This is a genomic window from Pseudoalteromonas sp. SR43-7 (assembly GCF_014163785.1).
In the GTDB taxonomy this organism is placed as follows: domain Bacteria; phylum Pseudomonadota; class Gammaproteobacteria; order Enterobacterales; family Alteromonadaceae; genus Pseudoalteromonas; species Pseudoalteromonas distincta.
Genome location: NZ_JACJDY010000010.1, coordinates 1 through 57,671 on the forward strand (window position 1 = coordinate 1; position 57,671 = coordinate 57,671).

Sequence of the window (57,671 nt, forward strand, 5' to 3'; positions counted from 1 at the left end):
GCCTGGTGATAACATCAAGATGACAGTAACTCTAATCGCACCAATCGCGATGGATGAAGGTCTTCGTTTTGCTATCCGTGAAGGTGGTCGTACTGTAGGTGCTGGTGTTGTAGCAACTATCGTAGAGTAACAATTAACTTTTAAGTTAATTGTTAGAAAAAGGTCACCCAGGTGGCCTTTTTTAATGCCTGAAGAAAAGTGTCATATGAAGGTGGTGCTCTTACCTTAGGCGTAGGTGCTTTGTAGCAACGATCAAAGAGTAATAATTAACTTTTAAGTTAATTGTTAGAAAAAGGTCACCCAGGTGGCCTTTTTTAATGCCTGAAGAAAAGTGATTTGCTCCTATATAGCTTTATTGCCGTAGCTTGGGTTGAGTTTTGCGAAGCCTGAGGAAAAAGGTTGCTGAAAATAACTGAGCTCTTAAATATAAGCACGGCTAGGCCGCGCTTATATTGAGTTAGCTCTTGGTCTTTTAGCCAATTACTAATATATGATAAAAGCTTTAGTGTTTCTTCGCGTACTCTTGCGCTTGCTTTAACACTCTTAATAAATTGCCACTTAAAATCTTTTTAATATCTTTGTCGCTATAATCTCTGTCCATTAAACCTTGAACAAGATTAGGGTAGCTAGATACATCTTTCAAGCCGATAGGTAATGAATCGCCAACTCCATCATAATCAGAGCCAATACCTACATAATCAATACCAATTAGCTCAACTACGTGATCAATATGGTCAAGTACTTGCTCAAGACTTGCAAATGGATACGGATTTTTAGCACGGTAAGCAGCATCAAAATCTTTACTTAACTTAGTGCCTTCTTTTTTAGCTGACTCTTTTGTACTTTTTAATTGCTTGCCCCAACTACCTGCTTTAGCGGTAACAAAGCTTGAGCCAAAATTGATTTGAATAACACCGCCATTTTCTTTAAGTGCTAATAACATATCGTCATTCATATTACGCTCAAAGCCAGGCGTGTATTTACGAAGTGATGAATGAGAGGCAATTACTGGTGTTTTAGAGAGCTCCATAACCTGATAAAACGCATCATCAGAAATATGCGATACGTCAATTAGCATGCCTATATTATTCATTTCAGTGACAAGCTTTTTACCAAATGGGCTTAAGCCTTTCCATTTACGGCGTATATCGTAAGACGAATCTGAAATATGGTTGCTTTGAGAGTGCGCTAGCGTGATGTAACGAATGCCGCGGTCGTAAAAGTGCTGAAGGTTTTTCATATCACCTTCGATTGGAGAGCCATTTTCCATACCCATGGCTATAGACAGCTTACCTTGTTTAAATTGCTCTTCAATATCAGAGCTTGAGCTCGCAATAGCAAACTTATCGGGTGCGCGCTGGACTATGGCTTCCATACTATCAATCATTTGATTGGCTAGCTGGTAGCTTTTTCCTTTACCTTCAAATTCCAAATGCGCAGGAATATAAATTGACATAAATGGGGCGTTTAAACCGCCTTTTACAGCGCGAGGATAGTCAAAATCGCCATCACTAGTTGCTTTGGTTACATCAACCCAGCTTTCGTGAATTCGATAAGGTACGTCAATATGGGTATCAATTAAAATGGTATCTTTAGCGAGTTTAATTGCCTTATCAGATGCTGTTATTGTTTGTTCTGCTTGGGCTTGGCTAGTTAAAGCTAGTGATATGGCTACCACTAGAGTGCTGAGTTTTATCATGTTTTGGCTCTTTGGGTAAAAAGCCATTGTGTACGTTCAATTCAAAAGTTACAAGTACTACGCCTTAATCAAACGACTGTGCTTGATGCTCTTCACTTTGCAGCGCTTTAAATTCACCTTTTGAAATTATAGTTACAGACTCGTGTAATTCTGAGAAAAACACCATCGCTTCGCCATTTTTAAGCTGCAGCTTTACTTGGTTAACTTTAGATTCGATGCTTGCTTCTACTTCACCATAATCGGTACCTTCGCGTAATACATAGCTTTCGATTAAGTTATAAAGAGTGTCTTGATCGAGTTGTTCAAAAGGGATAATCATTACTGCTTGTTACTCGCTTTATTTAATATGTGTTGGCCAAAATAATACGGCACGGCTTTCTCTAACCAAAATACAGGTTTAAAAGGGTTGTTACCGCTAATAAAACCTACATGGCCGCCTTTCTCTGAGACGCACAGCGTAACATGCTCACTGACATCTTGCCTACTCGGTACGGCTTTAATTGAGAGCATAGGGTCGTCTTTGGAATGAATAATAAGTGTGGGTACAGCGATATCTTTCAAGTACGGCATAGCACTGGCTTTACGGTAGTAATCGTGTGCGTTTTCAAAACCGTGTAACGGTGCTGTAAGTTGGTTATCAAACTCTAATAAATCATCAATATTCATTAATTGATCGGTAGTTATAGGAATTTGCTGCTTAATTTGCGGCAATTTACGTTGCATCGACTTTTTCATTCGATCGAGCAGATATTTTTGGTAAATTTTACCTAAACTTTTACGAATAACATCACTTGATGACGACAAATCATAAGGCGCTGATACCACTGCAGCTGCATTGAGCGGGCAGTTTGTATTCTCTTCGCCTAAGTACTTAGCAAGCACATTACCACCAAGCGAAAAGCCTACGGCAACCATCGCTCTATTTGGGTATTGCTGCTTTAAATGATTAATAAAAAAAGCTAAATCGGCGGTATCACCACTGTGATAAGCACGTGGAAGGCGATTTACTTCGGTTGAGCAGTTTCTAAAGTGCATAAGCACAACTGCATAACCTTGTTTTTTTAAGGCCTTCATCATGCCTTTGGCATAAAAGCTATTTATATTGCCTTCGAGTCCGTGTAAAACAACGGCTAGTGGTGCGGTTTCGTTATGTGGAAGTGACCATGCAAGCTCAATAAAGTCACCATCAGGTGTATCAAGTTGCTCAAGTTCGTAGGACGTATTGTGAAATGGGCGGAAAAAACGCGGCATTATGGTCTGAACGTGACGATTGGTCATCCACCATGCTGGTTTGAACTGAGAGATCATGTTTGTACTACGCACTTTGTATTAAACGAAAAGCTAGTGTATCAAATTTTTCGCTTCAGAAAATAAAAAGCGCCTAACTAGTAAACTAATAAGGCGCTTTAGTGCGTCGTGCTTAATTTTGTTCGGGAATTTCTGCATCATGTATTTTTTTCAAAAAGAAAAAAGCAAAAAAGATACACAAAGAAACAACGATGGTTAAAAACCCAAAAGACATAAATAAAACTGGATCTGTAAAAAAGTCTCTAAAGAATACGCTCATGAGTTGCTCCCCTCGTTGTTGATGGGTTAATCATAGGCGGTGTTTGCAGGTCGCAACATGATCGAGATCAAGTTATTTTTCTAAGCAGGTGTAGGAGTGAAGCTAAGTTGATTTAGATCATGTTTTAAGGGTTGGTAAGTTATTACCACTGAGAGCTAAGAGAGTTTTTCCTTAAAAAGTAGTGAGTTGATCGTAACTCATTTTTCCACTTTATTTAAAAGCGTAGCGCTTTAAACATTTTTGAGTAAAACACTTAAAGATTTTTGCACAAAGAGAAAAAAAGAGAAGTAAACGAGGGGGAGAGCAATAAACTACTTGAGCCAAATAATTGCTCAATATTTATATTTTTACCTGGATAATCTAGTTTGTTTTCCTCTAAAAGCGAAACGCCTCTTAACCTCTTTGTGAGTAAATTACTTGAAGGTTTTTTGCACAAAGAAAAAAGAATGAGAAGTAAATGAGGGTAGATCAATGAACTACTTGATCTGACAGTTACCCATTTTTCATCTGGATAATTTAGTTTGTTTTCCTCTAAAAGCGAAGCGCCTCTTAACCTCTTTGTGAATAAATTACTTAAAGGTTTTTTGCACAAAGAAAATAAGAAGTGGAGGAGGGTATAAAAACTAATACCCTAAGTGGCTTTCACATATAGCTCAATGTTGTTTGGCTCTGAAAGCTTGACTAATTCAAGCTCATTTACTGTTTCAACCAACATATGTTGCTGCTGTTTTTCAAGCTTCAGCTCAGCGCTTAGCAACTCTGCGCGTATTGTGGCGTAATCACTAATCGCATTCTGGTTAGCTTTTAAATAGCTACGAGCGGCGCGCAGAGGTTGTAATGCGTGAGTATCAAACTCACTAACTACTTGCGTTAACTCATTTAGTTGTTGGGTATTAATACTTAAATTTAATGAGTCTAAATAAAGTAGCAATAAGCATAAATTAACGTTTTTTCCTTGCTGGTTTTGTAGTGCCAGCAAGGTGGTTTGTTGCTCAGGCTTTGCGTACAAGGTGCACGCAAATTGCCAAAAATGGTCGCTATTGAGCAAGTTCATCGGCGAATGCCTGCTCTTTTTCTTCCATTTCTTCAAGTGCCATAAGTAACTCTTCTTCAACGTCGTTAAGTTTAGGTGTAAGCGTTGCTTGCTTAGCTAATAACTCTTTAAGCTTGGCTTTATTGTCGTCGTTGTAGAGTTCGTTATCACCTAAGGTCACTTCCACTTCACTTAATTCAGCGGTGAATTTATCGAGTTGCTTTTCAAGCTTTTCAATTTGCTTTTTAAGTGGTTGAGTGGCCTTTCTAAACTCAGCCTCTAGGCGTTTTTGCTCTTTACGGTTAACACCTGGATTTGCTTTAGGCTCGTCGCTTTGCTGCGCTTTAACCGCTTCTTTATTGGCATTGAGTAACCACTGGTAATACGCATCTAAGTCGTAACCAAACTGGGTTACTTTGCCGTCATCTACTAAGTAAAACTCATCGGCGGTATTTTTAAGCATGTGGCGGTCGTGCGATACGGTAACCATAGCGCCTTCAAAGCCTTGCAGTGCCATAACAAGTGCATGGCGCATTTCTAAATCAAGGTGGTTAGTTGGCTCATCGAGAAGCAGCAGGTTTGGCTTTTGATATACCAACATGGCAAGTACTAAACGGGCTTTTTCGCCGCCCGAAAAAGGAGCTACAGGCTCAAGGGCTTTATCGCCAATAAAGGCAAAGCCACCTAAAAAGTCACGTAGTGATTGCTCAGTGGCTTTTGGGTCGAGGCGTTGTAAGTGCATTATTGCACTGGCTTTTAAATCAAGAGATTCAAGTTGATGCTGCGCAAAGTAACCAATATTTAATCCGTGATGCTGAACAACTTCACCAGCTTGCGGCTCTAAATCACCAGAAAGCAGTTTAATTAGCGTTGATTTACCCGCGCCATTTCGACCTAATAAAGCAATTCGGCTACCTGGTACAAGGTTTAGCTCTATATTATTTAAAATAGTGACGTCACCATAACCCGCTTTGGCTTTATCTATTGTCATTAGTGGGTTTGGCAATGCTTTTGGCTCTGCAAACTCAAAGTTAAACGGCGAGTCGGCATGTGCTTGCGCTAGTTTTTCCATGCGTTCAAGCGCTTTCACACGGCTTTGTGCTTGTTTTGCTTTACTGGCTTTTGCTTTAAAGCGCGTTATAAACTGCTCAAGGTGCGCAATTTGATCTTGTTGCTTATCAAACATTGCTTGTTGTTGTAGTAAACGCTCTGCTTTTTGGCGCTCAAACTGCGAGTAGTTACCTTTGTACACGTTGATAAGTTGCTTATCTACGTGCCAAATTTGATCAACCACCGCATCTAAAAACTCACGGTCATGCGATATAAGTACAAGGGTGCCGGTATAAGCACGCAAAAAGCGTTCAAGCCAATAAACGGCATCTAAATCAAGGTGGTTTGTTGGCTCATCGAGTAATAGTAAATCGGCGTCGCGTATTAATGCTTGGGCAAGGTTTAAACGCATACGCCAACCACCCGAAAACGAGCTTACAGGATTTTCTATAAGGTTATTGGCAAAGCCTAAGCCGTGTAATAGCTCACCTGCGGTTGATTCAATGCTATAGCCTTTAATGTTTTCAAGCTGAATATGTACTTTAGCTTGTGTGTCGCCATCGTTGTTTTTCTCGGCCTCACGCAGTGCTATACGCATTGCGTAGTATTCTGGGTGGCCTTGAAGTACATAATCAATCGCGCTTATTTCAAGGGCAGGTGTCTCTTGCTTAACAGAGGCGATAGACCAATCTTTTGGAATGCTGCAGTTACCGGCATCTAGTTGTAGTTCTGATTTTAGTAAACCAAATAACGTTGATTTTCCACAGCCATTAGCGCCAACAAGGCCTACTTTGTGTTCTGGAAATAACGTAGCTGATGCGTTTTTTAATAAGGCTTTACCGCCACGAAGTAGTTCTATTTCTGAGATTTGGATCATGAATGCGTTACTTTGCTGTGCCCTTGTTAAGTTGGCGCTATCATAACATAGAACTTAATGCTCTTATCAAGCGTATCAACAAGTGAAGTTATACGATAAAATGACAGCAGTTCAAACCACAGGAAAAATGTTGTGAGACAAAAGAAGCGATTTATTGCTGGAGCATCGTGCCCTGACTGCAAAGCCATGGATACTATGATGCTATACAGAGAACATGATGTTGAAAAAGTAGAGTGTGTTGAGTGTGGTCATAAAATGGCGCAACCCGATAATGCTGTGCAGGCGTCTACTCGCCAATTTGAACAAGTAATTGGTGTATTTAAACCGGGCGACTAACCCGGTTTTTTATTGCCTAATTTTTACCGGTTTTAGTAATGCGGTGGAGGTGGCTCAGGTACTTCAGACATCATAGACGATGATGACTGCGACTCTTTAATTTTTTCTGCTAGCAGCTCGGTTTGGCGTTTCATTTTTGCTAACAGCTGTTGGTGCACTTTTATTTCATCATTTAAGACTTCAATCGTTTCGTCTTGAAAAGCCACTTTGGCTTCAAGTTCCATTAAGCGATGTTCAATTGTGTTCATTATTCTCTCGTATAATAAATCGCTCTGCGATCCCGCTGGAGCTTTCGGTTAACAACGACTTACCGTTATCTGTAAATGTCACATCTAGCACCACCGCCGATTTAGGCTTACTGCCTTCGCGCGGGGTAACCTGCCAAGTTTGAATTTTTTCACCGCTTGGTATTTGCCACAAATCTACACGCTTATTTGGCGAGCCGGTTGCAAGCAAAGTGCCTTGTTCGTTAAAACGCACAGCAGTAAAAATTTTCTGACGCGCAATATACTTCAGTTTACTCACAAGATCACCTGTAGTCAGCTTCCATACATTTGCTTGTGCCATACTATCGGCCGTAAACGCATAGCGACCTTGTGGATCGAGCGTTACTTGGGTAACACGCGTTGGGTGATTAAAACGATGAATTACTTGTCCGGTACGTGTATCCCAAAAGTAAGCAACATAATCGTTAGAACCACTTAAGGCAAAGCGTCCGTTAGGTGACAGGTCAACGGTGTTAACTTTATCTTGATGACCTAAAAACTCAATACGACGCCCAGTTTCTAGGTTTACAAATACGACAACGCCGTCGCTACGGCCGTATAAAACACTACGGCCTTGATTGCTAATAGCAATATCGCGAATACTGGCTTTTTGTATTTTGTAATAACCTTTATTTTTGCCTGTGGCTATATCCCACACAGCAAACGTGGTTTTTTCGGCGGTAACAGCCACGCTGTTATCAAAAGCAATGGCAACAGCGTACACTAGGCTGTCTTGTGACTGCTGCTGAAACCATTGGTATTTTAGCACCTGCTGTTGATTATCCCACAGGGCGACCCCATGGTTGATAGAGGAGATCAAACTGTATTTACCATCGTTTGAAACTGTTGATGAAAACGCACCTTGTGCAGCATGTTCGTAACTTGCTACAGCGTGTTGTTTTTTATCGGTACAGGCGATGGCTAAAAAACAGCTAAATACGATTAAAAAAGTACGAAATATCGACATATTACAGGTATTTCCCCTTAACTCTTAGTGACTGAGAGGTTAGACTAGGACGCGTTAAATGCCTAGGTTGTTTGTCTAATCACTGGATATGTTTTTAGTTTAGCTAACAATATGAAATTTAGTCATTAAACAAGCAGCCTATCATGTGGGCCGTTAATCTTTCACTAGTAATAATACATTAAAATGACAACTGCAAAGTATGTCGGAGATTTAAAATGAAAAAGACGATTAGATTGTCATTGATTGCAGCGTCAGTTTTAGCGCTTACAGCTTGTAATCAAGAAGCAAAAAAAGAACAAGCTGAAGTTAAATTAGACACTGTAGAACAGCAACAAGCATACGGTATTGGTGCATCTGTAGGTAACTTTTTAAATAAAGACCTAGCAGACAAAACAGAAATTGGTATTGAACTAGACCAAGCACTTTTAATTCGTGGTTTTGAAGATGCGCTTGCTGGCAATGCAAAAATTGACGAAGAAAAAATTCGCGAAGTATTAACTGCACTAGATACATCAGTACGTACTAAGCAAGAAGAAAAAGCTAAAGTAGAGTCTGAAAAAAGTAAAGAAGCAGGCGCAAAATACCTAGCTGACAACGCTAAAAAAGAAGGCGTTACAGTAACTGAGTCTGGTCTACAGTACGAAGTACTTAGCGAAGGCGATGGCGAAAAGCCAGTGGCAACTGATGTAGTTAAAGTACACTACAAAGGGACTTTATTAGACGGTACTGAGTTTGATAGCTCATATGCACGTAACGAACCGACAACTTTCCCTCTTAACCGCGTAATTGCGGGTTGGACTGAAGGTTTACAACTTATGTCAGTGGGTTCTAAGTACAAGTTCACTATACCTTCAGAACTTGCTTACGGCGACCGTGACTTAGGTAAGATTCCAGCTAATTCAACACTTGTATTTGAAGTTGAATTACTTGAAATTCAAAATGAAGAAGCACCAGCACAATAATAAGCTTATTGTGTAAATGCAAAAAGGGACCTTAGGTCCCTTTTTTTAATACGTGTAAGTAACGTATTAATTCGTGTGATTAGAAAACAAGTTATCAATAAGCTCATCTTCAAGTGCAAAACGAGCTTCTAATGCCTCACCAATAACAGATAAGTCATTATCAAAGTCTTTCAATAAGTCTTCTTTGTCTACTTCTGCGTACTTATCATTAAAATCTAACGCCACATCGGTTGTGCTAGAAATACGCGGGTAAATAGAGTTTGCAAGCTCTTGGCTTTGTAAGCCCTTTTTTTCGCATGCTTTTGCTATATCGTCATATACTTCAAAATGGCCTGCAGATAGGTAATCCATTAAAAGCTGGCAAAATGATTCAATTAGTTTTGGCTCTGGCAATGCTTGATCTTGCTTTTCGTACGGCGTAAAGCCTGCAATTTTGCAGTAAAGTACAATAAGTTCTTGGCGTTCGTTTAGCCATTTATCAATTACTGTGTGGCTACCACCCCATTTTTGTTGAGCTTTTTCTACACGCGTCAGCATAACTGTTCTCCTAGCTGGGTTGGTTTTTAATTTAAATATAATAAGTTTATGTACATCAAGATATATTTAATTTGCGCGTATATCAACAAGTAAAGTTAAGCTACTTTGAGGGGTGTACCTTTTTATATAAACCGAGGTGAGAGATTTTATTTTAGGCAAGAAAAAACCACCAGTTACGGTGGTCTAATTTCTTTCAGTGACTTGTTATAACAAGCTTTCTTATTTTTATGAGATGATTTTTATTGTTATTATTTTAAAACATTTATTTTTATTGTTTTAAGATTTTTATTATTGTTTTTGTTAACGCGGGACAAACAATAACAAGGTTTTTGCAATGTTGCAAACATATTAATAAAAAGTTTTAAATGTTATTTATTTTTGTTTATTTTATAGTCAAAAGGGATTAAAAAACTCCATTCTATTGATCTACCTCTAGGTAAAGCTGTTTTCGTCCCTAAGCAATAGAGGGTCGGAGAATATGGTGGTACAATCTTGCACAATTTATACAAGTCTTAGGATCATTTACGCCATGAGCGAATTAAAAAACGACCGTTATTTACGTGCACTTGCAAAACAACCTGTTGATGTAACTCCGGTATGGATGATGCGCCAAGCAGGACGCTATTTACCAGAGTATCGCGCTACACGTGCACAAGCGGGCGATTTTATGAGCCTGTGCCGTAATGCTGAGCTTGCATGTGAAGTTACACTGCAGCCTCTACGTCGTTACCCGTTAGATGCCGCTATATTATTTAGTGATATTTTAACGATTCCAGATGCGATGGGCTTAGGCTTGTACTTTGAAACTGGCGAAGGCCCTAAGTTTGAACGTCCTATTTCATCACTTGCTGATGTTAAAAAAATTCCAAAGCTAGACCCTACAGACGAGCTTGGCTACGTAATGAACGCAGTAAGCACTATTCGTCGTGAACTTAAGGGCGAAGTACCACTTATTGGTTTTTCTGGTTCACCTTGGACGCTAGCAACTTATATGGTTGAAGGCGGTAGCAGCAAAGTATTTGGTAAAATCAAAAAAATGGCGTTTGCAGAGCCGCAAACACTTCACTTATTACTCGATAAATTAGCTGATTCAGTAATTGATTACTTAAATGCTCAAATTAAAGCTGGCGCGCAATCGCTAATGGTATTTGACTCGTGGGGCGGTGTATTAAGTCCGCGCGATTACAACGAGTTTTCACTGCAATATATGCATAAAATTGTAGATGGTTTAATTCGTGAATACGATGGCCGTAAAGTTCCGGTTACTTTGTTCACTAAAAATGGTGGTCAATGGATTGAAGCAATTGCAGCAACAGGCTGTGATGCAGTAGGTCTAGATTGGACTATTAATATTAGCGATGCTAAACGCCGTGTAGGCGACAAAGTAGCACTACAAGGTAATATGGACCCGTCAATGCTTCACGGTACACCAGAGCGTATTCGCCAAGAGGTAGGTACTATTTTAGAAGACTTTGGTACAGGCAATGGCCACGTGTTTAACTTAGGCCACGGCATTACACCAGATGTAGACCCTGAAAATGCTGGCGTATTTATTAATGCAGTACATGAGCTAAGTGCTAAGTACCATAAGTAATAGTCACTTAAACGAGCTTTAAAACTGTTTAAAAGTAAAAAACCCGCTAAGTTGCGGGTTTTTTGTTACCTATTTATAAAGGCTTTTAAAACTACTTATTTAAGCGGTTATTTAAATAAGCGATTTAAGCCATTTAATGCCGCAACACGGTAGGCTTCAGCCATGGTTGGGTAGTTAAATGTGGTATTTACAAAGTAGTCGATATTATTGCCACCATTTTTTTGTTCCATAATAGCTTGGCCAATGTGAACAATTTCAGAGGCACGTTCGCCAAAACAATGTACGCCAAGTACTTCTTTGGTTTCGGTGTGGAATAATATTTTTAAACTACCTACTTCAGTACCAGCAATTTGCGCGCGAGCCAAATGCTTAAACTGAGCACGGCCTACTTCATACGGTACTTTAGCGGCTGTAAGCTCTTGCTCGGTTTTACCTACTGAGCTCATTTCTGGAATGGTATAAATACCTGCCGGAATATCAACAATCAGCCTGTCATCGCAGTTACCACATGCAATTGCATCAGCAGCTATACGACCTTGGTCAAACGCAGCACTTGCAAGGCTTGGATAGCCAATTACATCACCTACAGCGTAAACGTTATCAATTTCTGTTTGGTATGTTTCGTTAACTTTTAATTGGCCACGGCTATCGGCTTTTAAGCCAATGGCTTCAAGATTTAGTGTATCAGTGTTACCAGTACGACCATTAGCAAATAAAATACAGTCAGCTTTTACGCGTTTACCTGATTTTAGATGCATTATAACGCAGTCGTCACGCGTCTCAATTCGGTCAAACTCTTCGTTATGGCGAATAACAATACCGCTATTCCAAAAGTGATAGCTAAGTGCGTCAGATATTTCTGCATCCATAAAAGCAAGTAGTCGATCGCGTGTATTAACCAAATCAACTTTAGCGCCTAAACCTTTAAATATTGACGCGTACTCACAACCAATTACACCTGCACCATAAATCAGTACACGATGAGGGTCATGCTCAAGGCCAAGTATTGTGTCACTTTCGTAAATACGAGAATGCGTAAAATCTACCTCTGGTGGGCGATAAGGGCGTGAACCCGTTGCTATAACGATCGTTTTAGCAGTCAGTCGCTCAGTTGAACCATCATTTCGTTTTACTTCAATTGTGTGCTTATCTACAAAGCTCGCATCACCTTGAAACATATGAATGCGGTTACGATCGTAAAAGCTACTACGTAAATTAGATTGCTTAGAAATAACAGAACTTGCGTGACGTAAAATATCAGGAAATGTTAAGCGGCTAGGGCGCTCACCAACATTAAATAACGGATTTGCTTTGTATTCAATATAGCGGCTAACAGAGTGGCGAAGCGCTTTTGAAGGAATTGTTCCCCAATGTACACAACCGCCACCAACTGATTCTTGGCGTTCAATAACCGCTACTTTTTTATCGTTTTTTGAAAGGTTCATGGCGGTACCTTCACCGCCAGGACCCGTGCCAATAATTATTGCATCATATTGGTATGTCACGGGTACTTTTTTTTGTTCTGGTTGTTTGGCCACAGCCACTCCTAAATTAATTAAAAGAGGCTTTTAATAACCTCGCATTAAGTGCTAGCCATGCCTGTTTTTGATTTTCCCAGGCGGCTTCCAACTCATGGTATTGTGCCATTAATGCTGAGCGTTCACACTGCTTTGCCATGTTATTTTTTTTAACTTCTAACACTTGTTTTTGTAGTGAACAATAATTTTGCAGTTTTTTCAGCAGTAAATCGTACTCTTGTTGTAATAATGTAATCTTATCTTGTGCTAAAGGCAATTTTGCAAGACGCGTTTGCGTTTTGCTCATGAGCGTTTCGGCCTTCGCTTTTTCGATACGTTCAACAGGAGTACGCTTTAACTTATTGGCTAAACCAACAGCTGCTAAAGAGCGGATCATCCATTTTGTTGGATCGTAATGAAACCATTTAATACCGTTACGGTAGTCGCTTGCAAAAATATGGTGGAAGTTGTGATACCCCTCACCGTATGTAAATAACGCTAAAAAGCCGTTATCACGTGCCGTATTTTTTTCGGTGTATGGGCGAGAGCCCCAAATATGTGCAACTGAGTTTATAAAAAAGGTAAAGTGTTGACTCAGTACTAAGCGTAGTAAACCTGCAAGAATTAACATACCCCACACATCACCAACCAATAAACCAAGTGCTAGAGGCAAACCTACGTTCATAGCAATCACAAGCTTTAAGTAATGTTTGTGTTGCCAGATAACTATTTTATTGCGCTGTAAATCACGACAATTACTATAATCACCGTAGCTATCGCCTTGGTAGTCACGTAACATCCATCCGATATGGCTATACCAAAAACCATTGGTCGCCGCGTAAGGGTCTTTTATTGGGTCGTCAACTTGACCGTGATGTATACGGTGATCGCTACTCCAATGCAATGCACTGTTTTGCAGCGCAAAAGCACCGCCAAGCGCAAAAATAAATTCAACTGCAGGGTGTGCGTTATAGGTTTTATGTGCCCATAATCGATGGTAGCCGGCAGTAATTGATAAGCCTGCATAAAACATGCAGCCAACAAAAGCAATCCAATGCGCGCTGGTAAATCCGTAGCTAATGGCGTACCAAGGTACAAGTGTGGCAGCCGCCAAAAAGGTTAGGCTAAAAAATAGGACGTTTGTCCAAATAATCGGTGGTTTATTCATAATTCTCAATCTCAGCGTACAACTGTAAGCTAAAATAGTATTTCAAACTCTCGTCGTCAAGTATTAGACTGTACAATTGAGCTAATATCACTAAATATTCATATAAAATAATTCAGGGAGCTGTTGATGTCGGGTGTTAGAGCGCAACAGAAACAAAAAACACGACAGGCGTTAATTCAAGCGGCATTTAATCAGCTGAGTGCTGATCATAGTTTTTCGAATTTAAGTTTACGCGAAGTAGCACGAGAAGCCGGTATTGCCCCAACGTCTTTTTATCGTCATTTTAAAGACATGGATGAGCTAGGTTTAACCATGGTAGACGAAGCCGGTTTAACCCTTCGCCAACTAATGCGTCAAGCACGCAGGCGAATAGCGAACGATGGCGGCAGTGTTATAAACACCTCAGTGGTTACGTTTATGGAGTTTATTGATAACTCAAGTAACCAGTTTAGGTTGTTGCTGCGAGAACGCTCAGGGACTTCTAAAGCATTTAGAGCCGCAGTAGCACGCGAGGTAAAACATTTTATTTTAGAGCTGGCTCATTATTTAGAAAGTGAAACTAAGTGCAACGCTATGCATGCCTATATTCAGGCGGAATCTATGGTAACGCTCGTATTTAATGCGGGTGCAGAAGCGCTCGATATAGAAGGATTGCAACGCGACGAATTAATTGAGCGCGTTATTTGGCAGCTGCGTTATATTACTCGTGGAGCCGGGCATTACGTAAGAGAAACGAGTAAAGAAGCATAGCTTAAAAAAATTGTAAAAAGTTAATATAAGCACGGTATATTGCAGTGCTTATTAATTTAAGCGTCACTAGTCATGTATTTGTTATTTTAATTCTTAATAGGTGCCTTGGTTGAATTAAAAAACCCAATTGAATCGTTTTTAAATCTGTTTTGTGGAATTTTTATGCTTGCTTCCGTCGCTTTGTAATGTTAAAAATAGGCTTCACTGAACACACACACAAGAAAACAAGATGCATATTATTCGTTTAATTACACTAAAACTTAACCTCTTACTGCTATGGCAAGTAAGCGGGGATTAGTGTGTTTGCATCGAGTTGAACACTAAAAACCCCGCAATTGCGGGGTTTTTTTTATCTCGCGGCTGGGATTAATTGAAATTTGGGTAACATAGGAATGAGGGGCAGTTATGCAAGAGCAAGATAAAGTATGGATTTTTGATACCACCTTACGTGATGGTGAGCAGGCACTTAAAGCAAGCCTTACTGAAGATGATAAAATTCAATTAGCGCATACAATTAGCCGCTTGAATGTGGATGTGATGGAAGTGGGTTTTCCGGTTTCGAGCCCTGCTGATTTTCGCTCGGTGCAACGTATTGCAACCGAAGTAAAAGGTCCGATTATTTGTGGTTTGGCACGCTCAGTTGCTAAAGACATTGAAGCCTGTGGCGAAGCACTTCGCACAGCTCAGCAAAGCCGCATTCATACTTTTATCGCTACAAGCCCTTTGCACCTTGAACATAAATTACGTATGAGCTTAGACGATGCAACGGCAATGGCTGTTAAATCAATTAAATTAGCACGTAACTATACTGATGATGTTGAGTTTTCGTGTGAAGATGCCGGTCGTACGCCGCATTGGGATTTATGTAAAATTGTTGAGCAGGCAATTAACGCCGGAGCTTCAACTATTAACTTGCCAGATACCGTTGGCTTTGTAACTCCAGACGAATACGCCGCGATGATCCGCCATTTAATGAATAACGTGCCAAATATTGATAAAGCGCGTTTAAGTGTGCATTGCCACAACGATTTAGGTTTAGCAGTAGCAAACTCGGTGGCTGCAGTGCAAGCCGGTGCACGCCAAATTGAGTGTACTATCAATGGCATTGGTGAGCGGGCTGGTAACTGCTCGCTTGAAGAAGTGGCGATGATCATGAAAATGCGCAAAGACCATTTAAAAGTATACACAGATATTAAAAGTGAAGAAATTTACCGCGCATCTCGCCAAGTGGCTAAAATTTGTAATATGCCAGTACAACCAAATAAAGCGATTGTTGGCGAAAACGCCTTTGCGCATAGTTCTGGCATTCACCAAGACGGTGTATTAAAAGCGCAAAATACTTATGAGATTATGTCGCCAGAAAGCGTTGGTGTGCCAAGTAACCAATTAAATATGACTTCGCGTTCGGGTCGCCATGTTATTGAACATCGCTTAGAAGAGTTAGGCTATCAAAAATCTGATTACGATATGGATGGCTTATATAAAAGCTTTATTGAGTTGGCTGACCAAAAAGGCACAGTATACGATTACGACCTTGAGGCGATGATTTACTTTAATCAAATTAACGACAAAGACGAAAAATACCAATTAGAATTTGTTAACTCAGCTTCTAACTCACAATCGGTAGCAAGCTCTACGATTGGAATGCGAATTGATGGCGAAGCTAAACAAGAAGCCGCGACAGGTAATGGCCCAGTTGAAGCTTCGTTTGCAGCCATTGAGCGCTTAACCGGTATGAGCGTTGAAATGATTGAATATAACTTAGAAGCGACAGGTCAAGGTGCAAGCTCATTAGGCCAAGTAAATATTATAGCTAAATACGATGGCCGACCTTACCACGGTGCGGGCATTGCAGCGGATGTGGTTGAAGCGTCGGTACGCGCCATGATCCGTGTTTATAACTTAATTTATCGTGCACAAAAAGTGTCTGATTTAAAACAACAAAGGAAAGCAGGATGAGTAAAACAAACTACAGCGTTGCCGTATTAGCTGGCGACGGTATTGGTCCAGAAGTGATGGCAGCAGCAGAACAAGTACTCGATGCTGTGAGCAATAAGTTTGGTTTTACCCTGAACCGTGAGCATTATGCAATTGGTGGCGCAGCCATTGATGAATTTGGTAAAGCATTACCAGAGAGCACACTTGCAGCGTGTGAAAACGCTGACGCTATTTTATTTGGTTCGGTAGGCGGTCCTAAATGGGAAAACCTACCACCAAACGAGCAGCCTGAGCGCGCATCGTTATTGCCGCTTCGTAAGCACTTTGGTTTGTTTTGTAACCTGCGCCCTGCACAGTTATTACCTGCATTAAGTGCAGCGTCACCACTTCGCGCTGATATTAGCGAAAAAGGTTTTGATATTTTATGTGTGCGCGAGCTAACCGGCGGCATTTATTTTGGCGAAAAAGGCCGTAGTGGCGAAGGCGCTGAAGAAGCTGCTTTTGATACGCAAACATACTCGCGTAAAGAAATTGAACGTATTGCGCGCTTTGCTTTTGAAGCTGCAAAATTACGTAGTAACCATGTTACCTCTGTTGATAAAGCAAACGTACTTGCATCAAGCGTACTATGGCGCGAAGTAGTCACCGAAGTAAGCAAAGACTACCCAGAAGTAAGCCTAGATTACATTTACGTAGATAACGCCGCTATGCAGTTAGTTAAACAGCCTAGCCAATTTGACGTACTACTTTGCGATAACTTATTTGGCGATATTTTGTCAGATGAGTGCGCCATGATCACAGGCTCTATGGGTTTATTACCTTCGGCAAGCTTGAATCAATCGGGTTTTGGATTGTACGAGCCAGCAGGCGGTTCAGCACCAGATATTGCAGGTAAAGGCGTTGCAAACCCAATAGCACAAATTTTAAGTGCCGCATTAATGTTACGTTACTCGCTAGGGCAAGACGAAGCTGCGCGCACCATTGAAAAAGCAGTAGCAGAAGCTGTAGAAGCAGGTGTAGGCACGCCAGATATATATCCAAATGCCGGTTACAGCACAAGCGATGTGGCAGCCGCTATCGTTTCACGCATTTAATAACATATTAAAGTTGCAGCACCGTTATGCTGCAACTCAAACAGATTAGGGAATTAGCAAGTGGCCCAAACGTTATACGACAAAATTTGGCAAGCACACACCGTTGCCAGCATAAATGAGCAAACCGACTTACTTTATATTGACCGCCATTTAGTGCATGAAGTTACTTCTCCGCAGGCTTTTGCTGGTCTACGTGAAAAAAACCGTACTGTACGTTGCCCAGAAAAAACCTTTGCAACGATGGATCATAACGTATCGACTAAGAGCCGATCACTTGATGCCGCAAGCGAAGTATCTAAAAATCAATTAATGGCGCTTGATAAAAACTGTAAAGAGTTTGGTATTGTACTTTACGATTTAAACTCAATTAACCAAGGCATTGTGCACGTAATGGGCCCAGAGCAAGGTATTACTTTGCCAGGCACAACCATTGTATGTGGCGATAGCCATACTTCTACGCATGGTGCGTTTGGCGCATTAGCGCATGGTATTGGTACGTCTGAGGTTGAGCACGTATTAGCAACGCAAACGCTACAGCAAAAAAAGGCGAAATCGTTAAAAATTCAAATTAACGGTGTATTGCGCCCAATAGTTACGGCTAAAGATTTAATTATGGCGGTAATTGGCAAGTTAGGTACTGCTGGTGGCACAGGCTATGTAGCAGAGTTTTGTGGTGCAGGCATTGAAGCGCTTTCAATGGAAGCCCGTATGACGCTATGTAATATGAGCATAGAAATGGGTGCAAAAGCAGGTTTAATTGCATCTGACCAAATTACTTATGATTATTTAAAAGGTCGTCCGTTTGCACCTAAAGGCGCAGATTTTGATGCAGCCGTTGAATATTGGGAAACCTTAAAAACAGATGAAGGCGCACACTTTGATTTAGTTGTTGAGCTAAATGCTGACGACATTCAACCACAAATTACCTGGGGCACAAGCCCAGAGCAAGTAATTGGTGTTGATGAGTGCATACCCGATCCAGATAAAGAGCCAGATTTAATTAAAGCCGATGCTATTCGCAGCGCACTTAAATACATGGACTTAAAAGCGGGCGATAAATTATCAAGCGCAAAAGTAGATACAGTCTTTATTGGCTCATGTACTAATAGCCGCATTGAAGATTTACGTGCTGCGGCAAAAATTGTTGAAGGCAAGCAAGTTGTAGCCGGCATAGAGGCGTTAATTGTACCGGGCTCTGGCTTAGTTAAAAAACAAGCAGAAGACGAAGGCTTAGCCGATATTTTTAAAGCCGCAGGCTTTGAATGGCGCGAACCAGGTTGTTCTATGTGTTTAGCGATGAACGATGACCGCCTAGAAGCAGGTAAGCGTTGTGCATCTACTTCTAACCGTAACTTTGAAGGTCGCCAAGGTCGTGGCGGGCGTACCCATTTAGTTAGCCCTGCAATGGCTGCAGCCGCTGCAATACATGGTCACTTTGTTGATATTAGAGGAGAAGCATAATGAGCGTATTTTTTAGTGGCTTAATGACTCCACTTGATAAAAACAATGTAGATACTGACCAAATTATTCCTAAGCAGTTTTTAACATCAACTAGCCGCGAAGGTTTTGATGCTGCCTTGTTTTATGATTGGCGTTACCTAGATAACGGTGAGCCAAACCCTGACTTTATTTTAAATCGCCCATGTTACCAAGGCGCGCAAATATTATTAACGCGCGACAACTTTGGTTGTGGCTCATCTCGCGAGCACGCGCCATGGGCACTTAAGCAATATGGTTTTGAAGTTATTTTAGCTGAAAGCTTTGCAGATATTTTCTTTAATAACTGTGGTAACAACCAAATGTTAGCCATAGCGTTACCTGCCGACACGCTTGAGCAATTGTTTGTACTTAGCGAGCAGCACGACGATATTAACATTGAAATCGACCTTGAAAATCAAACGCTAACAAGCAGTAAGTTTGCGCCAATTAGTTTTGATATTCGTAAAGACGTAAAAGAGCGCCTATTAAGTGGCTTAGATTTTATTGGTGTAACCGAAACACTAAACCCACAGATTGATGCGTTTGAAAAACAACTAGCAGCTGAGCGTCCTTGGCAGTAATTGTTTAATCTGTATATAGTAAATTCACGTATTGAAAAGCACGCCAATTGCCGTGCTTTTTTGTGGGTAAATATTAGGTTCAGTACCTAAGGCTTAATGTCTAAAGTCAGCCATTAACGCAGGTATACCAGGTAACATGCCTACAATTGCCATTACAGTGGTAAGTAGCACAAACATAATAAGTGGAATCACCCAGCGGCTCATTTTAGTTAGCTCAGCGCTACGTTCTTTACAGCCAATAAGCCCTAAGTTATCAAGTAACATAGTAAGCGACCAACCAAAAGCCGGATTAACCAAGGTTGAGGCAAACACCACAATAGCGGCTGATTGCGTTGTTTTGCCTTCGCGCGTCATTTCCATGCCAGCTTCAAGTAGCGGAATAAACACTCCTACAATAAGCGCAACACAAAGCACAGGTTGCCAAATGGCTAAATCCATAGGGTAACCCCATAAACCAGCAATAATACAAAATACGGCTGTTAAAATGGCGCCAGCCGGAATAGGGCGTTTAGCAATAGCAGCAGGTACAATGTAGGTTCCCCACGATGAGGTAAAGTTAGCACCACCGGCAAGTGAGCCAAATGTTTGTCTAACCGATGCGCTCAGCATGGTGTCGTCGATATTCATTTGTACTTTTTCAGTACGTTGCGGATAGCTTATTTTTTGAAATACTTGATGACCTAAAAAATCAGGAGACCACATAGCAACGGCGAGCACTGCAAATGGGAGTACAACCACAAAGCTTTCAAGCGTTGGCAGGCCAAGCATCCAGCCCGTGTTTTCGCCCCACCAGTAAGCTGGGTTCATATTTGGTAAACCCGGTGCAGTATGAAACTCAAACGGTGCGCCTAAGGCAAAGGCAACCACGCCACCAATAAGGCAACTTAACGGCACGGCTAACCAACGCTTTTTAAAGTGCTCTAATAGTGCATACAATAAAATGGTGGCTAAAATAACAATAAACGCAATATGCGCCATATCAATAGCCTCAGCCCAGGCAAACAGCTTTTTAACCTGCGAAATAGTACCAATAAAACCTAAATAAATGAGTAGCCCGCCACATACACCTTTACTGGTTAGGCGCGCGAGCATACTTCCTCCTTTGGTTATGGCCAAAATAAAACCAAAGGCACCAATGAGTAAGCCAAACGCCATAGGGTGACCGCCAGCTGCAACTACAATAGGAATTAACGGTATAAGAGGGCCGTGAGTACCAGCCAAGTTAGCTGTTGGTAAAATAAAGCCTGAGAATAAGATGATAAAAATAGAAACAATGAGTAATTCGTAACGTACATTTTCTAAAACAAAGGCATCGCTTAAACCAAGAGGTGCTGCAAATGTTGCCGCAATAGCCCCCACCATAACGACTTTACCAATAGTGCCCGCCATTGCAGGAATGGTGTCTTCAAATTCAAATCGGTAATCTCTAAACGGTAAATTAGGACGCCAGCGTTTAGGCTGCATAATCTGTAATTCATGTTCGAGATACTCGTCGCGAGTATTAAACTCTGAACTCGGTTTGTGAAGCTGCTCGTAGCTTTGAGCATTCTTGTGCGTGTTTGATGGTGCATCACCGGGTGGTGTAGTTTGCATGCGTTCTCCTGCAACATTGTTGCTTAATCAAATAAATACGGCTTTTGTTAAAGCAAATGAATATTGAACATGCAGGGTAGATCAGCTTTTAGGCTGCTATGTATAGGCAAAAGGTCGTGCATGGTTGTTTTTAATACAGTTAATTTAAAAAACTGCTTTACACTAAAAATTATGAAATTACAGAAGGTGATTAAAAGTTGTTATAAATCAAGCGCTTGAGTTTGTAATTAACGATACGGAGCACTATTTACCTAATAGTATAGTGTTAACGGCAGGTTATTATCCTTTAGTCTTAGTGGTTGTGAAAGCCGTTTTATTTCAAGCTATTTGCTTGCAGGAGCCGTTAATATTGTTTTATTTGTGGTGGAATAATACTTCTGTTACTTTCTGATTGTTAATAACAATAAAGAATAGACATGCAACTCAACTCCCCTAAATCAATTGGTATTTTACTTGGTACGCTTTACGGCATATTTATGCGGCTGTTTATAGACCTACTTGATACTTATAATTTAAGTAGCCTAGTCTCTATATCATTTATGTTTTTAGTGCCCGTTGCAATTGGTTATATTCGTGTTCACTTTGAGTACAATGAATCAAAAACATTAACTAAAAGGCAAATGGTCACGATTGCTTGGCAGCCTATTTTTGTTTTTTTATTTGTAAGTGTAATTACTTTACTTGAAGGCAGTATTTGTGTGGCTATGGCTTTGCCTGCTTTTATGTTTTTTGCCAGCATTGGTGGATTACTTGCGGGTTTTGTTAGAAAGCGTGAAATAAAAAAAGCGAATAGTTCTTTATTATCAATCGCGTTGTTACCTATATTGCTCTCACCTATTGAAGTTAATTTTTTAAATTTATCAAAAACATACGAAGTAACAAATTCAATAACTATTAACGCGCCCATCAATGTTGTGTGGCAACAGTTAGCTAATGTGAGTGATATAAAACCACAGGAAGTGCCTTTTTCACTCACTCAATTAATTGGTGTACCAAAGCCATTAAAGGCAAGTATGAATGCTAGCGGTATAGGCGCTGTTCGCACAAGTACTTGGCAAAAAGGGGTTATATTTAAAGAAGTTATTACGGATTGGCAACCAAATAAACAGATGCTTTATAGATTTGACATAGACCCAGATGCTATTCCCGATGACGCACTCGATAAACACGTAAAACTTGGCGGTGAATACTTTTCTCCACTTTACGGTGGTTATCAGCTAAGTGAAGATAAAAGCGGCAATACAATTTTAACTTTAAAAACGACCGTGCAAGACAATACAAATTTTGGTATTTATTCACGAATATGGGGAGAGGTGATATTTCAAGATTTTCATCATTCACTTTTAACGTTGATGAAGAACAGAACTGAAAAGTCACTTATCGCAGCTGTTTCTTATAATTAGCTTAAACCATTGTGACTATAAAAAATATTACACACTAAAAGATAAAGCCTTTGCAATTGCAAAGGCTTTTGTTTTAACTGCTAACTTTTACCAAATCATTTCTACAAATTCAGGATGGTCGATATACGGGTTACGATTACCTTGAAATTCAAAGGCTGCTTGGTTACGGTCAAGTTCCATTTGGCTTACAGGATCGCTGTTATGCCAGTTAAGCAGCATGGCTACAACCCAGCTTTCAAACACTTGGTTGCTTGAACCATTAAGCACTGCATTACTTGAGGTCGTTTTGGTTTGCCAAGTGCCTATTACATTTTCGTAGCGCGTTGCCATGTAAAAATAAGCGCGAGCAAAGTCACCTTTAAATTCGTCAATTGGCTCAAATACAGTACCTGAGTAATTTAATGAACTTGCGGCAGAGCCTAATTTACTTCCGTTGGTTGATGTAAATGAAGCGCTTGCTACTTCACCAAATGGGAAATTACTACGCTTTGAGTTTACATAACCGTCGGTTGCGTAAATATGATGCACATCTGAGTTCATTGGCTCAATAGTGCCGCCAAACCAGCTTTTAGGAAATGAATGCTCACGGTTGTAACAGCCGCCTTCTCCACTATAGTTACCACATTGGTCACTCACCGCAGTATAATTGTAGCTATCTGAGCCGTTTGGTTTCTCGCTATACATATCTAAAATGCTGTTATCGTTTTCAAAGTATTTATCACGTGCAGATGAGTCGTAAAAATTCCAAATAGCCGAGTAACCCTGTGCATTATGATCTTTAATAATATTATAAAGCTCAGTTTTTAGTGCATAACCTGATAACCCTTGAGCAGTAACATAGTAGCCAGTGGGTGTTGGGTTTGTCCCGCCGCCATCACCAGAGCCACTACCTAAAGTAAATGCCGTGCTGTCTGTATTATTAAAACTTGCACCGCTAGCAAGTGTGGTAGAGCCTTGCTTAAGCGCATAACTGCCATTACCTGTTGAACAACACATACCATCGCCGTAGCTGTCGCTAATAACAAGTGTGTAAGTACCATCAGTTAGGCATATTTGCTCATCATACTGAGTGTTTGATGCGTAACCACTGCCGTTAGCAACAGCGCTACCTTGATTGTTATTAACGGCCCAGCTAGTTTCGCTACCGTAATTATCGGTGTTAAGCGTTAAGGTAAGGCTATTGTCGGTGCAACTTGTTGATGCGTTGCCATCAGCATTTGGTAAAAAGTTATCTACGTATACGGTTTCGCTGCCATCAAATCCACTTACATCGTAAAACCTAAGCCCAACACTAATTGTTTTATCACTGCTTGGCGTATAGCTATGGCTAATTGTTTGCCATTGGTTAGTTTGTGCTTGATTTGAATAGCCTTGATAGCCATCTACATATAAGCGCGCTTTAATTTTACCTTCGGTGTGGTAAACATCAGCCGAAAAGTTATAGGTTTTACCAGCTTCTACAGCAACCTGTTGTAGTAAATCAGTGTTACTTTGCGATCCTGTTGTTACATTGACAGCAGCAGAGCTACTACCGCTTTTAACTGTACTAGTTGAGCGCGTTAAGTTGATTCCGCTATCAATAGTGCTCCAAGAGCTAGGTGTATTACCTGACCATTGTTCAAATCCGCCATTAGCTACATTGGCCATTACAGGTAATGAGCCAAGTAACAAAGCGGTACTAAGTAGTTTATTTTTATATTTCCCGTGTATCATAGTTGTTCCTATTTTTATTTTGAATGAAGAATATACCCTACATTAGCTAGGTTACAAAATTGTTAATTTAAAGTGCAGTAAAAAGCAATAATAAGTCTTTAATCTGTTTTTGAAGGTATTTTTATAAATTAATAACTAAATGGAATATCAAAGCAGATTCTATTCTTTTTTTATCTATGCTGAGCCCGTTATCCTACTAACTTAGAAAACCTCAACAGATACGCTCTGGATGAGGTAAAACTCATTTTTAACAATACACAAAGTGTGTTGTGTTTAATTTTCAGGGTTATGGGGAATCGATTCATGTTGTTAGGTCAACTAAATGCTGCGGCAAGCCCGCTATCGCAAGATCAAGTACAAAAGCTGCAAGGTTTAGTGGCTGAACTTAATCCAATTCAACAAGCGTGGGTGAGTGGTTACTTAGCTGCAAATGCTAATTCGGCTGCATTAGGTACTCCTACGGCAGGCGTACCGGCTGCGGGTGATGCAGCAGCGCTAACTATTTTATATGGTTCGCAAACAGGTAACGCAAAAGGTGTAGCTACCAAAATGAAAGAGCAGGCTGAGTCGCGAGGCTTAGCAGTTAAGCTTGTGAGCATGTCAGATTACAAACCAACAGCCCTGAAAAAAGAAAAGTTTTTAACTATCGTTGTATCTACTTACGGCGAAGGTGAGCCACCAGAAGACGCAGAAACACTCCACGAATTTTTAGCCACTAAAAAAGCGCCAAAACTAGACGATGTGAAAATAGCGGTTATTGGCTTAGGTGATTCTAGCTATGAGTTTTTCTGCCAGACAGCAAAAGATTTTGAAGAGCGTTTAAATAAACTCGGTGCACAAACTATCTATCAACGTGCTGATTTAGATGTAGATTACGAAGATGAAGCCGCTACGTGGATCGCCGGTGCAGTTGATGCATTTGAACCTGATTTAAAAGCGCAGCAAGAGGCCGCTGGTGGTCAAGTTGTATCAATGCCATTTGGTGCTCCAACCGCTGCAGCAAGCCAATATACAAAACAAAATCCATTTGAAGCAGAGCTATTAACTGTTCAAAAAATTACCGGTCGCGACTCGACTAAAGATGTACGCCACGTTGAAATTTCGCTTGAAGGTTCTGACATTACTTACACGCCAGGTGATTCATTAGGTGTGTACTTTTTAAATGACGATGTATTAGTTGATGAAGTACTTACACTTACTCAAATAGATGCAACAAGCATTGTAAAAGTAGGTGATGAAGAGCTAAGCGTACGCGATGCACTTATTGAAAAACTAGAGCTGACTCAGTCGTACCCAGGTTTTGTAGAAAAATACGCAACAGCAACAGGTACGCCTGAATTATTAAAGCTTGTAGAAGATAAAGCTGCAATGCGTGCGTATATTGAACCTCGCCAAATATTTGATGTGATTCGCCAAAATCCAGCAAAAATTGATGCGCAAACATTAGTAGATTGCCTACGTAAACTACAAGCTCGTTTGTACTCAATTGCATCTAGTCAAGCTGAGGTTGAAGATGAAGTACATTTAACACTAGGTCTAGTACAGTTTGATGCATTTGATAGCGAGCATTTAGGTGGCTGTACTGGTTACTTAACTCGTCGTGCAGAGGAAGGTTGTAAAGTTAAAGTATTTAGCGAACACAACGACAATTTCCGCCTACCAACTAACGATGATACACCAGTGATCATGGTAGGCCCAGGTACGGGGATTGCGCCATTCCGTGCATTTTTACAAGAGCGTGATTCGCGTCAAGCACAAGGCAAAAACTGGTTGTTCTTTGGTAACCCACATTTCACTCAAGACTTTTTATACCAAGTAGAAATACAGGGTTATTTAAAATCGGGTTTACTTAACAAAGTAGATGTTGCATTTAGCCGTGATCAAGCCGAAAAAGTATACGTACAAGACAAATTACGCAGTAACAGTAAAGACGTGTTTGAATGGTTAGAAGCCGGCGCTCACTTTTATATTTGTGGCGATGCAAATCGCATGGCAAAAGATGTACACAACGCCTTACTTGATATCGTTAAAGAAAACACAGGCAAGAGCAATGAAGACGCAGAGCAATATTTAAAAGATTTGCGTAGCGCAAACCGCTATCAGAAAGACGTGTATTAATCACGTTTCTTATTTTATTTAACAGCTAGCAGCCGTCACTGTAACAAATTTAGGATTTAAAATGAGCGAACAAGATAAAAACGTAAAACTTTCTGATAACGAACGTTTGAAAAGAGAAAGTAACTTTTTACGTGGCACCATAGAGCAAGATTTAAAAGACGAAATTACCGGTGGTTTTACTGCCGATAACTTTCAGTTAATACGTTTTCATGGCATGTACCAACAAGATGACCGCGATATACGTGGTGAGCGCGCTAAGCAAAAGCTAGAGCCGCTACATAATGTAATGTTACGTGCACGTATGCCTGGCGGTATTATTAAGCCAGAGCAGTGGTTAGCAATTGATAAGTTTGCTGATGAAAAAACAAGCTACGGCAGCATTCGTCTAACTACGCGTCAAACGTTTCAGTTTCATGGTGTATTAAAGCCGAATATTAAAGGCATGCACCAAATGCTTAACAGCGTAGGTATAGACTCTATTGCAACTGCGGGCGATGTTAACCGTAACGTGCTTTGTACTACTAACCCTGTTGAGTCTGAGTTACACCAAGAAGCTTACGACTGGGCTGCAAAAATTTCTGAACATTTATTACCAAAAACGAAAGCGTATGCTGAAATTTGGCTAAATGGCGAAAAGGCAGAAACCACAGAAGAGCCAATTTTAGGATCTAACTACTTACCGCGTAAATTTAAAACAACGGTAACTATTCCGCCTAATAACGAAGTTGATGTGCATGCGAATGACTTAAACTTTGTGGCAATTGCTGATAACGGCAAGCTTGTTGGCTTTAACGTACTTGTTGGTGGTGGCCTTGCCATGACTCACGGTGATACGGCTACGTATCCGCGTAAGGCTGATGACTTTGGCTTTATTACGCTCGAAGATACCTTAAAAATTGCAGAGCATGTTGTATCTGTGCAGCGCGATTGGGGTAATCGTTCAAACCGTAAAAATGCAAAAACTAAATACACATTAGACCGTGTTGGCGTTGATGTATTTAAAGCAGAAGTAGAAAAACGCTCAGGCGTTACATTTGCACCAAGCCGTCCGTTTGAGTTTACTCACCGTGGCGATCGTATTGGTTGGGTTGAAGGCATTGATGGTAAGCACCACTTAACACTATTTATTCAAAGTGGTCGTATTTTAGACTACCCAGGCAAGCCGCTTAAAACTGGTTGTCGTAAAATCGCAGAAGTTCACCAAGGTGACATGCGTATGACGGCAAACCAAAACTTAATTATTGCTGGCGTACCTGCAGATCAAAAAGCCGTGATTGAAGAAATTGCTCGTAGTCATGGCCTGATTGACGACAAAGATTCGCAGCAGCGTAAAAATTCTATGGCGTGTGTTTCACTGCCAACGTGCCCACTTGCAATGGCCGAAGCAGAGCGTTACTTACCAAGCCTAGTAGAAAAAACTGAAGCATTACTTGCCAAGCACGGTATACCAGATGACAGCATTATTATGCGCGTTGTAGGTTGCCCTAACGGTTGTGGCCGCGCAATGCTTGCAGAAGCTGGTTTAGTGGGTAAAGGCCCAGGTAAGTACAACGTTTACCTAGGTGGTAATTTAGAAGGTACACGTATTCCTAAATTGTACCTTGAGAACGTAGGCGAAGACGTTTACCTAGAAGCATTCGATAAGCTCATTGGGCAATGGGCAAAAGAGCGTAACGATGGTGAGTGTTTTGGTGACTTTGTTATACGCAAAGGCATAGTTGCTGAAGTAAAAGTATCAGTAACCGATTTTCACGCTTAATTAAATACCAGCGCCAAAGCGCTGGTGAGGTTTGGAATTTACCATGAGTGAATTTAAAAACATTTTACAGCTAGATAAACAAAGCCAAGCGGCTATGTTAGCTGATGCTAATGGTTTGCTAGCGAATATGAGCGCAGAACAGCGTGTTGCATGGGCGCTTGATAACTTGCCTAATACGGCTTTTTTATCATCTAGCTTTGGTATTCAAGCGGCAGTAATGCTGCATTTAATGACCTCACAACGTCCAGATATTCCCGTTGTATTAACCGATACAGGCTATTTATTTCCTGAAACGTATCAGTTTATTGAACAAATGAGTGAGCGTTTATCACTTAACTTAAAGGTGTATAGAGCGCAGCTAAGCCCAGCATGGCAAGAAGCTAAGTTTGGCAAGTTGTGGGAGCAAGGCGAGGACGGCATTAAGCAATATAACCAGCTTAATAAAGTTGAACCGATGACCCGCGCACTTAAAGAGATAGAAGCAGGCACGTGGTTTAGTGGTTTGCGTCGCGATCAATCATCTACACGTGCTGATAAACAGTTTGTAGAAATAAGCCGTGGTACCGTTAAAGTGTACCCGATTATTGAATGGTCTAACCGCGATGTGTATCAGTACCTGACTAAGCATGATTTACCTTACCACCCATTATGGGAACAAGGTTATGTGTCGATGGGTGACGTACATACAACACGTAAGTTAGAACCAGGAATGACAGAGGAAGAAACTCGCTTTTTTGGTTTAAACCGAGAATGCGGACTGCACATGGATGGTGACGGTATTTAACGTCACTACGATGTAGTTAAATCGCAAATAAAAACGCAGCTTCGGCTGCGTTTTTATTTTCTTTTATTCGGGTACAAAAAATTGCCTAATTAAGTATTTTTTATTAGACTCAAGACATTAAAGGATTAATTAAAGCAGGAACGCTATGAAATACTTTACCTACTTAGCTATATCAATCATGGCTATTGCAGTCATCTCTTTGTTTTATTTAAAAAAGCCCGATGGTCAAACATGGCTTTCTGCATCATCAATTAGCAGTGAATCTCAGCAAATTAAAGAAAAAATGGTCGCGCTATCTAGCAATACTTTGGACCAAGCAGTGTTGGGCGTTAAGCAAGCTGGCGATAAAATTGCGAGCAGTATTTCTGATGAACCAATTGCTACAAATGCTACCTCAAGTGGTAAAATTTTTAAGTGGCAAGACGAAACAGGCCAATGGCACTTTTCTGATACACCTAACCCACATGCAAAAAGTATTGAAGTAAAACTCGATCCTAAAGATATTACTGTTATTGCTGCAGAAGACACGTCTATTTTAAATACCTCTTCAACTCCAAACACAACGTCGGCTGCACCAGAGGGGATCAGTATTTTGAACCCCGATTCGGTTAAAAAGCTATTTAATGACGCCGAAAACGTAAAAGACAAACTAGAAAAACGTAATAAAGAAATTAATAATTTAAGTGCACTTTAATTATTTAGAGTGAGTGCTTTTATGGTTTTTTAAATAACGTTTTTCGGCTTCCATCAATAATACTGTTGAATATATTTTAGTGGGAAGCGACAGCAGCACGCCTACAGCAATGCATGCCGCCGCTATAATTATTCCTTTAATACCATGCTCGACGGTAAAGTAGTTCGACACAATTAACGTATGGCCAGTCACGATAAGGCACAACCCAAGCACTATTGATGTTTTAAGCAGCCTAATTATCATTATTTGCGACATAGTTACCTCACTAAGAGTAAGCTTATTGTAGGCACGCTTTAAATACTTGGCATTGATTTAAGACAACAAACAGTACAAAAAAAGCCCAGCTTATTACTAAACTGGGCTTTTAGATGTATTAACTACTGTCTTTGTTAGTCGAGCATACTACGCAGTACATATTGTAAAATGCCGCCGTGTTTGTAGTAATCCCACTCTTTAGGGGTATCAATACGTACGTCTGCACTCAAGGTTACTTTTTTACCTTCGGCATTTGTAGCAATAACGGTGACTTCATCGGTTTTATCGTACAGGCCATCAATATCAAATTGTTCTTGCCCTGTTAACCCGTGTGACTCGTAGCTTTCACCTTCTTTAAATTGCAGAGGTAGTACACCCATACCAATTAAGTTAGAGCGATGAATACGTTCGTAGCTTTGTGCTACAACGGCTTTAACGCCTAATAAAAGTGAGCCTTTAGCAGCCCAGTCACGAGATGAACCCGTGCCATATTCTTTGCCCGCTAAAATAATGAGTGGAGTATTATTTTTTTGATACTCCATTGCTGCATCATAAATGCTCTCTAGCGTATCGCCAGGCTGAGTACGTGTTACGCCGCCTTCAGTGCCAGGAGCTAGTAAGTTTTTAAGACGCACATTAGCGAACGTTCCACGCATCATTACTTCGTGATTACCACGGCGTGAGCCGTACGAGTTAAATTGCGCTTTATCTACACCTTTCTCTTGCAAGTATAAACCTGCTGGCGCTTCTGCTTTAATAGCACCCGCTGGAGAAATATGGTCAGTGGTTACTGAATCTCCAAGTTTAGCTAAACAACGTGCACCTTCAATAGAAGGAATGCCCGGTGGTTCTACTTTCATACCATCAAAAAAGGGTGCTTTTTTAATGTAGGTAGATGCATCATCCCAATCGTAAAGTTTGCCATCCGGTATTTTAATTTGCTGCCAACGGCTATCGCCTTCGTAAACGTTAGCGTAGCTTTTTTCAAACATTTCCTTAGTTACGGTTTCTTTAACTAAGTCACTTACTTCTTTAACGCTTGGCCATATGTTTTTAAGGTAAATATCGTTACCGTTAGCATCTTGCGCAAGGGGTTCGTTGTATACGTCAATATCGGTTCTGCCTGCAATGGCATAGGCTACAACAAGTGGAGGAGAGGCTAAAAAGTTCATTTTAACATCTTGGTGAATACGCCCTTCAAAGTTACGGTTACCCGATAAAATAGAGCTCACTACTAATTTATGCTTTTGAATCGCGTCTGATATTTCAGTTGCAAGAGGCCCTGAGTTACCAATACAGGTAGTACAGCCGTAGCCAACTAAGTTAAAACCTAAGCTTTCTAAGTCATCCATTAAGCCTGCTTTTTCTAGGTAGTCGGTAACTACCTTAGAGCCTGGTGCAAGTGATGTTTTAACCCAAGGTTTTACATTAATGCCTAACTGTTTTGCTTTTTTAGCAACCAAACCAGCAGCTAAAATAACACTTGGATTAGAGGTGTTGGTACAGCTGGTAATCGCGGCAATAACACAAGCGCCATCGTTTAGCTCAAACTCTTGGCCTTTAAATTTAACCTTAGCGGCACCCATAAACTGCGCTTCGTTAACTGGCTCATCTGGATTTGTTGTCGGTCCTTCACTCTCAATACGAGCTTGTTCTTCATCGCTTTTATCACGACGAGCCATACGTTCGTCTTGGAAGCCTTTTAAATGATCGCCAATAACTTTGCCAGCTTCGTTTAAGGCAATTCTATCTTGTGGGCGTTTAGGGCCTGCAAGGCTTGGTACAACGTCATCTAATTTAAGCTCAAGTGTATCGGTATAATTAGCTTCGTCGCCATCGTTACGCCATAAGCCTTGATGCTTAGCGTAATCTTCAATTACTTTTAAGTGTTTTTCGTCGCGGTTTGTTAAGCGAAGGTAGTTAATGGTCTCATCATCAATTGGAAAAATACCACACGTAGCGCCGTATTCTGGTGCCATATTGGCTATGGTTGCTCTATCGGCAAGTGGTAGGTCGGCAAGGCCGTCACCATAAAATTCTACAAATTTACCCACTACGCCATGATTACGCAGTATTTCGGTTACTGTTAACACTAAATCGGTTGCGGTAGTACCTTCAGGTAAACGTCCGCTTAGCTTCATACCTACTACTTGTGGAATGAGTAAACTAATTGGCTGACCAAGCATGGCTGCTTCAGCTTCAATGCCGCCTACACCCCAGCCAAGCACGCCTAAGCCATTAATCATGGTGGTGTGAGAGTCAGTCCCTACAAGCGTATCTGGGTAAGCGAATTTTTTGCCGTCGCGCTCTTCATTAAAAACAACGCGCGCTAAGTATTCTAGGTTTACTTGGTGAACAATGCCGGTTGCTGGTGGCACTACTTTTAAATTATCAAAAGCGGTTTGTCCCCAACGTAAAAATTCGTAACGTTCTTTATTTCGGTCGTACTCAAGTTTTGCATTTAAATCAAATGCACCATCATTTCCGTAGCCATCTACTTGTACCGAATGGTCAATCACAAGTTCAGCAGGCGATAACGGGTTTATTTTTGCAGGATCTCCACCTAGCTTTTCCATTGCGTCACGCATCGCGGCTAAATCTACAATAGCGGGTACGCCGGTAAAATCTTGCATAACAACACGGGCGGGAGTAAAGGCAACTTCAGATGCAGGCTTTGCTTGGGGATCCCAATTAAGAAGGGCTTGAATGTCTTGTTCTTTTATATTTACGCCATCTTCGTTACGAAGAAGGTTTTCAAGTAGTACTTTTAAGGAAAAGGGCAATCGTTTCGCTTTGTCGCCAAGTCCTTTTAGAGAATGAATATGATATTGCTCACCATTTATTGTGAGCTGATGTTGGGTATCGAAACTATTATTCATTATTTGCCCCTTTATGAATTATAAAAATGTTTTGAAGAGTGACCTCTGTAGTGTTCGAGTTGCAAAGTACATACCAGTGTAAAAAATCGCGTTTAGAGAACGAATTTTATACAGTTATTATAGTAGAGATGATGCTGAAAAATTTAATTTCAAGAGATGATTTAAAAGAAGAGATAGGGTCAAAAGTTATTTCGACCCTTATTAATTACTGTAACCAACCTTGTTGCTTACCTTTAATACTCAAGCAAAGTAAAGCGATGGCAATAATGATTACAAAAATAGGCATAAATACCGCACTTGCGCCAAGTAGCTCAATACTATTTATGACCACAAAATTATAATATTGCTGAATTAAAATAGCGCCGAGCGATAGCGCAAAAGTAGGTGTTGCCAGCGCGTTTTTAGCAAGTAAAAACAGACAAGCCAAAGTGCTTCCAAATACAGCTACAGCAAATGCAATGATTGACCAAAGAGGGATGTCAGAGTAGGCAGCTTGTTGATCTAACGGAAGTTTACCTATCATTTCGGGTGTCATCATCATGTGCATAGCAAATGCAATAACGCCAAGTAAATTCCATACGAGTGCCGCCCATACAACGGGTTTAAACCAATTTTTAGGTGTGTTTACAGACATTTTATAACCTTGTTTTTATTACTATTAACGAGGTTATTAAAGAGTAAAAAGGCCAACTATACAAGTTCGCCTTTTTATATAAAAAGAGTGCTTTTAAATGCTTAACCAAATGAAATAGGACGACGACCTGTTTTATCATCTACTTTTGGTTTTTTAGTTCGCTTACGCTTACTTTTAGCTGGTTGATTTGTTGGTTGTGGTGCAGCTTGCTTTGACTCTGCTTGAGTTTGTACCGCAGGTTTTTCTGCAGGGATTGCATCTTCACTTAGTGAGAGTTTAAAAAACTCACCATCAAACTCTAGTACATCACCACTGTATAATTTTTTCCGTTTAATTGTACAAATTTCATGGTTAACACCCACATAGCCTTCAGTAATTAGGTTTTTAGCTTGGCCGCCACCTTCAACTAAGTTTAGTACTTTTAATAATTTACAGAGCTCAATCGGCTCTTCTTCTAATTCTATTTCTATGTATTCTTCGTTCATATTTGCTCTCGGTGGGGTAACGCACAAGCTGTAGTATAAAGGCTTGCAGCTACTTTTGCACCAAAGCAAGTAACTTTAGCTAGTTGTAATAGGGAAATAAGGACGAAAGTTTTTATGTATTTTATCTGTCTTTAAAAAAACTGAAGCAATTGAAGAGTAATCTTTGCAGCAGTTAATTTTACGTATGGCCTGCTAATTGCTAAAACTTTGGCGGAATAAATATTTTTCATTAAATGGAGTAGGAAATGGGCGTAAGATTAGCAATGAAAAAAGAGCTAATGGGATTAGATAATTCAGGTATGTTAACTGCTGACGATGTTAGAGAGCACCTTGCTAATTCTGTAAAAAAGCAAGCTGATCAAGATGAGCGCGGTTTTTCTGTAATTTCAAAATTCAATGATACCCATAGCCGTTTAGTTAGTGGTGATGCCACGAGAAAAACAAAACTTGAATTTGAACGCCATCGTTTGTTTAAAGAAGTTTTATATACTCGCAAAAGTGTTGATGCTTGGTTAGATAGCCAAACAAATTAAATTGCGATAAATAGTTACCTTTAATAGACTACAATTGTAATCAAAAAGGGGTAACTATGAAAAGTGGAATTTTAATATGTGTGTTGGCATTACTATTAGCTGCGTGCCAACAACCTACCGTGTATGTATTTAGTGAAAACTTGCAAGATGAACAGCGCAACCAGCTCGATGCTGCGCTAAAAGTACAATCGCTCCCTTATGAATATGTAGAGCTGGCAATCCCACCTGATTTTGGTGAAGCCACATTACTCTTATCAAGTGATAAGATTTATCCTAAAGAAACTGAGCAACTTGCGGCTATAATGCAAGAGCTAGGTTACAAGCCACAAGTTAACTACACGACTCGTTCAAATCACTTTTATGGTGATGGCAATATAGGCTTTTATTTAAAGAATATAGCAGCGGGTACTACCTTTGTTATGCCTAAAAAGTTACGAACAACCCAATGCAGCGAAGAGAAGTACAATGATTTACTTGTCACATTTACAGATAAATATGCTGACTTTAGCTTACCCAGTGGCGCTGTTATAAGGTTAGGCTGGGAGTTTTTATACGGTTACGTTGTCATTTATTACAAAAATTATTCGCAAACATACAGTCACTCACAACCACTTATAAATACGCCCTTTGGCGCCAAACCATCCGATACTTACAGGTTTACAGCTCACGTTAATAACCCCAGCTGGCTTGATTGCTCACTACAAATTATTTATATGGACTGAACTAACCGTGAGTTTCTATATGCTCGCTTAATCTGGCAATGCGCAAGCTCATACCTTCAATAATTCGGTCTTTAATTTTTTCGCGGATAACATTAGGTAAGCGGGTGAGTGCTTCAGGGGTAATGGCAAGTACTATGGTGTCGGTTTTAGCGCGAGCACTGGTGCTGCGCTCTCGGTTATTTATAAAGGCACCTTCACCTATAAATTCACCGGGCTCTATAGTGCCAAGTTCTAGTAAATGGTTATGCTTAAATACTAATAATGCGCCGCTAAGTACAATGTACAAGCGCTTGTCGTTATCGTATTGCTTAAATAAAAATTGATGCTGACTTACTAAATATAACAGGCCGAACGACTCCAATAAGACTTGGCGCTCGCTGAGCGTAAATTCTTTAAAAAAGTGCAGCCTGTTTATAATTTCCATTTGTTTGAATAATGGAATATGTTCGATTAGCTTCATCAATAACCAAATGTGTTAAAAGCGTTTAATCAGCTAATATTGCGCTCTTTTAATTTTCGGGTCAACGTGTTGCGTCCCCAACCAATTTTTATAGCAGCATCTTGCTTATGACCAGAACAATTAGCCAGGGCTGTTTTTATTAAGCGAGTTTCTAGTTGAGCTTGAATGTCAGGCCAAATATTTTCTTTGCCTTTTTTCAGCTCTTGATTAAGCCATTGCTGGAATGCATCGAGCCAATCACCTTCTTCTTGGGTTGGTGAAGCATCCAGAATCTCCGGCGGTAAATCTTGCTCGCTTACAAGCTCACCCGGTGCCATAACTGTCAGCCAGCGACACGTATTTTCTAATTGGCGTACATTGCCTGGCCAATTAAATAAGCGTAATTGCTCAGTTGCTTTAGGGCTGAGTACTTTGCTTTCTACTTGTAGCTCTTTAGCGCTTTTATGTAAAAAGTGTTGCGATAAGCTTTCTATATCTTCAGTACGCTCTCGAAGAGCGGGTAAACGTAGGCGCACAACATTAAGACGATGAAATAAATCATCCCTAAACTTGCCTTGTTTAACTAAATCTTCAAGGTTTTGGTGCGTAGCTGCAATAATGCGTACGTCCACTTTTATACTTTGATGGCCACCAACGCGATAAAACTCACCATCGGCAAGAACGCGTAATAAACGTGTTTGCACATCAAGTGGCATATCACCAATTTCATCTAAAAATAGTGTACCGCCATTGGCTTGCTCAAAGCGGCCTTTACGTACGCTATCGGCACCCGTAAACGCGCCTTTTTCGTGGCCAAATAACTCTGACTCAACAAGCTCTTTTGGAATGGCCGCCATGTTAAGTGCAATAAATTGATTTTCTTTACGTGGGCTATGGTTGTGCAGGGCGCTGGCGACAAGTTCTTTACCTGTGCCAGATTCACCATTTATTAATACGCTCATGCTAGAGGCCGATAGTTTACCTATCGCTCTAAACACTTCTTGCATAGCGGGTGCTTCACCGATAATGTGGGCACTTTTTGGTGGAGCTTGCTTTCGCTTAGTTTTTTTAGTGGAATTTGCTCTGCATGCGCTCTCGACTAGCGCCACTGCTTCGTTTAAATCAAACGGCTTAGCTAGGTATTCAAAAGCACCTTTTTGGAATGCATTAACTGCAGAATCCAAATCTGAGTGGGCAGTCATTATAATAACTGGCAGCCCAGGGTTTTGCTCTGCTATAAGCTCAAGCAACGCCATGCCATCCATACCAGGCATTCGTACGTCCGAAACTAAAACAGTAGGTTGACTAAACTTTAATGCGCTTAATACATCTTGCGCATTAGCAAAGCTTTCTGCGTTAAACCCTGCACGGGTTAGTGCTTTTTCAAGTACAAATCGAATAGAAGCATCATCATCTACAAGCCAAACTGTTTTCATGCAAACTCCAAACATTAATCTGCAAAGGGCAGATAGATATTAAATTCAGTATGTCCAGGCCAGCTATCACATTCTATATAGCCATCATGTTGATCTATCAGCGTTTGCGCTATTGAGAGTCCTAACCCTGAGCCATCTTCTTTATTGGTGATCATAGGGTAGAACAGTGTTTCACGTACACTGGGATCAATACCTGGTCCGTTATCAGATATTTGGATCAACAAGGCTTTTTTAGGTGCTTTACCTGGGCGACGATGCTGATGATTAATGCGGGTTTTTATTGTTATTTCACCGCCATCTACAAGCGCCTGCTGAGCATTTCGAACAATGTTTAATACTACTTGCTGAATTTTACCTTGATCAATGTATACATCAGGAATGCTTGGGTCGTAATCCTTAACCAAGCTAATGTTAGAACAATTATCTAACGTACTTAGTCGTGCAACTGATTCAAGTGATTGATGTATATTGCCATACGATTTTTGCGGAAGCTGATTTGGCCCTAAAAGCCTATCAACTAATTCGCGTAATCGGTCAGCTTGCTCAATGATAAGTTCAGCACATTGGTCTCTTTCTTGTTGATCAACCTCATACTGCAATAACTGCGCCGCTCCGCGAATTCCACCTAAAGGATTTTTAATTTCGTGAGCTAAGCCTCTTATTAGATTTCGGGCTGCTTGGTATTGATGCATTTGATTAGACGCTTGGTCGTGCTTAATTTCGTCATCGGTTTGGCGCCACTCAAATAAAATATAAAGTGAGCCATCAAACTTAATTTGTCGTGTACTTACGGCTACTTTTGCATGGCGAGAATCGCTAAAAACCACGTCAGCTCTGTGCTGCTGGCAATCTACACCTTCAACTAATGAGTATTGTTCTATACGCTGCAAATCGATTGAATGGTAATTAAAAAGACTGTCGAAAGGCTGATCTAATAGGCGCTTGTTACCAAGGCCAAGCAGTTCGCTAGTACTGGTATTGGCATAGACAACGGTGAAGTTTTTATCAAGCAACATGATAGCGGTTGTTTGATTTTGCCAAATAGCATCGAGTAGCTCAGGGCTAAAGTTTTTATTATTAATCATAGCTGCACCATTTTAGTGCGTTGATATTTACAAGCAAGTTATATATTAAAATACACTGCTGCACGTTTAGTAATGCCCCAATTTAGTTACTTAGGTTTAGCCCTTTTCGGTGCATAAAAAATATGCAGGGCTCACTTATAGCAATAACTTGGTTTTTACTATTAAAAAGCTTTAATTGTAGTGTGTGCTCACCACGTTCTACATCTCTTATTGCAAAGGTTGAACTGTCACTGGCTGGGCCATGTGCTTTGCCATCAATAAAAAGTTGTATAGTAAAACCAGTTTCAAAACGCGGTTTTATTCGGCTAGTAACATAAACAGTGCCGGTATTTTCACGAATAGTCTGGTTATGATCAGGTGAGGAAATGGCAATACTAAAGGCCGCTTGTTGAGGCTGGGGTTGCTCGTCAAAAATGTCAGTATTTGTTGCAGGCATATTAAGATCTTGGCTGGTAAGCTTTACCTCTTTAGCACCTTTATGAGGGGTGTCAGAGAACACTAATACGCCATTTTTATCTTTCCAAGCGTATATCTTTGTTTCACCAGCGTAACCATAATTGCTTAATCCTAAAGCAATTAATAGTAATAAAATCTTGTTGTTCACTCTGCAGCCCTGCATTTTTGTCGGTAACTTAACTTTAGTGGAGATTGATTAATTTTACCATTAAAAAAGCCCGCAAAGCGGGCTTGAGAACACACATATTTTATACAGCTAAATTAACAGCTGTAGTACATTTCAAACTCAACTGGGTGAGTTGTCATGTTAAGCTTTTCAACTTCTTTAGATTTAAGTTCGATGTAAGCATCGATTAAGTCGTCAGTGAATACACCACCTTGAGTTAAGAATTCACGGTCTGCGCTAAGTGCAGATAATGCTTCGTCAAGTGATGCTGCAACAGTTGGGATTTCTGCTGCTTCTTCAGCTGGTAAGTCATATAAATCTTTATCCATAGCATCGCCAGGGTGGATCTTGTTTTTGATACCATCAAGGCCAGCCATAAGCATTGCTGAGAAAGCAAGGTATGGGTTAGCTGTTGGATCTGGGAAGCGTACTTCAATACGACGACCTTTTTCAGATGGAACCACTGGGATACGGATTGATGCAGAACGGTTACGTGCAGAGTATGCAAGCATAACTGGTGCTTCAAAACCTGGTACTAAACGTTTGTACGAGTTAGTAGAGGCATTTGCAAAAGCGTTAATTGCTTTAGCATGCTTGATGATACCGCCAATGTAGTAAAGCGCATCTTCAGAAAGGCCGCCGTACTTATCACCAGCAAAAAGGTTTACACCATCTTTAGCAAGTGACTGGTGACAATGCATACCAGAACCGTTATCACCAACAACTGGCTTAGGCATAAACGTTGCTGTTTTACCGTATAAGTGAGCCATGTTATGGATAACATATTTCATTTCTTGGATTTCATCCGCTTTTAATACCATTGTATTAAAGCGAGTAGCAATCTCGTTTTGACCTGCTGTTGCTACTTCGTGGTGATGTGCTTCTACTACTTGGCCCATTTCTTCTAGTACTAGGCACGTAGCTGAACGCCAATCTTGGAAGTCATCAACAGGAGCAACTGGGAAGTAACCGCCTTTAATACCTGGACGGTGACCTGTGTTGCCATCTGCATATTCTTTATCTGAGTTCCAAGCAGCTTGCTTAGAATCAATTTTGTACATAGAACCAGACATATCTGATTTGTATTTTACGTCGTCAAATACGAAAAACTCTGGCTCAGGGCCAAATAAAACTGTATCTGCAATACCTGTAGAGCGCATGTAATCTTCAGCACGCTTAGCAACTGAGCGTGGGTCGCGCTCATAACCTTGAAGCGTTGAAGGCTCTACTACGTCACAACGTACGATTAATGTTGATTCTTCAGTGAAAGGGTCTAGTTTGATTGATTCAGCAACTGGCATTAATACCATGTCTGATTCGTTTATGCCTTTCCAGCCTGCAATTGAAGAACCGTCAAACATTTTACCGTCTTCAAAAAAGTCTTCATCAACTTGGTGATGAGGAATAGATACATGTTGTTCTTTACCCTTAGTGTCAGTAAAGCGTAAATCAATGAACTTAACGTCATTTTCTTTAATAAAATCTAAAACCGATTGTGACATGTGTCCTCCAACTATTGGGTTTTGTTATTGCTGCATAATTGCTTTGGGATTTACTAAGCTGATTTTGTGCCATTTTTATAACTAGCTGTTTATAAATTAAAAAAATATCGTTGCATCAAAATGGAATGTACAAACGCACTATATTGGTGCGTAAATTTTCCTTTTTGGTGCAAAATTTACAGGGCACAATTTGCTGCTAATTTAATCGCTCGGAAATAGCATAACCTAAATGCAAAAGAGTACCAAAAAGATCAGCAAAATAGCCAAAAAGGCTGTTTTTCAAAAAAAATTTGAAATTTAATTCATATAATTGTCATATATAAAACAGATACTTAGTAAAAGTATTGAGAAAGTTTTGAAATTTATATTGGATAAACTTTCATCCATGTCATTAATGAGGGATAATATGCGCCCTTTTAAATCCTATGCTGGGACATCTCGCGAAAGCGTGGATGAGTGCGTAGATCTTGCAGGATCAATGAGAATTTAATTTCTCTGAGTAAATATATGAGCATCGAACAGTTAAGAAATATAGCGATTATCGCGCACGTTGACCATGGTAAAACAACACTGGTTGACAAACTACTTGAGCAATCAGGTACATTAGAAACACGCGGCGGTAACGAAGAGCGCGTGATGGACTCAAACGACATTGAGAAAGAACGTGGTATTACCATTTTGGCTAAAAACACAGCCATTTCTTGGAATGACTACCATATCAATATCGTAGATACCCCGGGACACGCCGATTTCGGTGGTGAAGTTGAACGCGTACTTTCGATGGCTGACTCAGTATTATTACTTGTTGATGCTCAAGAAGGTCCAATGCCGCAAACGCGTTTCGTTACGCAAAAAGCATTCGCGCAAGGCTTAAAGCCAATCGTCGTTATCAATAAAATTGATAAGCCAGGCGCTCGTCCAGATTGGGTTATGGATCAAATCTTTGATTTATTCGACAACCTTGGCGCGACTGACGAACAGTTAGACTTTAAAGTAATCTACGCTTCAGCAATCAACGGTTGGGCAACACTAGATTTAGACGAACCATCAGACAACATGGAACCTATGTTCAAGATGATCGTTGAAGAAGTATCACCACCGGATGCAGATCCTGAAGGTGACTTCCAAATGCAAATTTCTCAACTAGATTACAACTCTTATGTTGGTGTAGTTGGTATTGGTCGTATTAAACGTGGTTCTGTTGCTCCTAACCAACAAGTTACTATTATCAGTGCTGATGGCACTACACGTAATGGTAAAATTGGTGCAGTACAAAGCTACCTAGGTCTTGAGCGTATCGAAACTGATAGAGCTTACGCTGGTAACATCGTAACTGTAACAGGTATTGGTGAGCTTAAGATTTCTGATACAGTTTGTTTCCCAGGAAACGTTGAAGCATTACCACCACTAAGTGTTGATGAGCCAACTGTAACAATGACATTCTCTGTAAATAACTCACCTTTCTGTGGTAAAGAAGGTAAGTTTGTAACGTCACGTAATATCCGTGAGCGTTTAGACAAAGAATTAGTACACAACGTAGCACTTCGCGTTGAAGATACTGCAAGCCCAGATAGCTTCCGTGTTTCTGGTCGTGGTGAATTACACCTAGGTATCTTAATCGAAAACATGCGTCGTGAAGGTTACGAGCTTTCAGTTTCTCGTCCAGAAGTTATCTTACGTACTGTAGATGGCGTTCTAGAAGAACCGTTTGAAACAGTGACTATTGACTGTCAAGAAGAGCATCAAGGTTCTGTTATGGAACAAGTTGGCCTACGTAAAGGTGAACTTACTAACATGACTCCAGATGGCAAAGGCCGTATGCGTTTAGACTTCATGATCCCAAGCCGTGGTTTAATTGGTTTCCAAACTGATTTCATGACGCTTACTTCGGGTTCTGGTCTTATGTACCATACGTTCGATCATTATGGTCCTCATAAAGGTGGCGCTATCGGTGTTCGTAAGAACGGCGTAATGATTGCAAACGCAACTGGTAAAGCACTTACTAACGCATTATTCAACTTACAAGAGCGCGGCCGTTTATTCATCGGTCACGGTGTTGAAGTATACGAAGGTATGGTTATCGGTATTCATAACCGTGATAACGACCTTACAGTTAACGCCCTTAAAGGCAAGCAGTTAACTAACGTACGTGCATCTGGTACTGATGAAGCGCAAACGCTTTCTCCGCACCTTAACTACTCACTTGAGCAAGCGCTTGAGTTCATCGATGATGACGAGCTAGTTGAAGTTACTCCACTAAACATTCGTATCCGTAAGAAACACCTTACAGAAAACGAACGTAAACGTGCGGGTCGTGCACCTAAGTCATAATCTATTAATTTAGAATAATGATTTTAAAAGCCGCTGTATTGCAAAATACAGCGGCTTTTTTGTGGATGAAAATAAGAGCTGTTAGCTATAGTCGTCAGTTGAAAGTATTTAGTTCAAAATTATATGACTACTGTTTTGAGATGAAATTTCCATAATATATTTACCTCTAAAAGCGCAGCGCCTCTTAACCTCTTTGTGAATAATTTACTTAAAGATCTTTTGCACAAGGAGAAGGGAATGAGAAGAGAAAGAGAAAGCTGAAACAGCCGATAATGCAAAGTATCTGTGTATGTTGGGTCTCGCTTCGCTCAACCCAACATACATGTTCAATTATTTTATTGGTAGTAACTTACTTTTTAGGAAGTAAGGTTATTTTGCCAAATACGTCGGCATCTATAAAACCACGATTTCTGTCGCCATTTACTGGTTGTACTTCATGTGAGCCCATAAAGTGCTCGCGCACGTCACTGCCATCGTTATCGCAATACGCTAACATAAACCCGATTATTTGCTTTTCGCTAAGTGTAAGTGGCGTGTTTTTAGCCCCTTCTTTATAATCATTAGGGTAGAGTTTTATTGCTACTTCCCAGGTAATGTTAAAGGGCGCGGTGGTGTTGCGCTTCCAGTTACTAACTAGGTGGTCAGTATACAAATGAGCTTTTTTATCAGGTCCGTAATCGGCAGCTTGGTTATCAAGGCCAATATGGTACGCCAAAGCGGTGTGATTAAATTGATGATTACCGCCCGATGCATCGCTATCAATAAATACTTCAAGCGCATCGTCATCCCAATATTTATAGGTTGGATCAGCGTGTGTATCTATTAAAACGTCATCCACAATATCGGCTTGTAGGTATAAATAGTTTTGATCCCACAATAAGCGATAACGCCCTTTAAAGTCGGCATCGTTTGATGGCAGTGTGCCATCCATTAGATAAGGCATGTCGTGCCAAGCGGCTTTATCCCATGCGCTTTCTGATACGCCATCAATAGTAATTGGAGTTGATGTATGTTCAACATCAATAGCCATTGCTGGCGTGCTTAATAAAAAGCTTAAGGCGAGTGCTAATTTCTTCATTAATCTCTCAATTTTATTGTCGATTTGTCTTAATGTAATAACAATCTTAAAACAGCTAAGTAAATAGTTACAGTGAAATACTTTCGCCTTCGTTTAAAATATACAGCGGTACTTTTGAATCCATTTTATTGTACATATGCAATAAGCGAAGTAAGGCTGAATGACTACTGTGGTCGCCCATTTTCCAACTTGAGTTACCGTATCCCCACGGTATCATTACTTTGCAGTTAAGCTCTTGTGCTGCGTTGAGCGCGTCTTCAGGTGTGGTGTGCACGTAACGGTACCAGTTAGGATCGTCTTTACTGTAGTAAGAAGCGATTGGCATTAAGCAAATATCGATATCGCCGTATTTTTGCTGTATGTCTTTAAAATGTTTTGAGTAGCCTGTATCGCCTGCAAAAAATAAAGTGCTACCGTTTTGTTCAAGTAACCAGCCATTCCATAGGTCTTTATCGTGATCTTCGTAAATAAAGGGCACTAATACGCGAGCGCTAGAATGATGAGCTGGCACGGCGTTAATAACTAAGTCGTCAATGTTGGTTGTTGAGTACCACGGCATTTCGGTAATATTAAAACCGCCGGCAGGGAAGTTATCGGCCATCCCGAGTGGTGTTAAATAGCGAGGTTTATTGCCAATACTTTGTATGTCGGCTTTATTAAAATGATCGTAATGAATATGCGAATACATTACCGCATCAATATTTTCGAGTTCTTGCTCACTAGGCCAAGCGCCTGCTTTACGATAAATACCACCGCTGAGTTTAAAGCCAAGTGCGACTGGAGAATCAAACTGATTTTTTACCGGATCAAACAGCACACTTTGACCATTTGGAGTGTTAATAACAAAACTAGCGTGACCAAGCCAGCGTACGGTATAGCCAGTGCTAAGTTGTGGTTTAGTTTGCAGACCTTGGTACTGGCAGTTTTCGCTGCCGGTTTTGCATAGTAAGTCTGGGTGAGCTGGGTAGCAGTTTTCAGTACAGGTAGTGGGATATGTTTTTTCACCTGTGTATAAATTTTTATAACGGCCGTTCTTATCATTAATAACAACAACTGAGTCAGAGCTGGTAATACGATTAATATTATTAGGTGCACCGCAGGCCGTTAATATACATAAGAGCATTGCTGCGATTAAAAAGCGTTTCATTGTAAATCCCTTTTAGTATTCCCTTTAACATAAAAAAGCCTGCAATTAAGCAGGCTTGTTAAAGTAACAAATGATTAGCCAGCGCTATTCATTTGCTCAATAAATTTATTTGAATCGGCAATCGATTTGTTCATGTCGTTCATCAACAATTGAATATCGCGCTTAAGGTTAGTGAATTCACCTTTAATAGCCGATACCGCTTGTGCATTTAAGTTATGCTTTAAGTATAAAACGTTATCATGAAGCGAGGTTAATACTGGCTCCATTTTACTCTCTGCGCTGCGCATTGAGCGTAATAGCTGATCAAATTGACGCTTAGTCGCGGTTAGCTTTTTGCTGCTTTCACGCTTAAGTGACGCGCTTTTGTATTGCTCTAGCTCATCGCCCCACTCATCAAACAGGGCTTCTGCTACGTCTTCTACTTTATTGATGTTAGTTGACACTTCGTTAGCGGCATTTAAGCTCGACTCGTAATCGTCGTTTAACTGATTATAAGTGTCTTGTAGTTCGCCACCATTAAAATCGATTAGAGTCGTTAAGCGCTCTAGTGCCGATTTAAATTCTTCTTGTGACTCTTGCTGAGAGTCTTTGGTTTCTTCTACGCGGTCAATAAGAATATCGCGTTTGTGAACACCCACTTTTTCCATCGCAGAATAATAAGCTGATTGGCAGCCAGTTAAAGTAAGTGTTACTACAAGCATTGAAACACTGAGTAATGTTTGTTTTTTCATTTGAATTCCTGTTTACGAGCGTTAGTGCTGTAAATTATGGCGCTGATTGTTATTATAATCAAAACTAAATAAGCACAAGTCAATTGTATGAATGATAAGCTCTCACATTACAAACAGCAAGTTAAGTCCTTTATACGCCAGCAGCCTGGTTGGTGGATGCAGTATTTTAATCGGTGTATAGACGATCAAATAACGGTTAATGCAGGTTACCTTGCTTACGTAACCCTTCTTTCGTTAGTGCCATTAATTGCGGTGGGTGTTGCTATATTTTCAGCTTTTCCGGGCTTTGAATCTACTCGCATGGAAATTGAGAGCTTTTTGTTTACCAACTTTGTCCCTACCTCTACCGATGTTATTAGAGAGCACATTAGCTCCTTTGCCGGTAACGCTAATCAAATGACGGCGGTAGGTATTGGCTTTTTAGCTGCAATAGCCTTGCTGTTAATACGTAATGTAGATGCCACACTAAATCGAATTTGGCGAATTAAGAAAAAACGCCCGATGATGATCTCATTTGCTGTGTATTGGATGGTTTTGAGCTTAGGGCCTGTATTACTCGGAGCGAGTATTGGGGTTACCTCTTATATTGTATCTTTGGTATCGTTTGCTGATCAGGGTATTCCTGGGTTTAGCGGGTTTTTGTTAAAGTTATTGCCGTATGGGATTTCGATGGTGGGCTTTATTATGCTCTACACCTTAGTGCCTAATACGCGTGTATCTTTCAGAGCAGCAATACCTGGCGCTTTTTTTGCGGCACTTTTATTTGAGCTGACTAAAAAAGGGTTTGCACTTTATATTAGCCATTTTCCTTCGTACGAAGTTATTTACGGGGCAGTAGCAACCATTCCTATTTTGTTTGTATGGGTGTATTTATCGTGGGTAGTTGTTTTGCTTGGCGCTGAATTTACAGCATGTATTAGCCCAAATGATATTCCAGAAACACCAGAACTTGAACTAGAAGATGATGAACCAGCAGTAAAGGACACAGTTTAAATGCAAGGTTTAATACAACGCGTAAAGCATGCCAAAGTAGAAATTAACAACCACGTGGTAGGCGAAATTAGCCAAGGTATATTGTTGTTGCTGGGCGTTGAAAAGCACGACGATACGCAAACGGCCGATAAGCTTTTACACAAGGTAAGTAATTATCGTATTTTTACTGACGAAAACGACAAAATGAACTTAAGCCTTAAAGATATTAAAGGTGAGTTACTGGTGGTTTCGCAATTTACGCTAGCGGCTGATACTAAAAAGGGTATGCGCCCTAGCTTTTCATCTGCGGCAACGCCAAGCCAAGCTAATGAGCTTTACGAGTACTTTGTTGCTCAAGCTAAAGAGTTGGGACTTACAATAGCCACCGGTGAGTTTGGTGCCGATATGCAAGTAAGCTTGTGTAACGATGGGCCCGTGACGTTTAACTTATCTGTTTAAACTTTTTTAGTAACCACGACAATATGATTTACATAGCCCGTAATTTTCTGCGGGCTAATGTTACAACCAAATACATCGAGTAATAGCTGTTGAAGTTGTTTTAATTGCGACTCATGCTGCGATAAAAAGTTAATAAATAGCACACCGTTGTTATTTAAAGCCGAGTAAATTTTTTTATAAAATGCCTCTTCAAATAAAAATCGAGGCGCATCTATTTGGCTAAACAAATCTAAAATAATCCAATCAATATTTTGCGCACTTTTTAAAATCTGTTGCGCATCGGCGCACAGCAATTGCTCATTCTTATTTGACGAAAAAAATTGGGTATAGCAATCAATAATATCGGCGTTTTTTTCAACCGATGTTATTTGTGCTTTAGGGTATTTGTGTTGTAAATAATTACGAATTGCTCCGCCGCCGAGGCCGAGTTCTAACACTCTTTGTGGCGGCTTAAGAGCCTGCCAATGCTTACCTAGGCATAATAAGTGTGGAAAAAGTAATAAATCCGGGTTATTTAAATCAATAACAGATTGAAGAGTGTCGTTAATCAGTAACCAGCGTAACGGCTCGTGCTCACGTACTTGAATGTGATCGCCACTGCATTTATGCCAATAGATTAACTGACCAATGCTGTGGCTATTTTCAATAAATTGATCGCCCAGCAAACCCGTCAGTGAATTTATATAATTGATTTTTTCCATCATATTCTCAGCATAAACTAGCAACGTTAAAGCGCAATGGCCTTTGCCATTATTTTTTACGTTATTTTACAGCCATCACCAAAGTCGTATTTGCAGTTTTTTTAAGATGGAGTATGGTATTTGCCATCAATAATACCAACGGACTTAATTATTTAAGCTTTTTAGTTTGGTAGATAATCAATACTATTAGTATAGCGCCGTAGCCTTTTTTGACTTTTATTTACGGCTTATATAACAACAGGAGTATGTATGTTTCAGGTAAGCACCCCACAAAGTAGCGAAGATTGGCAAGCGTATTACCAGTTGCGTTGGCAGGTATTACGCGCGCCTTGGGGCGAGCCACGTGGCTCTGAACAAGACGATATGGAACAAGACTCTGAGCACCGCTTTATAAAAAATAAAGAAGGCGAAGTGCTAGGTGTAGCACGTTTGCACTTTAACAATCATGAGCAAGCACAAGTGCGCTATATGGCGGTTGCAGAGGGTAATCGTAACCAGCATATTGGTAGTCGCTTACTGCACGAGCTTGAAAAAATTGCATGGGTTCAAAACGCAGGTGAGCTTGTATTGTTTGCACGCGAACGAGCGCTTGAATTTTATAAACGCCACGGTTACGAATTAAAAGAAAAAGCGCACTTAGCTTATGGCGATGTACAACACTTTAAAATGGTAAAGCAAAAACCGTCTGAGCCAGGTTGGTTTCGTCACCCTAATTGGACGCAAGTACTACAAAATACGTGGCGTGAGTCTATTCCAATTAGTGACGCGATGGGGATTAAGGTAGAAAGCTATACCGATTGGCAATTTACAACCAGCGCCGACCTAGACGCTAACTTAAACCTACATAACACTATGTTTGCAGGTTCTATTTATAGCTTGGCCACGCTAACAGGTTGGGGCGCTACGTACTTAGCACTTAAAGAAGCTGGGCTTGAAGGTAATATTGTATTAGCCGATGCTAACATTAAGTACTTAAAACCGCTTACTACCGACCCACGTGGTTGTGTTGATATACAAACCTGTAAGGGCAAGTTAAGCGATTTAGAAACCGACGGTAAAGCAAGTTACGTAGTGCCAGTAACTATTTACGATGGTGATAACGTGGTTGCAGAATTTGAAGGGCAGTTTGTAGTAAAAAAATAACTGTTTAGCTGTTCAAAACACAAAAAAGCCAAGCAATGCTTGGCTTTTTTGTGCGTAAAACTTAGGGAGTATTACAGCAAATCGGTTAATAATATACCGACACCAATACGTTCTACATCCGCATTGTAATCAATTAAGCTTTCGCCATAACCGTTAAAGTATTGTGCATAACCACGAACGCGACCCCATAAAGGAAACGACCAGTCGAGTTGAATTGCACCACGATTATCTGAATTTAAATTGTTACGCGTCATAAAGCTAAATTCATGGTCATGAAAACGATACGCGCCGCTAAATTCGAAGTAACCCATGTATTTGTATATGTCTGGGTTGTCGTCGCCATTGGCTTCTAAAATATCTTCTTTTTCGTCCTCAGCTATTCGGTACCAAGGTTTAAAGCTAAAAACAAAGCCTCTGTTTTCCCAAATGAAGTCTGCGTAAATACGGTTCCACGAACGTGAGTTTGGTTGGCTTCGACCATTTGATTGATGCGAAATACCTAATGCGATTGCCATTTCGTCGCCCCATAATACGTTTTCTGGGTCGAGGTAATTTATCCAAAATATTTCTGGTTCGTAGTTGGTCTCACGAAATGGAGACGAAATTTCTGAGTTATAAATTTGCCAATATGATTGCAGTGTAAAGCCAAAAAATATGGCTTGGTCTTTATCCGAAAAATCATCGTAAAGAGGCACTTTTATCGATAGCTGATATTTGGCTTCTAGATTGTCGAGCGGTTCGCCGTCGTTATCATCTGTTAGTTCATCAAAACCATCAAAAGGGCGATCGTTTGGGTGTGATAAGTACGAAAGCGGTAAAATATAGTTACGCTTATGTGGCGTAATTACATTTCTATTTTTTTTACCTACTTCTTCACGGGCCTGGCGTTTATCAAGCGCGGTAAGTTGTTTATTTTCTTCAAGAGCTGAACACTTTTTACGAAGATCGTCTAATGTCTGTTTACCATCTCCGCCAATTACCTCATTTAAAATACACTGTTTTACAAGCTCGATGTCGTTATCTTGCTCGTTTGTAGCAACTTCTTCTTGTGCGAAGGTAGCGGTACTAATTAAAGCAGAAAGAGTTATCCAGTGGCGCCAGCTCATTGTAATTCCTTGTGAGTTTGGGTTGTTGTATGCGTTAATTTAATTATAACGTCTTTTTACATATGTAACGGTGAACTTTTACTGAATTTGTATTTATAACAAGGTCTATACGTATACAAAGTAAGTATAGATCAAAAGAAAAGCGGCCTAAGCCGCTTTTCTAATGCAAATTAACTATTTTAGTTAATTTATACCAATTTTATTAAAAACATGATCATTCTAGCGTATTAAATAGCTCACTAACTGCGTTAAAAATTATTTATATAGAACAACTATGTACCATAATTTTAGCCTTGTTATTAAGCTATTTCCTTATCGCTATAATAGATCACTAATTTAATGCAATTGGTATTACTCTCACGCAATGAGAAGGGTGAGCTAAAGCTCAAATATGTTAGTAAAAAACTTATAAAGCTCGGTACCTTGATTAACACTCGCTGAGGCAAAGTGCAAAATAGCAATTGCATCGCAATCAAGAGTAAGTGTTTGCAATGGTTGCTCACTTAAGTAGCGCTCCATGCGTAAAATATTGGCAATAGGCTCACCAGCTTTAATGTGCCCGCCAAGTGGGGCTAAGTATTCAACCATGCCGCCAATAGGGGCGTAATAGGCAAAGTAGTCATCTAAATTACATGCATAACGGGTCATATTAGCTGGCGTATGCGGTGCGTTTTGTAATACGCCTTTGTGATTTAAGTAACTTAAAATGCTGTTTGCATCGTTTAATGCTTCTTTTAAGTCTATTTTTTCTTGGCTGCCTAGCTCTACAGTAAATGCTTCTACAGGTATTGATAATTCGCGGCCTTGTCCGCTAAGCGCATCACTTAAATGCCACCATGGGCAAAAGTTAGCTTCATCCATAGCGCCGTCAAAATCACTAGGAATAAGCAATACATGTTCAATATTAAAGTAACGTGCGCTGTCGGTTGCATAGGTTGGGCAGTACAGATGCTTGCTTGAAATAGGGCCTGTGTGTAAATCGAGTACTATATCAGCTTGATGAGCGAGCTTTTGTAAGTTAAGCGCAATGCGTTTACCCGTATTGAGTAAATAAGCAGGGCCGTTAAGTTTGCTGTCTACTTCGTCAATAAGTGCCTGTTTGAAGTTACTTTTTAATGTAGCGTCGTCATACTGAGTATGATTTTGTGCAAACTGTGCCACTAAATTTTTATTGTAGTGATACATGCGATTCCAATTAGTGCCCGTAATCGGATCGAACCTGCCAAGGGTAAACTCGCCAGATTTTTGATTACAGCCAATCGGATTTGCATAAGGTACAAGGGTAATATCGCCACTAAGGTTAAGGTGTTTTAATTGCTCAAGCAGCTGAAAAATAACTGCGTTACCTTGCACTTCAGCGCCATGCATATTGGCCTGAATGTAAACACTTGGCCCTGTGCCATCACCTTTTAAACGATACACAGGAATTGTAAGCGGTAAGCCGTTTGCAACTTCCCCTACTACAATGTTCTCTTGGCTAATGTGTGTTGTATTACTCATACTTGTTACCTTAAATAATGGCTGGCATTTTCGGCTTGGCGAACACAGGTAAGTGTACCGTTTTGCAAGGTGTACTCAGCAGCTAGCTCATGGCATAAAAAATACGGCATACTTTCGGTAAAGCCGTAAGCACCGCATTGGCTAAACACTAGCCAGTCGTGCTCATTTAAATCGCTTGGTAAGTTATGTTCACCCAAGCAATCAAGCGCTGTACAAAGTGGGCCGTATAAAGTGACCGCTTGAGTTTTAGCACTGGATTCACGCAGTAATGCAGCAGGAAAGTCTTGGCTGGTAACAGCAGGGCGTAATAAGTGATTTATACCGCCGCTTAAAATTACTTGCTGTTGATTATAGTTTTGTTTGCGCTCTACTACTGGGTTTGCGTAATGACCGCATTCGCCCACGGCATAGCGACCAAGTTCCATCCATAGCTCTTCTACACCCGCATCATTTTTAATTTTAGCGAGCGCAGCAATTAAGTCATCCCAATCAAGTGTTGCTTCGTTTTGTGTATAAGGAATACCTAAACCGCCACCTAAATCTAAAATCTTAAGGCTAATATTTAAATCGCTGGCAAGTTGGCTAAGAGGTGCAATCATTTGTGACCACAAGTCGCTTAGTTTTTGCGTGCTAAGCATGTTGCCCCACTGAAAAATATGCAGGCCGTCAAATTTAAGCGCAGGGTAGTCAGCTACATTGAGTGCTTGCCATTCATTACAACCCAAACCAAACGGCGTAAGGCTGTCGCCGCCCAGTGGGTTTTTTTCACCTTCAGGCCAGCGTAATTGTACACGCAGTAATACTTGTAACTGCGTGTTTTGTAGTTGTGCTTGTTGGTTTAACCAACGTACTTGATTGAGGCTTTCTGCTACGAATATACGCACGCCGCGCTCAATAAAGTGTTTTATTTGTTTAGGGCTTTTTGCAGGCCCTGTGTTGAGCACGCGCTGCGAGCTAATACCTTGTGCTAGTACTTGCTCAAGCTCACCTTTACTTGCTACGTCAAAATTAAAGCCAGCACTGTCTAAGCTTTGAATAATTTTAGACAGTGGATTTGCTTTTACCGCGTACCACAGTTTTACATCGGTTTGCGCAACTAAACGTGCAAGATGCGCGTTTAGTTGATCTAAATCGTAAACAAAAAAAGGTGTATCAAGTTGTTGTGTAATTGTATTTACAGCGGTTTTGATAGGCGTGCTCAAAAAGCTCATTATCGTAAAACCTCTTCAAGTAATAATGATGCATCGCTTTTTTCGTCGCGGTATTTAACTATTAACGCACACGACATGCTTAGGCCTTGCTCGCGCGCCCACTCGTTTGACGCAGGGCGAGAGCCTGGTATTACAATAGCGTACTCAGGGATTGGCTCGCCTTTATCTAGTTGGCGCTCGTTTACGCAGTCGTATACCGGAATAGTTGCTGATAAACGCACGCCTGGGGCAAGTACTGCACCTTTTTTAATAACTACACCTTCAACAATAATACAGCCAGCGCCAATAAATGCGTCGTCTTCTACAACTACTGGGCTTGCACCAATAGGCTCAAGTACACCACCAAGCTGAACTGCAGCACTTAAATGTACGTTTTTACCTACTTGTGCACACGAGCCAACTAATGCGTGGCTATCTACCATTGTGCCTTCGTCGATATATGCACCAATGTTTACATACGCTGGTGGCATAATAATCGTGCCTTTAGCAACATAAGCACCACGGCGAACACTAGAGCCACCCGGCACCATACGTACGCCATCATCAGTACTAAATTCTTGTGGAGCTAAGTTATGTTTATCAACAAAACCACCTGCAAACTCAGTATTAGTGCCATTTTTGAAGGCATCCAAAATGCCTTGCTTTACTTCTACGTTAGCCTGCCATTGGCCGCTTTCGTTTTGCGATGCTGCGCGTACTGCGCCCGATTCTAAATTATTTAATAGTTCTAACCAGCTCATTATAAAAACCTGTATTTAATGCCAAGATAAAATGGTGTTGTTTGCAGTTGTGACGCAATCGGTATGAGTTAACTCAAGGTGTGTTAAAGGTGGACGAAGTTGCGGGCTGCTTAAGCGGCCTTGCAAATGCATCAGTACCTTTACGGGAATAGGGTTTGCGACAGCAAATAGGCTATTAATAGCGCTTGACCACTGGGCAAATAAATTAGGGTGTTGACCACTTAAACTGCGCTTAACAAACTCGTGAGTTTGTTCAGGCCATGCGTTTGCAGCTACCGACACCAAACCTTTTGCGCCAGCTTGAGCAAAATAAGGCATTAGCGCATCGTCGCCACTAAAAATAGCTAAATTAGGCGCCGCTTGGCGGTAAGCTTCAAACTGAGCAATACTGCCGCTCGCTTCTTTTAACGCCCATAAATTTTTATTTTTTTGTAAGTTTTGAATTGTTGCCACTGGGATGCTAACAGCACTTCGACCCGGTACGTTATAAAGCATACATGGGTGAGCGCTTGCATTTAGTAGGCTTTCAAACCAATGAGTTTGACCTATAGCACCAGGCTTTGCATAAAGCGGTGAGCCAAGTAAAAAGCTATGAATTGGTAGTGTATTACAGTAGTTAACCCACTCAATTTGTTGCTTTAAGTTACTACCGCCCACAGCAACCATGAGTGGTACTGTTGGTTTTAGCTGGCATACGTGTTCAACAATGGCTTTTTGCTCTTTTAGCGTTAGTGCTAAACCTTCGCCCGTACTGCCAAGTAGCAAAATACCGTTATGTGCCGCTTCTTGACCGCTAACCAGCTTAGTTAACGTGTTGTAGTCAACATCGCCGTGTTGATCAAATGGCGTAACGAGCGCGGTCCACAGTGAGTAGTCGTTTAAATTGAAGTTGTTGATCATCTCTCACGAACTTATAATTTGTACCAATTTTATTAAAAACGTGATCATTTTAGCGATAACTAATTTAATGCAATTGGTATTATTCGAAGAGTTAAAAAGCTTTATGGAAGGAGCCGCATTAACGTCGTTCGAACTAATAATTCGAAGAGCGAATGGGCTTAAAATAATAGGGCGCACGGCCTTAATATTTAAGACCAGAAGCTCTCCACCAAACTAACAAGCTGCTTTTTATAAGCAGCTATTGGTGACAGTCGCTAGGGTTCAACCTAGTCGCCCGAAATAAACACCTCGCAAAAGTGGTTACTTCTCGGCGTTAATTCCCCTCACGTATGCTTACTGGAGTTTGCGCTCCTAACATACGCTACCTGAATAACGCACCTCTTCTAGCCCTTTGCACCTGTTTATAGAGTAAAACTTACAAACCTGTGCAATTTAAATAGGGTAATTACGGCGATTAAAGCATTTTAGCCGTCTAGGTGTCAAGCGACTAAATACAGATTAATTCATCGAAAAGAGGGGTGGTTACGTATTAGGTGCTTTTCTCGTACACTAGCAATATAAGTAGTGAGGTATTTAATTAGTATGGAAAAATTTAGCGATATTTATAAGCGAGCGGTAGAGCGAAAAGGCTCTGAAAAAATGCTTAAGTTATTACTTGCAAAACCGCTATCTAAAAAACAACTAAGCACGTTAAGTGACGACGATTGGCTTGAAGAATTTACTCGAAAAGTATTTCAAAGCGGCTTTTATTGGTCAGTCATAAATAATAAGTGGCCGGGCTTTAGAGAGGTTTTTTGGGATTTTAGCGTTGATAAGTTATTAATGATGCCACCTGATATGCTGGAACAAAAAGCAACGGATGAGCGAATTGTTCGTAACTATAAAAAAGTAAAAACAATTACCGAAAATGCTTACATGATCCACGAAATAGCAGGAGAACATGGCAGTTTTAGCCAGTTTATCGCTAATTGGCCAACAGACGATATTATTGGCTTGTGGGCGTATTTAAAAAAACATGGTTCGCGTTTAGGCGGAAATACAGGGCCTTATGCGCTGCGAGCACTTGGTAAAGATACATTTTTACTATCACGCGATGTAGAGAATTATTTGCGTGCCCATAAAATTATAGACGGCGGCTTACAAACTAAAAAGTCACTAAATGCAGCCCAAGCTTTTTTTAACGAAATGCAAAAGCAAAGCGGCTTAAGTATGCAAGAGTTAAGCTTAATTGTTGCTTATGGCGTAGGTGACAACCGTGTTGGTATAAGTCAGCAATAATAGGAATTACCATGAAATTAGTGCCAAGATACACAGATATTGCGGAAAACTTCGCAATAGAAGATTTCCCTGCAAGTGTCGCCTCTCCTCAGCTATTACTGTGGAACGAGAGTTTAGCAAAACAATTTAATATTAACGTTGCGGCTGATTTGTGTGCCAGCACTTTTAGCGGTAACGAAAAACAGGCGATTCCTGCAGTAGCACTTGGTTACTCTGGGCACCAATTTGGACATTTTTCACCACGCTTAGGCGATGGACGAGCGCACTTACTGGGCGCTATTAGTGATGATGAAAACCAGTTATGGGATATTCAATTAAAAGGCTCTGGTGCTACTCCTTACTCAAGAGGTGGGGATGGACGTTGCGCACTTGGCCCTGCTATTCGTGAATACGTAATGAGCGAAGCAATGCATGCGCTGGGAGTTAAAACCACACGCTGCTTAGCGGTTGTTGGTAGTGGTGAAACGGTTTATCGTAATCCGCCACAAGCAGGGGCTATCGTTACGCGTGTAGCAACGAGTCATATTCGTGTTGGTTCATTTCAATATTTAGCGACGCAAGGCGATGTTGAAGGGCTTAAAAATTTAGCCGATTTAGCTATAGAGCGACACTACCCAGAAATAACCGATACAGGTTCGCAGCGATATTTAGCATTTTTAGGCGCTGTGATTAAAAACCAAGTTAAGCTAGTTGTGAGCTGGATGCGTGTTGGCTTTATTCACGGAGTAATGAATACAGATAATACGCTAGTTAGCGGAGAGACCATTGATTACGGCCCGTGTGCCATGATGAATAGCTTTGATTTTGATACTGTATTTAGCTCTATAGACAAACAAGGCCGCTATGCATTCGGTAATCAACCTAATATAGCTAACTGGAACTGCGCACGCTTAGCTGAGAGCTTAATACCACTCATTAGCGATGATGACGAGCAAGCGGTTTCATTAATGACGCCATTTATTAATAGTTTTGCTGAGCAGTTTAATACTGAGTTTACGGCTATGTGGGCACAAAAACTGGGTTTAAATGAATCTAGCGATAGTAGTGGCGAGTTAATAGCAGAGTTGTTAACGCTATTAAAAGATAATCAGCTCGACTACACCAATACCTTTGATGCGCTTACTGAATCCTTAAAAGGAGAAAAAAGCGTACCTGAGTCGCTAATTGAATGGAGAGCTAGGTGGGTAAGTTTAACTGACGATAATAGTTATGAAGTAATGAGAGCGGCAAATCCTCGTGTTATACCGCGAAATCATGTGATCGAAGAAATAATTGCACAATATAACGCTACAGGATCCAGCGAGTTACTACAGCGCTTTATAAAAATAGCCGGTAATCCATACTCTTACGGTGAAAAGTTATCAGAATTTTGCTCTCCACCGACGAATGATAATGACTACCAGACTTTTTGTGGTACTTAATACTTAACTTTGAATATAACCGCATGATTAAAAAGAGTCATTTTTTAATCAAACATGCGCATATACCTAGGGGAATGCTAATTCTGGTGGTATTATGCGCACAATTAAAACCAAGCAATATTTCTTTGCATTTATAAGTGCATTCAATTTAATTGCTCTTACATTCCTTGCTAAGTACTAATTTACAAAAACCTACTATATTTATTTTTCAATAAAGTTTTAATTTCGCCTATAGTAAGTGGATGTGTGTTGCGACAAGGCATAGAAAAAAGTAATAAACTTTATTTTTCGTTAAGTATTGATTAACAAAGGCTCAGTTAGTCTATATAAAACTGATTGAGCTAGTATCGATTAGCTACAATTTAAAATTGTTCAAATGGGAAGAAAACAATGAAATTAAAATCACTTACAATTGCAATCGCGTTGGCTGCAACTAGCGCATCTACGTTCGCTGCTGATAAAGAAGAAGGTTTCTACATTGGCGCATTTGGCGACTACTATGACGCATCTTGGAAAAACATGCGTGACCAAGCCGGTCTTGACGTAAACGAATCAACTGGCTGGGGTGTTGAAGCTGGTTACCGTTTCAGTGATTACTGGAGCGCACGTCTTGAATATGCAGACATGGATTTTAATGCTTTTGATAAAGTTGCTGGCAACCGTAACAATATTGATGGCGAGCGTTACGGTATTGATGCTCTTTACCATTTAGACGGCGGTCCTTTCTATGGTCTTTTCGGTATTAAAGAAATTGACGTAGTTGATGACAACACATTCTTAAATGCAGGTGTTGGTTACCAACATTTCATTACAGATGGCTTATTTGTAAATGCTGAAACAGCTGTATATCAAGGTCTTGACCGTGGTTACACAGATGTTGGC

At 40.5% G+C, this 57,671-nt stretch carries 52 protein-coding genes, 1 pseudogene and 1 riboswitch (1 of these 54 running past the window's edge); of the genes and pseudogenes, 23 read left to right on the forward strand and 30 right to left on the reverse strand.

The window, feature by feature from the left end; translation table 11 throughout:
- Positions 1-130, forward strand: a pseudogene (locus H5087_RS09225) (elongation factor Tu); the annotation flags it as partial.
- 372 nt (positions 131-502) lie between these two features.
- Here H5087_RS09225 and H5087_RS09230 read toward each other — a convergent pair.
- From H5087_RS09230 to H5087_RS09250, 5 genes are all read right to left on the reverse strand, one after another.
- The gene (locus H5087_RS09230) at positions 503-1,699 is read right to left on the reverse strand and encodes a dipeptidase (RefSeq protein ID WP_024606595.1); all 1,197 of its coding nucleotides are present in this window, start codon (positions 1,697-1,699) and stop codon (positions 503-505) included.
- Positions 1,700-1,763: 64 nt separating this feature from the next.
- Positions 1,764-2,018, reverse strand: coding sequence for a YheU family protein (locus H5087_RS09235; protein WP_182671841.1), 255 nt, complete (start codon positions 2,016-2,018; stop codon positions 1,764-1,766).
- Positions 2,018-3,007: a hydrolase gene (locus tag H5087_RS09240; protein WP_182671842.1), complete on the reverse strand. Its 990-nt coding sequence runs from the start codon at positions 3,005-3,007 to the stop codon at positions 2,018-2,020. Before H5087_RS09240 ends, H5087_RS09235 begins: the two co-directional genes overlap by 1 nt.
- 890 nt (positions 3,008-3,897) lie before the next feature.
- A complete protein-coding gene (locus tag H5087_RS09245; RefSeq protein ID WP_182671843.1) occupies positions 3,898-4,320 on the reverse strand; it encodes a TIGR02444 family protein in 423 nt (140 codons plus the stop codon).
- The gene (locus tag H5087_RS09250; protein ID WP_182671844.1) at positions 4,304-6,226 is read right to left on the reverse strand and encodes an ATP-binding cassette domain-containing protein; all 1,923 of its coding nucleotides are present in this window, start codon (positions 6,224-6,226) and stop codon (positions 4,304-4,306) included. The genes H5087_RS09245 and H5087_RS09250 overlap by 17 nt, the downstream gene beginning before the upstream one ends.
- Before the next feature lie 132 nt (positions 6,227-6,358).
- Here H5087_RS09250 and H5087_RS09255 point away from each other — a divergent pair, with 132 nt between their 5' ends.
- Positions 6,359-6,562, forward strand: coding sequence for a YheV family putative zinc ribbon protein (locus H5087_RS09255; RefSeq protein WP_007378899.1), 204 nt, complete (start codon positions 6,359-6,361; stop codon positions 6,560-6,562).
- A 32-nt stretch (positions 6,563-6,594) separates the two neighbouring features.
- On the opposite strand, the gene H5087_RS09260 is transcribed toward H5087_RS09255, so the two are convergent.
- Both H5087_RS09260 and H5087_RS09265 read right to left on the reverse strand, forming a co-directional pair.
- Positions 6,595-6,810, reverse strand: coding sequence for a SlyX family protein (locus tag H5087_RS09260; RefSeq protein ID WP_004335946.1), 216 nt, complete (start codon positions 6,808-6,810; stop codon positions 6,595-6,597).
- On the reverse strand, positions 6,797-7,795 hold the full coding sequence (locus tag H5087_RS09265) for a WD40 repeat domain-containing protein (protein ID WP_182671845.1): 999 nt from the start codon (positions 7,793-7,795) through the stop codon (positions 6,797-6,799). The genes H5087_RS09260 and H5087_RS09265 overlap by 14 nt, the downstream gene beginning before the upstream one ends.
- Before the next feature lie 215 nt (positions 7,796-8,010).
- Here H5087_RS09265 and fkpA point away from each other — a divergent pair, with 215 nt between their 5' ends.
- Complete coding sequence (gene fkpA, locus H5087_RS09270; RefSeq protein ID WP_004335950.1) at positions 8,011-8,757, forward strand: FKBP-type peptidyl-prolyl cis-trans isomerase; 747 nt, start codon at positions 8,011-8,013, stop codon at positions 8,755-8,757.
- Between the two features lie 66 nt (positions 8,758-8,823).
- Here fkpA and rsd read toward each other — a convergent pair whose 3' ends face one another.
- On the reverse strand, positions 8,824-9,294 hold the full coding sequence (gene rsd, locus H5087_RS09275; RefSeq protein ID WP_138489928.1) for a sigma D regulator: 471 nt from the start codon (positions 9,292-9,294) through the stop codon (positions 8,824-8,826).
- Positions 9,295-9,823: 529 nt separating this feature from the next.
- Between rsd and hemE the strand changes: the two genes are divergently transcribed.
- A complete protein-coding gene (gene hemE, locus H5087_RS09280; RefSeq protein ID WP_182671846.1) occupies positions 9,824-10,888 on the forward strand; it encodes a uroporphyrinogen decarboxylase in 1,065 nt (354 codons plus the stop codon).
- A 107-nt stretch (positions 10,889-10,995) separates the two neighbouring features.
- On the opposite strand, the gene sthA is transcribed toward hemE, so the two are convergent.
- Positions 10,996-12,426 (reverse strand): Si-specific NAD(P)(+) transhydrogenase, encoded by a 1,431-nt coding sequence (gene sthA, locus H5087_RS09285; protein WP_007378904.1) that lies wholly within the window; start codon positions 12,424-12,426, stop codon positions 10,996-10,998.
- A 13-nt stretch (positions 12,427-12,439) separates the two neighbouring features.
- Positions 12,440-13,573 (reverse strand): fatty acid desaturase, encoded by a 1,134-nt coding sequence (locus H5087_RS09290; RefSeq protein ID WP_182671847.1) that lies wholly within the window; start codon positions 13,571-13,573, stop codon positions 12,440-12,442.
- A 126-nt stretch (positions 13,574-13,699) separates the two neighbouring features.
- Between H5087_RS09290 and fabR the strand changes: the two genes are divergently transcribed.
- From fabR to leuD, 5 genes are all read left to right on the forward strand, one after another.
- Complete coding sequence (fabR, locus tag H5087_RS09295; RefSeq protein ID WP_002961087.1) at positions 13,700-14,323, forward strand: HTH-type transcriptional repressor FabR; 624 nt, start codon at positions 13,700-13,702, stop codon at positions 14,321-14,323.
- Positions 14,324-14,728: 405 nt separating this feature from the next.
- Entirely contained in the window at positions 14,729-16,282 is a 1,554-nt protein-coding gene (leuA, locus tag H5087_RS09300) for a 2-isopropylmalate synthase (protein ID WP_002961090.1), read from the forward strand.
- Positions 16,279-17,355 carry a 3-isopropylmalate dehydrogenase gene (gene leuB / locus H5087_RS09305; protein ID WP_002961092.1) on the forward strand — a complete coding sequence of 359 codons (1,077 nt, stop codon included), beginning with the start codon at positions 16,279-16,281 and terminating at the stop codon, positions 17,353-17,355. The genes leuA and leuB overlap by 4 nt, the downstream gene beginning before the upstream one ends.
- 60 nt (positions 17,356-17,415) lie before the next feature.
- Complete coding sequence (gene leuC, locus H5087_RS09310) at positions 17,416-18,816, forward strand: 3-isopropylmalate dehydratase large subunit (protein WP_182671848.1); 1,401 nt, start codon at positions 17,416-17,418, stop codon at positions 18,814-18,816.
- Positions 18,816-19,415, forward strand: a complete 600-nt coding sequence (gene leuD / locus H5087_RS09315) for a 3-isopropylmalate dehydratase small subunit (protein ID WP_182671849.1) — start codon at positions 18,816-18,818, stop codon at positions 19,413-19,415. Before leuC ends, leuD begins: the two co-directional genes overlap by 1 nt.
- 93 nt (positions 19,416-19,508) lie before the next feature.
- On the opposite strand, the gene H5087_RS09320 is transcribed toward leuD, so the two are convergent.
- Complete coding sequence (locus H5087_RS09320) at positions 19,509-21,008, reverse strand: DUF3360 family protein (RefSeq protein WP_039488646.1); 1,500 nt, start codon at positions 21,006-21,008, stop codon at positions 19,509-19,511.
- A 416-nt stretch (positions 21,009-21,424) separates the two neighbouring features.
- On the opposite strand from H5087_RS09320, the gene H5087_RS09325 reads away from it, so the two are divergent.
- Complete coding sequence (locus H5087_RS09325) at positions 21,425-22,411, forward strand: hypothetical protein (protein WP_182671850.1); 987 nt, start codon at positions 21,425-21,427, stop codon at positions 22,409-22,411.
- A gap of 87 nt (positions 22,412-22,498) precedes the next feature.
- On the opposite strand, the gene H5087_RS09330 is transcribed toward H5087_RS09325, so the two are convergent.
- Entirely contained in the window at positions 22,499-24,124 is a 1,626-nt protein-coding gene (locus H5087_RS09330; protein WP_182671851.1) for an endonuclease, read from the reverse strand.
- A gap of 303 nt (positions 24,125-24,427) precedes the next feature.
- Here H5087_RS09330 and H5087_RS09335 point away from each other — a divergent pair, with 303 nt between their 5' ends.
- From H5087_RS09335 to H5087_RS09350, 4 genes are all read left to right on the forward strand, one after another.
- Positions 24,428-26,242, forward strand: coding sequence for an assimilatory sulfite reductase (NADPH) flavoprotein subunit (locus tag H5087_RS09335; protein WP_182671852.1), 1,815 nt, complete (start codon positions 24,428-24,430; stop codon positions 26,240-26,242).
- Between the two features lie 61 nt (positions 26,243-26,303).
- A complete protein-coding gene (gene cysI / locus H5087_RS09340; RefSeq protein WP_002961104.1) occupies positions 26,304-28,001 on the forward strand; it encodes an assimilatory sulfite reductase (NADPH) hemoprotein subunit in 1,698 nt (565 codons plus the stop codon).
- 43 nt (positions 28,002-28,044) lie between these two features.
- Positions 28,045-28,785, forward strand: a complete 741-nt coding sequence (locus H5087_RS09345; protein WP_002961106.1) for a phosphoadenylyl-sulfate reductase — start codon at positions 28,045-28,047, stop codon at positions 28,783-28,785.
- 145 nt (positions 28,786-28,930) lie between these two features.
- Positions 28,931-29,479, forward strand: coding sequence for a DUF4124 domain-containing protein (locus H5087_RS09350; RefSeq protein WP_182671853.1), 549 nt, complete (start codon positions 28,931-28,933; stop codon positions 29,477-29,479).
- Here the strand turns inward: H5087_RS09350 and H5087_RS09355 are convergent, their stop codons facing one another.
- The 4 genes from H5087_RS09355 to H5087_RS09370 all read right to left on the reverse strand — a co-directional run bounded on the left by H5087_RS09355 (position 29,480) and on the right by H5087_RS09370 (position 33,732).
- Positions 29,480-29,734, reverse strand: coding sequence for a hypothetical protein (locus tag H5087_RS09355; RefSeq protein ID WP_182671854.1), 255 nt, complete (start codon positions 29,732-29,734; stop codon positions 29,480-29,482).
- A 134-nt stretch (positions 29,735-29,868) separates the two neighbouring features.
- Positions 29,869-32,613, reverse strand: coding sequence for an aconitate hydratase AcnA (gene acnA, locus H5087_RS09360; RefSeq protein ID WP_182671855.1), 2,745 nt, complete (start codon positions 32,611-32,613; stop codon positions 29,869-29,871).
- A 205-nt stretch (positions 32,614-32,818) separates the two neighbouring features.
- Positions 32,819-33,247, reverse strand: a complete 429-nt coding sequence (locus H5087_RS09365) for a hypothetical protein (RefSeq protein WP_182671856.1) — start codon at positions 33,245-33,247, stop codon at positions 32,819-32,821.
- 101 nt (positions 33,248-33,348) lie between these two features.
- The gene (locus H5087_RS09370; RefSeq protein WP_002961114.1) at positions 33,349-33,732 is read right to left on the reverse strand and encodes an RNA-binding S4 domain-containing protein; all 384 of its coding nucleotides are present in this window, start codon (positions 33,730-33,732) and stop codon (positions 33,349-33,351) included.
- 245 nt (positions 33,733-33,977) lie between these two features.
- On the opposite strand from H5087_RS09370, the gene H5087_RS09375 reads away from it, so the two are divergent.
- Complete coding sequence (locus tag H5087_RS09375) at positions 33,978-34,265, forward strand: hypothetical protein (protein WP_007582180.1); 288 nt, start codon at positions 33,978-33,980, stop codon at positions 34,263-34,265.
- A gap of 56 nt (positions 34,266-34,321) precedes the next feature.
- A complete protein-coding gene (locus H5087_RS09380; protein ID WP_182671857.1) occupies positions 34,322-34,987 on the forward strand; it encodes a hypothetical protein in 666 nt (221 codons plus the stop codon).
- A 1-nt stretch (position 34,988) separates the two neighbouring features.
- Here the strand turns inward: H5087_RS09380 and H5087_RS09385 are convergent, their stop codons facing one another.
- The 5 genes from H5087_RS09385 to glnA form a co-directional block, all read right to left on the reverse strand.
- Positions 34,989-35,447 carry a cyclic nucleotide-binding domain-containing protein gene (locus H5087_RS09385; RefSeq protein ID WP_182671858.1) on the reverse strand — a complete coding sequence of 153 codons (459 nt, stop codon included), beginning with the start codon at positions 35,445-35,447 and terminating at the stop codon, positions 34,989-34,991.
- Positions 35,448-35,476: 29 nt separating this feature from the next.
- Positions 35,477-36,862, reverse strand: coding sequence for a nitrogen regulation protein NR(I) (ntrC, locus tag H5087_RS09390; protein ID WP_002961117.1), 1,386 nt, complete (start codon positions 36,860-36,862; stop codon positions 35,477-35,479).
- Between the two features lie 14 nt (positions 36,863-36,876).
- On the reverse strand, positions 36,877-37,947 hold the full coding sequence (gene glnL, locus H5087_RS09395; RefSeq protein WP_002961118.1) for a nitrogen regulation protein NR(II): 1,071 nt from the start codon (positions 37,945-37,947) through the stop codon (positions 36,877-36,879).
- Between the two features lie 82 nt (positions 37,948-38,029).
- Complete coding sequence (locus H5087_RS09400; RefSeq protein WP_182671859.1) at positions 38,030-38,551, reverse strand: DUF4124 domain-containing protein; 522 nt, start codon at positions 38,549-38,551, stop codon at positions 38,030-38,032.
- 113 nt (positions 38,552-38,664) lie between these two features.
- Positions 38,665-40,071: a glutamate--ammonia ligase gene (gene glnA / locus H5087_RS09405; RefSeq protein ID WP_002961121.1), complete on the reverse strand. Its 1,407-nt coding sequence runs from the start codon at positions 40,069-40,071 to the stop codon at positions 38,665-38,667.
- A gap of 507 nt (positions 40,072-40,578) precedes the next feature.
- Between glnA and typA the strand changes: the two genes are divergently transcribed.
- Positions 40,579-42,402 (forward strand): translational GTPase TypA, encoded by a 1,824-nt coding sequence (gene typA, locus H5087_RS09410; RefSeq protein WP_002961123.1) that lies wholly within the window; start codon positions 40,579-40,581, stop codon positions 42,400-42,402.
- Positions 42,403-42,751: 349 nt separating this feature from the next.
- On the opposite strand, the gene H5087_RS09415 is transcribed toward typA, so the two are convergent.
- The 3 genes from H5087_RS09415 to H5087_RS09425 all read right to left on the reverse strand — a co-directional run bounded on the left by H5087_RS09415 (position 42,752) and on the right by H5087_RS09425 (position 45,358).
- Entirely contained in the window at positions 42,752-43,480 is a 729-nt protein-coding gene (locus H5087_RS09415) for a CBM9 family sugar-binding protein (protein ID WP_182671860.1), read from the reverse strand.
- A gap of 67 nt (positions 43,481-43,547) precedes the next feature.
- Positions 43,548-44,627, reverse strand: coding sequence for an MBL fold metallo-hydrolase (locus H5087_RS09420; protein ID WP_182671861.1), 1,080 nt, complete (start codon positions 44,625-44,627; stop codon positions 43,548-43,550).
- A gap of 74 nt (positions 44,628-44,701) precedes the next feature.
- Positions 44,702-45,358 carry a DUF2959 domain-containing protein gene (locus H5087_RS09425; protein WP_149594446.1) on the reverse strand — a complete coding sequence of 219 codons (657 nt, stop codon included), beginning with the start codon at positions 45,356-45,358 and terminating at the stop codon, positions 44,702-44,704.
- Positions 45,359-45,445: 87 nt separating this feature from the next.
- On the opposite strand from H5087_RS09425, the gene H5087_RS09430 reads away from it, so the two are divergent.
- Both H5087_RS09430 and dtd read left to right on the forward strand, forming a co-directional pair.
- Positions 45,446-46,351 carry a virulence factor BrkB family protein gene (locus tag H5087_RS09430; RefSeq protein WP_002961130.1) on the forward strand — a complete coding sequence of 302 codons (906 nt, stop codon included), beginning with the start codon at positions 45,446-45,448 and terminating at the stop codon, positions 46,349-46,351.
- Positions 46,352-46,789, forward strand: coding sequence for a D-aminoacyl-tRNA deacylase (gene dtd / locus H5087_RS09435; protein WP_002961132.1), 438 nt, complete (start codon positions 46,352-46,354; stop codon positions 46,787-46,789).
- On the opposite strand, the gene H5087_RS09440 is transcribed toward dtd, so the two are convergent.
- Positions 46,786-47,493 (reverse strand): spermidine synthase, encoded by a 708-nt coding sequence (locus H5087_RS09440; RefSeq protein WP_182671862.1) that lies wholly within the window; start codon positions 47,491-47,493, stop codon positions 46,786-46,788. The genes dtd and H5087_RS09440 overlap by 4 nt on opposite strands.
- A gap of 246 nt (positions 47,494-47,739) precedes the next feature.
- On the opposite strand from H5087_RS09440, the gene H5087_RS09445 reads away from it, so the two are divergent.
- Entirely contained in the window at positions 47,740-48,633 is an 894-nt protein-coding gene (locus tag H5087_RS09445) for a bifunctional GNAT family N-acetyltransferase/hotdog fold thioesterase (protein ID WP_002961136.1), read from the forward strand.
- Between the two features lie 71 nt (positions 48,634-48,704).
- On the opposite strand, the gene H5087_RS09450 is transcribed toward H5087_RS09445, so the two are convergent.
- The 5 genes from H5087_RS09450 to dapA form a co-directional block, all read right to left on the reverse strand.
- Positions 48,705-49,739, reverse strand: a complete 1,035-nt coding sequence (locus tag H5087_RS09450) for a phospholipase A (protein ID WP_182671863.1) — start codon at positions 49,737-49,739, stop codon at positions 48,705-48,707.
- 378 nt (positions 49,740-50,117) lie between these two features.
- A complete protein-coding gene (locus tag H5087_RS09455; protein WP_165723667.1) occupies positions 50,118-51,239 on the reverse strand; it encodes a succinylglutamate desuccinylase/aspartoacylase family protein in 1,122 nt (373 codons plus the stop codon).
- Positions 51,240-51,244: 5 nt separating this feature from the next.
- Positions 51,245-52,450 (reverse strand): PLP-dependent decarboxylase, encoded by a 1,206-nt coding sequence (locus tag H5087_RS09460; protein WP_182671864.1) that lies wholly within the window; start codon positions 52,448-52,450, stop codon positions 51,245-51,247.
- The gene (locus H5087_RS09465) at positions 52,450-53,190 is read right to left on the reverse strand and encodes a 2,3,4,5-tetrahydropyridine-2,6-dicarboxylate N-succinyltransferase (RefSeq protein WP_007376223.1); all 741 of its coding nucleotides are present in this window, start codon (positions 53,188-53,190) and stop codon (positions 52,450-52,452) included. The genes H5087_RS09460 and H5087_RS09465 overlap by 1 nt, the downstream gene beginning before the upstream one ends.
- A 15-nt stretch (positions 53,191-53,205) precedes the next feature.
- Positions 53,206-54,090, reverse strand: coding sequence for a 4-hydroxy-tetrahydrodipicolinate synthase (gene dapA / locus H5087_RS09470; RefSeq protein WP_182671865.1), 885 nt, complete (start codon positions 54,088-54,090; stop codon positions 53,206-53,208).
- A 190-nt stretch (positions 54,091-54,280) separates the two neighbouring features.
- Positions 54,281-54,481, reverse strand: a riboswitch (Lysine riboswitch).
- Positions 54,482-54,672: 191 nt separating this feature from the next.
- Between dapA and H5087_RS09475 the strand changes: the two genes are divergently transcribed.
- The 3 genes from H5087_RS09475 to H5087_RS09485 form a co-directional block, all read left to right on the forward strand.
- Positions 54,673-55,368 (forward strand): DNA-3-methyladenine glycosylase I, encoded by a 696-nt coding sequence (locus H5087_RS09475; protein ID WP_149594454.1) that lies wholly within the window; start codon positions 54,673-54,675, stop codon positions 55,366-55,368.
- An 11-nt stretch (positions 55,369-55,379) separates the two neighbouring features.
- On the forward strand, positions 55,380-56,789 hold the full coding sequence (locus H5087_RS09480) for a YdiU family protein (RefSeq protein ID WP_182671866.1): 1,410 nt from the start codon (positions 55,380-55,382) through the stop codon (positions 56,787-56,789).
- A gap of 390 nt (positions 56,790-57,179) precedes the next feature.
- Positions 57,180-57,671, forward strand: partial view of an OmpA family protein gene (locus tag H5087_RS09485; protein ID WP_182671867.1) — the 5' portion only. It continues 570 nt past the right edge of the window; 492 of the gene's 1,062 nt are visible here — the first part of the coding sequence; its start codon is at positions 57,180-57,182; the stop codon falls past the right edge of the window.

Bases quoted from the DNA above. Each gene is read 5' to 3' on its own strand.
- H5087_RS09230 (WP_024606595.1), bottom strand. From the start codon at position 1,699: ATGATAAAACTCAGCACTCTAGTGGTAGCCATATCACTAGCTTTAACT.
- H5087_RS09235 (WP_182671841.1), bottom strand. From the start codon at position 2,018: ATGATTATCCCTTTTGAACAACTCGATCAAGACACTCTTTATAACTTA.
- H5087_RS09240 (WP_182671842.1), bottom strand. From the start codon at position 3,007: ATGATCTCTCAGTTCAAACCAGCATGGTGGATGACCAATCGTCACGTT.
- H5087_RS09245 (WP_182671843.1), bottom strand. From the start codon at position 4,320: ATGAACTTGCTCAATAGCGACCATTTTTGGCAATTTGCGTGCACCTTG.
- H5087_RS09250 (WP_182671844.1), bottom strand. From the start codon at position 6,226: ATGATCCAAATCTCAGAAATAGAACTACTTCGTGGCGGTAAAGCCTTA.
- H5087_RS09260 (WP_004335946.1), bottom strand. From the start codon at position 6,810: ATGAACACAATTGAACATCGCTTAATGGAACTTGAAGCCAAAGTGGCT.
- H5087_RS09265 (WP_182671845.1), bottom strand. From the start codon at position 7,795: ATGTCGATATTTCGTACTTTTTTAATCGTATTTAGCTGTTTTTTAGCC.
- fkpA (WP_004335950.1), top strand. From the start codon at position 8,011: ATGAAAAAGACGATTAGATTGTCATTGATTGCAGCGTCAGTTTTAGCG.
- rsd (WP_138489928.1), bottom strand. From the start codon at position 9,294: ATGCTGACGCGTGTAGAAAAAGCTCAACAAAAATGGGGTGGTAGCCAC.
- hemE (WP_182671846.1), top strand. From the start codon at position 9,824: ATGAGCGAATTAAAAAACGACCGTTATTTACGTGCACTTGCAAAACAA.
- H5087_RS09290 (WP_182671847.1), bottom strand. From the start codon at position 13,573: ATGAATAAACCACCGATTATTTGGACAAACGTCCTATTTTTTAGCCTA.
- fabR (WP_002961087.1), top strand. From the start codon at position 13,700: ATGTCGGGTGTTAGAGCGCAACAGAAACAAAAAACACGACAGGCGTTA.
- leuA (WP_002961090.1), top strand. From the start codon at position 14,729: ATGCAAGAGCAAGATAAAGTATGGATTTTTGATACCACCTTACGTGAT.
- leuB (WP_002961092.1), top strand. From the start codon at position 16,279: ATGAGTAAAACAAACTACAGCGTTGCCGTATTAGCTGGCGACGGTATT.
- leuD (WP_182671849.1), top strand. From the start codon at position 18,816: ATGAGCGTATTTTTTAGTGGCTTAATGACTCCACTTGATAAAAACAAT.
- H5087_RS09320 (WP_039488646.1), bottom strand. From the start codon at position 21,008: ATGCAAACTACACCACCCGGTGATGCACCATCAAACACGCACAAGAAT.
- H5087_RS09325 (WP_182671850.1), top strand. From the start codon at position 21,425: ATGCAACTCAACTCCCCTAAATCAATTGGTATTTTACTTGGTACGCTT.
- H5087_RS09330 (WP_182671851.1), bottom strand. From the start codon at position 24,124: ATGATACACGGGAAATATAAAAATAAACTACTTAGTACCGCTTTGTTA.
- H5087_RS09335 (WP_182671852.1), top strand. From the start codon at position 24,428: ATGTTGTTAGGTCAACTAAATGCTGCGGCAAGCCCGCTATCGCAAGAT.
- cysI (WP_002961104.1), top strand. From the start codon at position 26,304: ATGAGCGAACAAGATAAAAACGTAAAACTTTCTGATAACGAACGTTTG.
- H5087_RS09345 (WP_002961106.1), top strand. From the start codon at position 28,045: ATGAGTGAATTTAAAAACATTTTACAGCTAGATAAACAAAGCCAAGCG.
- H5087_RS09350 (WP_182671853.1), top strand. From the start codon at position 28,931: ATGAAATACTTTACCTACTTAGCTATATCAATCATGGCTATTGCAGTC.
- H5087_RS09355 (WP_182671854.1), bottom strand. From the start codon at position 29,734: ATGTCGCAAATAATGATAATTAGGCTGCTTAAAACATCAATAGTGCTT.
- acnA (WP_182671855.1), bottom strand. From the start codon at position 32,613: ATGAATAATAGTTTCGATACCCAACATCAGCTCACAATAAATGGTGAG.
- H5087_RS09365 (WP_182671856.1), bottom strand. From the start codon at position 33,247: ATGTCTGTAAACACACCTAAAAATTGGTTTAAACCCGTTGTATGGGCG.
- H5087_RS09370 (WP_002961114.1), bottom strand. From the start codon at position 33,732: ATGAACGAAGAATACATAGAAATAGAATTAGAAGAAGAGCCGATTGAG.
- H5087_RS09375 (WP_007582180.1), top strand. From the start codon at position 33,978: ATGGGCGTAAGATTAGCAATGAAAAAAGAGCTAATGGGATTAGATAAT.
- H5087_RS09380 (WP_182671857.1), top strand. From the start codon at position 34,322: ATGAAAAGTGGAATTTTAATATGTGTGTTGGCATTACTATTAGCTGCG.
- H5087_RS09385 (WP_182671858.1), bottom strand. From the start codon at position 35,447: ATGAAGCTAATCGAACATATTCCATTATTCAAACAAATGGAAATTATA.
- ntrC (WP_002961117.1), bottom strand. From the start codon at position 36,862: ATGAAAACAGTTTGGCTTGTAGATGATGATGCTTCTATTCGATTTGTA.
- glnL (WP_002961118.1), bottom strand. From the start codon at position 37,947: ATGATTAATAATAAAAACTTTAGCCCTGAGCTACTCGATGCTATTTGG.
- glnA (WP_002961121.1), bottom strand. From the start codon at position 40,071: ATGTCACAATCGGTTTTAGATTTTATTAAAGAAAATGACGTTAAGTTC.
- typA (WP_002961123.1), top strand. From the start codon at position 40,579: ATGAGCATCGAACAGTTAAGAAATATAGCGATTATCGCGCACGTTGAC.
- H5087_RS09415 (WP_182671860.1), bottom strand. From the start codon at position 43,480: ATGAAGAAATTAGCACTCGCCTTAAGCTTTTTATTAAGCACGCCAGCA.
- H5087_RS09420 (WP_182671861.1), bottom strand. From the start codon at position 44,627: ATGAAACGCTTTTTAATCGCAGCAATGCTCTTATGTATATTAACGGCC.
- H5087_RS09425 (WP_149594446.1), bottom strand. From the start codon at position 45,358: ATGAAAAAACAAACATTACTCAGTGTTTCAATGCTTGTAGTAACACTT.
- H5087_RS09430 (WP_002961130.1), top strand. From the start codon at position 45,446: ATGAATGATAAGCTCTCACATTACAAACAGCAAGTTAAGTCCTTTATA.
- dtd (WP_002961132.1), top strand. From the start codon at position 46,352: ATGCAAGGTTTAATACAACGCGTAAAGCATGCCAAAGTAGAAATTAAC.
- H5087_RS09440 (WP_182671862.1), bottom strand. From the start codon at position 47,493: ATGATGGAAAAAATCAATTATATAAATTCACTGACGGGTTTGCTGGGC.
- H5087_RS09445 (WP_002961136.1), top strand. From the start codon at position 47,740: ATGTTTCAGGTAAGCACCCCACAAAGTAGCGAAGATTGGCAAGCGTAT.
- H5087_RS09450 (WP_182671863.1), bottom strand. From the start codon at position 49,739: ATGAGCTGGCGCCACTGGATAACTCTTTCTGCTTTAATTAGTACCGCT.
- H5087_RS09455 (WP_165723667.1), bottom strand. From the start codon at position 51,239: ATGAGTAATACAACACACATTAGCCAAGAGAACATTGTAGTAGGGGAA.
- H5087_RS09460 (WP_182671864.1), bottom strand. From the start codon at position 52,450: ATGAGCTTTTTGAGCACGCCTATCAAAACCGCTGTAAATACAATTACA.
- H5087_RS09465 (WP_007376223.1), bottom strand. From the start codon at position 53,190: ATGAGCTGGTTAGAACTATTAAATAATTTAGAATCGGGCGCAGTACGC.
- dapA (WP_182671865.1), bottom strand. From the start codon at position 54,090: ATGATCAACAACTTCAATTTAAACGACTACTCACTGTGGACCGCGCTC.
- H5087_RS09475 (WP_149594454.1), top strand. From the start codon at position 54,673: ATGGAAAAATTTAGCGATATTTATAAGCGAGCGGTAGAGCGAAAAGGC.
- H5087_RS09480 (WP_182671866.1), top strand. From the start codon at position 55,380: ATGAAATTAGTGCCAAGATACACAGATATTGCGGAAAACTTCGCAATA.